This is a genomic window from Shinella sp. SUS2, from assembly GCF_001262505.1.
Lineage (GTDB): Bacteria > Pseudomonadota > Alphaproteobacteria > Rhizobiales > Rhizobiaceae > Shinella.
Genome location: NZ_KQ410743.1, coordinates 55717 through 100067 on the forward strand (window position 1 = coordinate 55717; position 44351 = coordinate 100067).

At 63.5% G+C, this 44351-nt stretch carries 46 protein-coding genes and 1 other RNA gene (1 of these 47 running past the window's edge); 31 read left to right on the top strand and 16 right to left on the bottom strand.

Annotated elements, in window-relative coordinates; all coding sequences use genetic code 11:
• Positions 1-224, top strand: the 3' portion of a protein-coding gene (locus AKG11_RS27075; RefSeq protein WP_050746154.1) for a hypothetical protein. 178 nt of this gene lie to the left of the window's left edge; only the last 224 of its 402 coding nucleotides appear in the window; its start codon lies off the left edge, out of view; it ends in the stop codon at positions 222-224.
• Positions 225-227: 3 nt separating this feature from the next.
• On the opposite strand, the gene ssrS is transcribed toward AKG11_RS27075, so the two are convergent.
• From ssrS to AKG11_RS27085, 3 genes are all read right to left on the bottom strand, one after another.
• Positions 228-386: non-coding RNA, 6S RNA (ssrS, locus tag AKG11_RS33815), on the bottom strand.
• A gap of 51 nt (positions 387-437) precedes the next feature.
• On the bottom strand, positions 438-809 hold the full coding sequence (locus AKG11_RS27080; protein ID WP_023514645.1) for a cell division protein ZapA: 372 nt from the start codon (positions 807-809) through the stop codon (positions 438-440).
• Between the two features lie 18 nt (positions 810-827).
• The gene (locus AKG11_RS27085) at positions 828-1100 is read right to left on the bottom strand and encodes a DUF4164 domain-containing protein (RefSeq protein WP_037408596.1); all 273 of its coding nucleotides are present in this window, start codon (positions 1098-1100) and stop codon (positions 828-830) included.
• A gap of 329 nt (positions 1101-1429) precedes the next feature.
• Between AKG11_RS27085 and tkt the strand changes: the two genes are divergently transcribed.
• The 3 genes from tkt to pgk all read left to right on the top strand — a co-directional run bounded on the left by tkt (position 1430) and on the right by pgk (position 5756).
• On the top strand, positions 1430-3412 hold the full coding sequence (gene tkt / locus AKG11_RS27090; RefSeq protein ID WP_023514643.1) for a transketolase: 1983 nt from the start codon (positions 1430-1432) through the stop codon (positions 3410-3412).
• Between the two features lie 65 nt (positions 3413-3477).
• On the top strand, positions 3478-4479 hold the full coding sequence (gap, locus tag AKG11_RS27095) for a type I glyceraldehyde-3-phosphate dehydrogenase (protein WP_023514642.1): 1002 nt from the start codon (positions 3478-3480) through the stop codon (positions 4477-4479).
• Positions 4480-4556: 77 nt separating this feature from the next.
• Entirely contained in the window at positions 4557-5756 is a 1200-nt protein-coding gene (gene pgk, locus AKG11_RS27100; RefSeq protein WP_050746155.1) for a phosphoglycerate kinase, read from the top strand.
• A 329-nt stretch (positions 5757-6085) separates the two neighbouring features.
• Here pgk and AKG11_RS35185 read toward each other — a convergent pair whose 3' ends face one another.
• A complete protein-coding gene (locus tag AKG11_RS35185) occupies positions 6086-6241 on the bottom strand; it encodes a hypothetical protein (RefSeq protein WP_024271176.1) in 156 nt (51 codons plus the stop codon).
• A gap of 152 nt (positions 6242-6393) precedes the next feature.
• Here AKG11_RS35185 and AKG11_RS27105 point away from each other — a divergent pair, with 152 nt between their 5' ends.
• From AKG11_RS27105 to AKG11_RS27115, 3 genes are all read left to right on the top strand, one after another.
• Positions 6394-7671, top strand: coding sequence for an MFS transporter (locus AKG11_RS27105; protein WP_024271177.1), 1278 nt, complete (start codon positions 6394-6396; stop codon positions 7669-7671).
• Positions 7668-7856 carry a DUF1192 domain-containing protein gene (locus tag AKG11_RS27110; protein ID WP_050746156.1) on the top strand — a complete coding sequence of 63 codons (189 nt, stop codon included), beginning with the start codon at positions 7668-7670 and terminating at the stop codon, positions 7854-7856. The genes AKG11_RS27105 and AKG11_RS27110 overlap by 4 nt, the downstream gene beginning before the upstream one ends.
• A 378-nt stretch (positions 7857-8234) precedes the next feature.
• Positions 8235-8753 (top strand): protease adaptor protein RcdA, encoded by a 519-nt coding sequence (locus AKG11_RS27115; protein WP_023516321.1) that lies wholly within the window; start codon positions 8235-8237, stop codon positions 8751-8753.
• Between the two features lie 151 nt (positions 8754-8904).
• On the opposite strand, the gene rpmE is transcribed toward AKG11_RS27115, so the two are convergent.
• Positions 8905-9126, bottom strand: a complete 222-nt coding sequence (rpmE, locus tag AKG11_RS27120; protein ID WP_023516320.1) for a 50S ribosomal protein L31 — start codon at positions 9124-9126, stop codon at positions 8905-8907.
• A gap of 190 nt (positions 9127-9316) precedes the next feature.
• Here rpmE and AKG11_RS27125 point away from each other — a divergent pair, with 190 nt between their 5' ends.
• Together AKG11_RS27125 and AKG11_RS27130 are read left to right on the top strand one after the other, a co-directional pair.
• Positions 9317-11140 (top strand): ABC transporter transmembrane domain-containing protein, encoded by a 1824-nt coding sequence (locus tag AKG11_RS27125; RefSeq protein WP_050746157.1) that lies wholly within the window; start codon positions 9317-9319, stop codon positions 11138-11140.
• 109 nt (positions 11141-11249) lie between these two features.
• A complete protein-coding gene (locus AKG11_RS27130; RefSeq protein ID WP_050746174.1) occupies positions 11250-12209 on the top strand; it encodes a Bug family tripartite tricarboxylate transporter substrate binding protein in 960 nt (319 codons plus the stop codon).
• Between the two features lie 40 nt (positions 12210-12249).
• Here AKG11_RS27130 and AKG11_RS27135 read toward each other — a convergent pair whose 3' ends face one another.
• The 5 genes from AKG11_RS27135 to AKG11_RS27155 form a co-directional block, all read right to left on the bottom strand.
• Entirely contained in the window at positions 12250-13281 is a 1032-nt protein-coding gene (locus AKG11_RS27135; protein ID WP_023514879.1) for a peptidoglycan -binding protein, read from the bottom strand.
• A gap of 2 nt (positions 13282-13283) precedes the next feature.
• Complete coding sequence (locus tag AKG11_RS27140; protein ID WP_050746158.1) at positions 13284-14363, bottom strand: MotA/TolQ/ExbB proton channel family protein; 1080 nt, start codon at positions 14361-14363, stop codon at positions 13284-13286.
• A gap of 109 nt (positions 14364-14472) precedes the next feature.
• Entirely contained in the window at positions 14473-15273 is an 801-nt protein-coding gene (locus AKG11_RS27145) for an inositol monophosphatase family protein (protein ID WP_050746175.1), read from the bottom strand.
• Between the two features lie 180 nt (positions 15274-15453).
• Complete coding sequence (locus AKG11_RS27150) at positions 15454-16596, bottom strand: tetratricopeptide repeat protein (protein ID WP_023514876.1); 1143 nt, start codon at positions 16594-16596, stop codon at positions 15454-15456.
• Positions 16597-16605: 9 nt separating this feature from the next.
• Positions 16606-17259 (bottom strand): thiamine phosphate synthase, encoded by a 654-nt coding sequence (locus AKG11_RS27155; protein WP_023514875.1) that lies wholly within the window; start codon positions 17257-17259, stop codon positions 16606-16608.
• An 89-nt stretch (positions 17260-17348) separates the two neighbouring features.
• Between AKG11_RS27155 and AKG11_RS27160 the strand changes: the two genes are divergently transcribed.
• Together AKG11_RS27160 and AKG11_RS27165 are read left to right on the top strand one after the other, a co-directional pair.
• A complete protein-coding gene (locus AKG11_RS27160) occupies positions 17349-18119 on the top strand; it encodes a sulfite exporter TauE/SafE family protein (RefSeq protein WP_023514874.1) in 771 nt (256 codons plus the stop codon).
• Between the two features lie 72 nt (positions 18120-18191).
• Entirely contained in the window at positions 18192-18452 is a 261-nt protein-coding gene (locus AKG11_RS27165) for an ArsR/SmtB family transcription factor (protein ID WP_023514873.1), read from the top strand.
• A gap of 188 nt (positions 18453-18640) precedes the next feature.
• On the opposite strand, the gene AKG11_RS33820 is transcribed toward AKG11_RS27165, so the two are convergent.
• Complete coding sequence (locus AKG11_RS33820; RefSeq protein ID WP_024271180.1) at positions 18641-18814, bottom strand: YdcH family protein; 174 nt, start codon at positions 18812-18814, stop codon at positions 18641-18643.
• A gap of 216 nt (positions 18815-19030) precedes the next feature.
• Between AKG11_RS33820 and AKG11_RS27170 the strand changes: the two genes are divergently transcribed.
• The 6 genes from AKG11_RS27170 to AKG11_RS27195 all read left to right on the top strand — a co-directional run bounded on the left by AKG11_RS27170 (position 19031) and on the right by AKG11_RS27195 (position 22946).
• Positions 19031-19234, top strand: coding sequence for a YdcH family protein (locus AKG11_RS27170; RefSeq protein ID WP_024271181.1), 204 nt, complete (start codon positions 19031-19033; stop codon positions 19232-19234).
• 50 nt (positions 19235-19284) lie between these two features.
• On the top strand, positions 19285-19752 hold the full coding sequence (purE, locus tag AKG11_RS27175; protein WP_037408602.1) for a 5-(carboxyamino)imidazole ribonucleotide mutase: 468 nt from the start codon (positions 19285-19287) through the stop codon (positions 19750-19752).
• A complete protein-coding gene (locus AKG11_RS27180) occupies positions 19749-20807 on the top strand; it encodes a 5-(carboxyamino)imidazole ribonucleotide synthase (protein WP_050746159.1) in 1059 nt (352 codons plus the stop codon). The genes purE and AKG11_RS27180 overlap by 4 nt, the downstream gene beginning before the upstream one ends.
• 213 nt (positions 20808-21020) lie before the next feature.
• Positions 21021-21146, top strand: a complete 126-nt coding sequence (ykgO, locus tag AKG11_RS27185; protein WP_024271182.1) for a type B 50S ribosomal protein L36 — start codon at positions 21021-21023, stop codon at positions 21144-21146.
• 80 nt (positions 21147-21226) lie between these two features.
• Positions 21227-21844, top strand: a complete 618-nt coding sequence (locus AKG11_RS27190; RefSeq protein WP_050746176.1) for a tetratricopeptide repeat protein — start codon at positions 21227-21229, stop codon at positions 21842-21844.
• Positions 21845-21938: 94 nt separating this feature from the next.
• Positions 21939-22946: an alpha/beta fold hydrolase gene (locus AKG11_RS27195; protein WP_050746160.1), complete on the top strand. Its 1008-nt coding sequence runs from the start codon at positions 21939-21941 to the stop codon at positions 22944-22946.
• A 4-nt stretch (positions 22947-22950) separates the two neighbouring features.
• Here the strand turns inward: AKG11_RS27195 and pyk are convergent, their stop codons facing one another.
• Both pyk and AKG11_RS27205 read right to left on the bottom strand, forming a co-directional pair.
• Positions 22951-24390 (bottom strand): pyruvate kinase, encoded by a 1440-nt coding sequence (pyk, locus tag AKG11_RS27200; RefSeq protein WP_024271184.1) that lies wholly within the window; start codon positions 24388-24390, stop codon positions 22951-22953.
• The gene (locus tag AKG11_RS27205) at positions 24390-24779 is read right to left on the bottom strand and encodes a DUF1036 domain-containing protein (RefSeq protein WP_306414950.1); all 390 of its coding nucleotides are present in this window, start codon (positions 24777-24779) and stop codon (positions 24390-24392) included. Before AKG11_RS27205 ends, pyk begins: the two co-directional genes overlap by 1 nt.
• A 281-nt stretch (positions 24780-25060) precedes the next feature.
• Between AKG11_RS27205 and AKG11_RS27210 the strand changes: the two genes are divergently transcribed.
• The 3 genes from AKG11_RS27210 to AKG11_RS27220 all read left to right on the top strand — a co-directional run bounded on the left by AKG11_RS27210 (position 25061) and on the right by AKG11_RS27220 (position 26526).
• The gene (locus AKG11_RS27210) at positions 25061-25849 is read left to right on the top strand and encodes an N-formylglutamate amidohydrolase (RefSeq protein ID WP_023516227.1); all 789 of its coding nucleotides are present in this window, start codon (positions 25061-25063) and stop codon (positions 25847-25849) included.
• 10 nt (positions 25850-25859) lie between these two features.
• The gene (locus AKG11_RS27215; RefSeq protein ID WP_050746161.1) at positions 25860-26165 is read left to right on the top strand and encodes a DUF1244 domain-containing protein; all 306 of its coding nucleotides are present in this window, start codon (positions 25860-25862) and stop codon (positions 26163-26165) included.
• 97 nt (positions 26166-26262) lie between these two features.
• Positions 26263-26526: a DUF2312 domain-containing protein gene (locus AKG11_RS27220; RefSeq protein WP_023516225.1), complete on the top strand. Its 264-nt coding sequence runs from the start codon at positions 26263-26265 to the stop codon at positions 26524-26526.
• A gap of 127 nt (positions 26527-26653) precedes the next feature.
• Here AKG11_RS27220 and AKG11_RS27225 read toward each other — a convergent pair whose 3' ends face one another.
• The gene (locus AKG11_RS27225; protein WP_050746162.1) at positions 26654-28447 is read right to left on the bottom strand and encodes a peptidoglycan L,D-endopeptidase MepK; all 1794 of its coding nucleotides are present in this window, start codon (positions 28445-28447) and stop codon (positions 26654-26656) included.
• A gap of 175 nt (positions 28448-28622) precedes the next feature.
• Positions 28623-30155: a sigma-54-dependent transcriptional regulator gene (locus tag AKG11_RS27230; protein WP_050746163.1), complete on the bottom strand. Its 1533-nt coding sequence runs from the start codon at positions 30153-30155 to the stop codon at positions 28623-28625.
• Positions 30156-30332: 177 nt separating this feature from the next.
• On the opposite strand from AKG11_RS27230, the gene AKG11_RS27235 reads away from it, so the two are divergent.
• The 10 genes from AKG11_RS27235 (at position 30333) to AKG11_RS27280 (ending at position 41945) form a co-directional block, all read left to right on the top strand.
• Positions 30333-32180 (top strand): M3 family oligoendopeptidase, encoded by a 1848-nt coding sequence (locus tag AKG11_RS27235; RefSeq protein ID WP_050746164.1) that lies wholly within the window; start codon positions 30333-30335, stop codon positions 32178-32180.
• A 21-nt stretch (positions 32181-32201) separates the two neighbouring features.
• Positions 32202-33359, top strand: a complete 1158-nt coding sequence (locus AKG11_RS27240; protein WP_050746165.1) for an aminodeoxychorismate synthase component I — start codon at positions 32202-32204, stop codon at positions 33357-33359.
• Positions 33344-33976 (top strand): aminotransferase class IV family protein, encoded by a 633-nt coding sequence (locus AKG11_RS27245; RefSeq protein WP_050746166.1) that lies wholly within the window; start codon positions 33344-33346, stop codon positions 33974-33976. The genes AKG11_RS27240 and AKG11_RS27245 overlap by 16 nt, the downstream gene beginning before the upstream one ends.
• Positions 33973-34866, top strand: a complete 894-nt coding sequence (locus AKG11_RS27250; RefSeq protein WP_050746167.1) for a heme-dependent oxidative N-demethylase family protein — start codon at positions 33973-33975, stop codon at positions 34864-34866. The genes AKG11_RS27245 and AKG11_RS27250 overlap by 4 nt, the downstream gene beginning before the upstream one ends.
• 133 nt (positions 34867-34999) lie before the next feature.
• Entirely contained in the window at positions 35000-36451 is a 1452-nt protein-coding gene (locus AKG11_RS27255) for a homospermidine synthase (RefSeq protein ID WP_050746168.1), read from the top strand.
• Positions 36452-36622: 171 nt separating this feature from the next.
• Positions 36623-36994 carry an outer membrane lipoprotein Omp10 gene (omp10, locus tag AKG11_RS27260; RefSeq protein ID WP_023512861.1) on the top strand — a complete coding sequence of 124 codons (372 nt, stop codon included), beginning with the start codon at positions 36623-36625 and terminating at the stop codon, positions 36992-36994.
• A gap of 205 nt (positions 36995-37199) precedes the next feature.
• Positions 37200-39128 carry a 5'-nucleotidase C-terminal domain-containing protein gene (locus AKG11_RS27265; RefSeq protein WP_050746169.1) on the top strand — a complete coding sequence of 643 codons (1929 nt, stop codon included), beginning with the start codon at positions 37200-37202 and terminating at the stop codon, positions 39126-39128.
• Between the two features lie 196 nt (positions 39129-39324).
• Positions 39325-40356 carry a ferrochelatase gene (gene hemH, locus AKG11_RS27270; protein ID WP_050746177.1) on the top strand — a complete coding sequence of 344 codons (1032 nt, stop codon included), beginning with the start codon at positions 39325-39327 and terminating at the stop codon, positions 40354-40356.
• Between the two features lie 97 nt (positions 40357-40453).
• Positions 40454-41485 (top strand): SPFH domain-containing protein, encoded by a 1032-nt coding sequence (locus tag AKG11_RS27275; RefSeq protein ID WP_024271655.1) that lies wholly within the window; start codon positions 40454-40456, stop codon positions 41483-41485.
• 1 nt (position 41486) lies between these two features.
• Positions 41487-41945, top strand: a complete 459-nt coding sequence (locus AKG11_RS27280) for an NfeD family protein (RefSeq protein WP_050746170.1) — start codon at positions 41487-41489, stop codon at positions 41943-41945.
• 62 nt (positions 41946-42007) lie between these two features.
• Here AKG11_RS27280 and AKG11_RS27285 read toward each other — a convergent pair whose 3' ends face one another.
• Positions 42008-43003 (bottom strand): KpsF/GutQ family sugar-phosphate isomerase, encoded by a 996-nt coding sequence (locus tag AKG11_RS27285; RefSeq protein WP_050746171.1) that lies wholly within the window; start codon positions 43001-43003, stop codon positions 42008-42010.
• Positions 43004-43504: 501 nt separating this feature from the next.
• Between AKG11_RS27285 and AKG11_RS27290 the strand changes: the two genes are divergently transcribed.
• Positions 43505-44305 (top strand): HAD-IIB family hydrolase, encoded by an 801-nt coding sequence (locus AKG11_RS27290; protein WP_050746178.1) that lies wholly within the window; start codon positions 43505-43507, stop codon positions 44303-44305.
• The last annotated feature ends 46 nt before the right edge of the window (positions 44306-44351 follow it).

Genomic DNA, 44351 nt, shown 5'->3' on the forward strand with positions numbered 1-44351 from the left:
ACGACTGGACGGCAATCGCGGAGACTGACGGGCGTGACGCTGCGGGAGGCGCCGGCTTCTGGAAACGGGGAACGCGGAAAACCTATTCCGGCAAGACTTTCGACATCCGCATCCGCCGCAATGCCGATGACAACCTTCTCATGAGGATGAAAATCGAGCCGATCCGCGGAGAAAACCGCACGATCAACGGTCTGTTCAAGCGGATCGAACGCTTGAAAATCTAGAAAGTGCGATCCACGACGACCGATGGAGATTTACGATCCTGGGTGCCTACAAACGTAGGTGGGCACCGTGTGACCAAGCCCACGGGCCGGGTCAGGGACAGCTCCCTTTGGATCGAGTATGGCCCCAGGGATTGTGGTTCCTGTCGGGAAGCGCAGATCGCCTCCGCTATATAGGCGCAAAGCGGCCGCTTCGCCAGTGGCAATTGTTTAGGTTCAGTTGACCGGCGGCTTGCCTGAGAGTTTGGCCGCCATGCCCTGGATCTGGCTCGTCAGTTCGCCGAGCGCCTGGGCGATGGCGTCTTCGCTGCGCGAGACCTCGCTCATCACGCCTTCTCGCCCCTTGCGCAGGTCCTCCGTCTCCGCCTCCAGCTTGCTCAGCCGGCGCTTGACGTCGTTGAGCTCGTCCATGACCATGATACCGGCCATGACGGTCAGGCGCAGGTCGCCGATCTCGCCGAACTGGCTCTTCAGGTGCCCGACATACTGATCGAAGCCGGAGGCGAGCTCTTCGAGATGCGCCTCCTGGCCCTCTTCGCAGGCCATGCGATAGGCCTTGCCATCGATCTGTACGGTTACCTGTGCCATGCGGGATTTCCTGACTGATTATCGATCGAGCACGGCCCGGATGGTTTCCATGGCCGTGACGAGCCGCCGGGAGACCTCGCGGTTGACCTCCTCCAGGCGGTTTGCACGGAATTCGGACTGGTCGAGCTCCTGGGCGAGCCGCGAGCGATCGGCATTGACACGCCGCACCTCGCCTTCGACCTCTCCATGGTCGCGTTCGCGGTCGAAGCGCATGTCGAGCGCATTGTCGAGGCTGAGTATCGCTCTGCGAAGCTCCTCGATCGCCGCTCTGACTGTTTCCCCGTTCGTCATAAAGCCTTCACCGGCACTCTCAAAAAACACGAATCGCCGCCGCCAGCGCCGGTTCTCTCCCATTGACAGTATTCAACTGCGGGCACGAGCGTCAACAGCACGGCCATCGCGGCGGGAAAGCCGCTGTGGATCAGCATCGCGGCGGGTTGCGCAAGGTGCCCGATACAGCCCCGTTGCCGCGGCAAAAAAGCCGCCGGAATCCCCCCGCAAAGGCCGGAAAAACCGCCGAATTCGTTGACTCCGACGGCTTACCTGCTATGTGTCACCCGCTTCCTAACCGATGCCGGAAACGGCACCGGCCCTGACACCCCGAAGAATACGGAACAGTCATGATCTCTCGCGAAAAACACGACCGGATGGCGAACGCAATTCGCTTCCTTTCCATGGATGCCGTGGAAAAGGCGAACTCGGGTCACCCCGGCCTGCCTATGGGCGCAGCAGACATCGCAACGGTTCTTTTCACCCGCTTTCTCTCCTTCGATCCGAAGACCCCGTCCTGGCCGAACCGCGACCGTTTCGTGCTGTCGGCCGGCCACGGCTCGATGCTCCTCTACTCGCTGCTTTATTTGACGGGCTACGAGGACATCACGATCGACGAGATCAAGAATTTCCGCCAGCTCGGCGCCAAGACGGCCGGCCACCCGGAATACGGCCATGCCGCCGGCATCGAGACGACCACCGGTCCGCTCGGCCAGGGCATCGCCAATGCCGTCGGCATGGCGCTTGCCGAGCGCAAGCTGCGCGACGAATTCGGCTCCGACCTCATCGAACACTATACCTACGTTCTCGCAGGTGACGGCTGCCTCATGGAGGGGATCAGCCAGGAAGCAATCTCGCTCGCCGGCCACCTGAAGCTGAACAAGCTGATCGTGTTCTGGGACGACAACAACATCTCCATCGACGGCCCGATCTCGATCGCCGACTCGACCGACCAGCACGCCCGCTTCCGCGCCAGCGGCTGGAACACGATCGCTGTCGACGGTCATGATCCGGATGCGATCGCCGCGGCGATCGAAGTGGCTCAGAAATCCGACAAGCCGACCATGCTCGCCTGCAAGACGACGATCGGCTTCGGCGCCCCGAACAAGGCCGGTACGCACAAGGTGCACGGTTCGCCGCTCGGCGCGGACGAAATCGCCGCCGCCCGCAAGGCACTGAACTGGGAATCGGAAGCCTTCGTCGTTCCTTCCGACGTGCTTGACGCCTGGCGCCTTGCCGGCCTTCGCTCTGCCAAGACCCACAAGGAATGGGACGCGCGCCTCGAAAAGACGGACGCCGAGAAGAAGGCGCAGTTCGTCCGCCGCTTTGCCGGCGATCTCGAGAGCAGCCTGGATTCGGCCATCTCCGCCTACAAGAAGAAGCTTGCCGAAACCAAGCCGAACCCGGCGACCCGAAAGGCTTCGGAAGACGCGCTCGAGGTCATCAACGGCGTTCTCAACGAAACGATCGGCGGCTCGGCCGACCTCACCGGCTCGAACAACACCAAGACGAGCCAGACCAAGTCGATCACCCCGACAGACTTCTCCGGCCGCTACATCCACTACGGTGTGCGCGAGCACGGCATGGCGGCAGCCATGAACGGCATGGCGCTGCATGGCGGCCTCATCCCGTATTCCGGCGGCTTCCTGATCTTCTCGGACTACTGCCGTCCCTCGATCCGCCTTGCCGCCCTGATGGGCATCCGCGTCATCCACGTCCTGACGCACGATTCCATCGGCCTTGGCGAAGACGGCCCGACGCACCAGCCGGTCGAGCATATGGCGGCCCTGCGCGCCATCCCGAACCTGCTCGTCTTCCGCCCGGCCGATGCCACGGAAACGGCCGAGTGCTGGCAGCTTGCCCTCGAAAGCCACAACCGCCCGTCCGCCATCGCGCTGACCCGCCAGAACCTGATGCCGGTCCGTCTGGAGTACGAGGAAGAAAACCTCTGCGCCCGCGGCGCCTATGATCTCGTCTCGGCCAGCGATGCCCAGGTGACGCTCTTTGCCTCCGGTTCGGAAATCGAGATCGCGGTCAAGGCGCAGCAGGCGCTGTCGGCCAAGGGCGTTTCGACCCGCGTCGTCTCGGTTCCCTGCTTCGAGCTCTTCGCCGAGCAGCCGGAAGCCTACCAGCAGGCGGTCATCGGCAATTCGCCGGTCAAGATCGCCATCGAGGCCGGCATCCGCCAGGGCTGGGATCACTTCATCGGTTCGGACGGCCTCTTCGTCGGCATGTCCTCCTTCGGCGCATCCGGTCCCTACAAGGACCTTTACAAGCACTTCGGCATCACGCCGGAGGCCGTTGTCGCCGCCGCGGAAGCCAAGCTCGCCTGAGTGCGTAGGGCGCGAGCTGTCGCGCCCTCCCCCGCCAAACGTTTATTGATAGGGAGAGACCCCACATGACTGTGAAAGTTGCCATCAACGGCTTTGGCCGCATCGGCCGCAACGTTCTGCGCGCAATCGTCGAATCCGGCCGCACCGACATCGAAGTCGTTGCCGTCAACGACCTCGGCCCGGTCGAGACCAACGCGCATCTCGTTCGTTACGATTCCGTGCACGGCAAGTTCCCGGGTACCGTTACCGTTTCCGGCGACACGATCGACGTCGGCCGCGGCCCGATCCGCGTCACCGCGATCCGCGATCCGAAGGAACTGCCCTGGGGCGACGTCGATATCGCGCTGGAATGCACCGGCCTGTTCACGACGAAGGAAAAGGCCGGCGCGCATCTCGCCAACGGCTCCAAGCGCGTCATCGTCTCCGCACCGTGCGACAATGCCGACAAGACGATCGTCTACGGCGTCAACCACAACACGCTGACGAAAGACGACCTCGTCATCTCGAACGCGTCCTGCACGACGAACTGCCTGGCGCCCGTCGCCTATATTCTCGACAAGGCCTTCGGCATCGAGAAGGGCTACATGACGACGATCCACTCCTACACGGGTGACCAGCCGACGCTCGACACCATGCACAAGGACCTGTACCGCGCCCGCGCCGCAGCCCTGTCCATGATCCCGACCTCGACGGGTGCCGCCAAGGCCGTCGGCCTCGTTCTGCCGCAGCTCGCCGGCAAGCTCGACGGCTCGGCGATCCGCGTACCGACCCCGAACGTCTCGGTCGTCGACCTGAAGTTCGTGCCGTCGCGCAACGTCACGGCTGACGAAGTCAACGCCGCCATCAAGGCCGCCGCCGAAGGCGAACTGAAGGGCATCCTCGACTACGTCACCGGCCCCCTCGTCTCGATCGACTTCAACCACGACAGCCATTCCTCGAACTTCGCTGCCGACCAGACCAAGGTCCTCGACGGCAACCTCGTGCGTATCCTGTCCTGGTACGACAACGAGTGGGGCTTCTCGAACCGCATGTCCGACACGGCCGTTGCCCTCGGCAAGCTGATCTAAGCAGAAACGCAAAACACCCGGGCAGCGATGCCCGGGTGTTTTTTCATGACCAGACACCAGACTTCCGGAGCGGCCCCATGACCTTCAAGACCCTCGACAACCTCACCGATATCGCCGGCAAGCGCGTGCTCGTCCGCGTCGATCTCAACGTACCCGTCAAGGACGGCAAGGTCACCGATGCAACCCGCATCGAACGCGTCGCCCCGACCATCCGCGAACTCTCGGAAAAGGGCGCGAAGGTTATCCTGCTCGCCCATTTCGGCCGCCCGAAGGGTGAGGTCGTCGCCGACATGTCGCTTGAGCAGATCCTGCCCGCCGTCAACGACGTTCTCGGCAGAAAGGTCGGCTTTGCCGCCGATTGCATCGGCGAGCCGGCCGCCACCGCCATCGCCGCCCTGGCGAACGGCGATATCCTGCTTCTCGAAAACACCCGTTTCCACAAGGGTGAGGAGAAGAACAGCCCGGACTTCACCGCGGCTCTCGCCGCCAGTGGCGACATCTACGTCAACGACGCCTTCTCCGCCGCCCATCGCGCCCATTCCTCGACCGAGGGCCTTGCGCATCTGCTGCCCGCCTATGCCGGCCGCACCATGCAGGCCGAGCTGGAAGCGCTGGAAAAGGGCCTCGGCAATCCGGCCCGCCCTGTCGTCGCCATCGTCGGCGGCGCCAAGGTCTCCACCAAGATCGACCTCCTCATGAACCTTGTGAAGAAGGTCGATGCACTGGTCATCGGCGGTGGTATGGCGAACACATTCCTCGCCGCCCGGGGCACCAATGTCGGCAAGTCGCTCTGCGAGCATGACCTTGCCGATACCGCCAAGCAGATCATGATCGAGGCTGCGACCGCAACCTGCGCCATCGTTCTGCCGGAAGACGGTGTCGTCGCCCGCGAGTTCAAGGCCAATGCCGAGAACGAAGTGGTCGATGTCAACGCCATTCCGGCCGACGCCATGATGCTCGACGTCGGTCCGAAGACGATCGAGGCAGTCAACGCCTGGATCTCGCGCGCTTCGACGCTCGTCTGGAACGGCCCGCTCGGCGCCTTCGAAATCGCGCCCTTCGACACCGCGACGGTGGCTGCCGCCAAACATGCCGCCGCACGCACAAAGGAAGGCGCACTCGTCTCTGTCGCTGGTGGTGGTGATACGGTCGCGGCCCTCAACCATGCCGGCGTTGCCGACGATTTCACCTATGTCTCGACCGCCGGCGGCGCTTTCCTCGAATGGATGGAAGGCAAGCCGCTGCCGGGCGTCGATATCCTGCGCCAACAGAAATAATGCCAAAGCCCTTGCGCTTGGCGCTGGATCGCCTACATTCCTGACATCGTCAACGTTCAGAAAGGAAGGTGATCCAATGTCTAATGAGATTTCGGTCTTGGCTTCGGGCATGGGAATTGTGGTGAACGCAACGAGGCAGCCCTCGTTCTGATCACGCCTTCCTTCGGGTCCAAAGACCCGGGTCCACGCCGGACCAAACCTCATGGGGGCCACCTTCGGGTGGCCCTTTTGCGTTTCCGAGACGGCGCTGCCGCGCCGAACCGCAACAAAGGAGTGGTTTGCGGTCCTTTGATCTCGATCCGCCGGGCCTTTCCGGCAACAGCCTTGTCTTACGGACGGACCAGCACGGTCAGCATCATCAGGGCGATGGCGACGACGGCGATCTTCCAGAAATCCGCGCGGCGTTTCAGCCCCGGCAGGCCGAGAGGCCGGATGAGATGCAGCAGCATGACGGCAAGCAGCAGGGCGGGAAGGATTTTCGACATGACGGCCTTTCTCCCCCCTTCCTGTCACACCTCAGACACTTTTCCAAGCGATCAGCACGAGACCTGAAATTCGTACGCCCACGTGCTTTGCATCTGGCAATCGCGGACAGGTGCGCTATTCCTTACCCATTGGCGAAACTCACGAAAACCTCATGCGAAAAAACCTCATATCCGTCTTCGCGCTTCTCATGGGCACGCTGTTCCTCTTTCTCGGGAACGGCCTGCACGGCCTGCTTCTGCCGATGCGCGGCGCCTTCGAAGGGTATGAGACGACGATGCTCGGCCTGCTGGGTACGTCCTGGGCCTCGGGTTTCGTTCTTGGCTGCCTTCTCGCCCCGACCGTCGTCAAGCGCATCGGCCATGTCCGTGCCTTTTCCGGTTTCGCCTCGCTGATCGCCATCATCGCGCTTCTGACGGGCATGCTGGTCGATCCGTTCTGGTGGATCGCGCTGCGCGCCGTCACCGGCTTCTCGATCGCCGGCACCTCGATGATCATCGAAAGCTGGCTGAACGAGCGCGCAACCAATGAAAGTCGCGGCCTGATCTTCTCGCTCTACATCGCCATCACCCTCGTCGGCACCGTCGGCGGCCAGATGACCGTGGCGCTGGGCGACGTGACGACCCCCCTGCTCTTCATGTTCGCCGGTATCCTCTATTGCCTTGCCATGTTGCCGACGACGCTCTCCACGGCCGCCTCGCCGCAGCCGCTGAAGCAGGTCAGGCTCGACATCCCCGCGCTCTACCGCACCTCGCCGGTCGCCAGCGTCGGCATCGTGCTGATCGGCATCGCCAACGGCGCCTTCGGCACGCTCGGCGCGGTCTTCGGCGCCAATGCCGGCCTCTCGCCCAGCACGATCGCCATCATGATGAGTGTCGCCATCTTCGCCGGCGCCGTGATGCAGCTGCCCGCCGGCCGCCTGTCCGACCGCGTCGACCGGCGCATCGTGCTCGCGGCGCTGTCCGCCATCGCCGCCGCTGCGGGTCTGTCGCTCTTCGTCTTCCAGCCCGCCTCGGTCACCATGCTTCTGGTGCTGACGGCGCTCTATGGCGCCATGGCGAACGCGCTCTACCCGATCGCCGTCTCGCACGCCAACGACTTCGCCAGCCCGGAAGACTTCGTCAAGGTCTCCGGCGGCCTGCTGCTGCTCTATGGCGTCGGCACGATCATCGGCCCGACGATCGGCGGCCCGATCATGTCGGCGGTCGGCCCCTATGCACTCTTCATGGTCACCTGCTGGGCGCATATCCTGATCACCGCCTACGCCATCTTCCGCAGCCGGCGCCGCGCCGCAAAGCCGGCCGAGATGCGCGAGAACTACACGACCCTCAATCCCGGCACGCTCACCACGCCGGAAAGCCTTCAGCTTTCGCCGCGCGCCCTCGCCCAGCCGCAGGCCGCCGACGAGCAACAGGAGGAGCGACCCGCATGAGCTTTTTCGAAGACGACCGCCCGGCAAGGAAGATCGCCCACGAGATCGGCAGCGACCTCGCGCTGCTGTCCGTCGACGAGCTTTCCGCCCGCATCGACCTGCTGCGCGCGGAAATCGAACGGCTGGAGGCCGAAAAGCTGAAGAAGGGCGCCAGCCGATCGGCCGCGGAAAACCTGTTCCGGTAGGCGCGTCGGACTGCCACAGCCTTGCCGAAAAGGCACAGACACAAGCAAACCGGCAATAGAGTTAACCGGCCATTAAGCCTTCCCTGTTATTACTTGAACATCCGGTCCTTCCGGGTTCAGACATTTTCACCCTTCGGGGTTCGGTCTGATTTTTCTCCCTGTTTTACCTTGAGAGCCGCTTTCCGCGGCTCTTTTTTTGTCTGCCGCGCCCACAAAAGGAACCTGTCCCGAAAGAATTGTGGAGATTAACCCTTTCTTAAGAATACCCTTGCGCGAATTAGGTTATGGGATCATCCTCACGACATAGACCGGCCGATTGGAACACCACGGGCCGACCTTCCGTTACCTGCATGTGATGCGTTCAACAGGGATGAAACCATGTCCGAAAGAGGATTGAATACCGTCAGCTTCGCTGGCCACGTTGCGTCGTCGGCGCAATTCAAGTCCCTGTACGCCGAAGGCATGGGTCTGGTCGAGGAGACCGCGAGCTATCTCGACGGCGTCGGCCGCCAGGCTTCCAAGGTGCTGCCCCGCATGGCCTCCGTGCTTTATGCGGCAGAGTCGATGCGCCTCACCACCCGCCTGATGCAGATGGCCTCCTGGCTGCTCCTGCAGCGCGCCGTCAACAATGGCGAGATGAGCCGCGACCAGGTGCTTTCGGAAAAGAACAAGGTCCGCCTCGACAGCTTCAACGTCGACAAGACCGCACCCGGCTGGAACGACCTGCCGGAAGCCTTCCGCGACCTCATCGAGCGCTCGCTGCGCCTGCAGAACCGCATCGCCCTGCTCGACCGCGAGATCTATCGCCCACAGGAGGTCCAGACCTTCGCACCCGACAACCAGAACAGCGTGCAGGCCCAGATCAACCTGCTGCAGACGGCCTTCGGCAACAACTGAGCGACAGGCCAGACATGACGACGGAGACCCGGCTCAGGCCGGGTTTTTTGTTGCACGGACCGCCCTCGCCTGCCCGCCGGGATCATCTCCTCCCAAAACGCAAAAAACCCGGCCGAAGCCGGGTTTTTCAAATTCGTCCGAAGCAGGCGGATTAGAGGCCGAGGCCTTCGAAGCGCTTCTTGAACTTGGAGACGCGGCCGCCGCGGTCCATGAGCTGCTGGTTGCCGCCGGTCCAGGCCGGGTGCGACTTCGGGTCGATTTCGAGGTTCATCGTTGCGCCTTCCGAACCCCAGGTCGAGCGGGTTTCGTACTCGGTGCCGTCGGTCATCACAACCTTGATGGTGTGGTATGCGGGATGGATATCAGCCTTCATGACAACTTTCCTGCCTGTTCCGGGGGCCAATTGTCGCAACGGATTGCGACAGCGGGGCCAAAGACGTAAATGAAGCCGCGGTCGGTCGGACCTACGGCTTCCCAATTCGATGGCGAGCCTATACAGGAAGGCCGTCTGGATAACAAGAGCCGAAAGACAATTCGTGCCGGAAGGCGCTGGAAACGGGGGTATGGTGTCCACAGACAAAGAGCAGGGCGCACAGGGAAAATCGGCGCGCCGCAACATTCGTCCCCTGGGCAGGCTTGCTCCCTATATCGGCCGTTATCGCGGCCTCGTCGCCGGGGCGCTGGTGGCCCTCGTAATGGCCGCCGTCACCACGCTCATCCTGCCGCTCGCCGTCCGCCGTATGATCGACCACGGCTTCTCCGGCGCCGATGCCGGCTTCATCAACACCTATTTCATGATGCTCTTCGCGCTGGCCGGCCTGCTCGCGCTGGCGAGCGCCATGCGCTATTACTTCGTCATCACGCTCGGCGAACGCATCGTGGCGGACCTGCGCCGCGACGTCTTTTCCCATGTGACGAGGCTTTCGCCCGCCTTCTTCGACGTCAACCAGTCCGGCGAGATCGTCTCGCGGCTGACCGCCGACACGACACAGATCAAATCCGCCGTCGGCGCCACCGCTTCCGTCGCACTGCGCAACCTCATCCTCTGTTTCGGCGCCATCGCCATGATGGTCTATACCAGCCCGAAACTCTCCAGCCTCGTCATCGCCGCCATTCCGGTGATCGTCTTCCCGCTCGTCGCCTTCGGCCGCTCGGTGCGCCGCCGCTCGCGCGAGGCGCAGGACACGCTGGCCGCGGCCTCCGCCTATGCCGGCGAGGCGATCGGCGCCACCCGCACGCTTCAGGCCTTCAACGCGGAAGACGCCGCCCGCGCCCGCTTCTTCGGTGCTGTCGAGCAGGCCTATGGCGCCGCACGCTCCGCCATCCGCGCCCGCTCGCTGCTGACCGGCTTTGCCATCGCCATGATCTTCGGCTCTGTCGTTGCCGTGCTCTGGTTCGGCGCCCGCGACGTGCTGGCGGGCACGCTTTCGGCCGGCACGCTCGGCCAGTTCCTGCTCTATGCGGTCTTTGCCGCCGGCAGCCTCGGCGCACTGTCGGAAGTCTGGGGCGAGCTTTCGCAGGCTGCCGGCGCCGCCGAGCGTCTCACCGAACTTCTGGCCGAGCCGCCCGCCATCACCGCGCCTGCGAACCCCGTGGCCCTGCCGCTGCCCGCCCGCGGCGAGCTCACTTTCCGCGATGTGCATTTCTCCTATCCCGCCCGCCCCGGCTATCGCAGCATCAACGGCCTGGACTTTGCAGTAAGGCAGGGCGAGACCGTGGCCATCGTCGGCCCCTCCGGCGCCGGCAAGAGCACGATCCTCTCGCTGGTGCTGCGCTTCTACGATCCCGATACCGGCACCGTACTTCTCGACGGGGTAGACCTTCGTGCCGCCGATCCGGAAGAGCTGCGCCGCCGCATCGCGCTGGTGCCGCAGGACGTCACCATTTTTGCTGCAACGATCCGCGACAACATCGCCTTCGGCATGACCGGCGTGAGCGACGAGGCCGTGCAGGCCGCAGCAAGGGCCGCACAGGCGGAAGAATTCATCGCACGGCTCGACAAGGGCTATGACACCATGGTGGGCGAGCGCGGCGTGACGCTGTCCGGCGGCCAACGCCAGCGCATCGCCATCGCCCGGGCCATCCTCAAGGACGCCCCGTTGCTGCTGCTCGACGAGGCGACCTCCGCGCTCGACGCGGAAAGCGAAACGCTCGTGCAGAAGGCCCTCGACGGCCAAATGGGCAAGCGCACGACGATCGTCATTGCTCATCGTCTCGCGACCGTTCTGAAGGCCGACCGCATCCTCGTCATGGAAGCCGGCCGTATCGTCGAGGAAGGCACCCACCAGTCACTCATAAGGCAGGACGGCCTCTACGCCCGCCTCGCCCGCCTGCAGTTCGATCACGGTGGTCAGGCGTTCCTTGGAGAAGACCGCGCAACCGGCTGAATGCGGCCCCTTGCCTGACGGGCTGGGCGCCCTATCCTGAGGTGGCGGACTTCACGTCACCTCGGGAGGAAACCACGTGACATTTTCGACGCTCACCCGCCGGACCCTCATGGCCCTCGGCACCACCGTGCTTGCATCGCTGGCACTCGGCCAGCCCGCCAGCGCCCAGCAGTTCCCCGACAGGACCGTCACGCTTGTCGTGCCCTTCGCCGCCGGCGGCTCGACGGATGTCGTCGCGCGCATCATCGCGCAGAAGATGGGCGACATCCTCGGCCAGCAGATCATCGTGGAAAATGTCGGCGGCGCGGGCGGCAGCCTGGGGGCCGACCGTGTGGCGCGCGCCGAACCCGATGGCTACACGATCCTGATGGCGACCGTCGCCACCCATGCGCTGAACCCGCTGATCCTCAAGACCAAGCCCTACGATGCGGAAAAGGACTTCGCGCCGGTCTCCTTGCTGGTCATCGTGCCGAATGTCCTGGTGGTGAATCCGGAGCTGCCGGCCAAGAATGTCGAGGAACTGCTGGCCCTGCTGAAGGCCGATCCGGAAGGGTACAGCTATGCCTCCTCCGGCAATGGCACGCCGCTGCACCTTTCTGGAGAGCTCTTCAAATCGATGGCCGGCGTCAGCATGCAGCATGTGCCCTACAAGGGCTCCGGCCCGGCACTGAACGACGTGATCGGCAACCAGATCCCGATCATGTTCGACAACCTGCCGTCGTCCTCCGGCCACATCAAGGCTGGTACGCTGCGGGCGCTCGCCGTCACCACGAAGGAGCGCGCCGCTTCGTTCCCCGACGTGCCGACGATCGCCGAAGCGGGCATTCCCGGCTACGAGACCTATACCTGGAACGCGCTCTTCGCCCCGGCCGGCACGCCAAACGAGGTCGTCGCCAAGCTCAGCGAGGCCGCCAACGCGGCGCTGAAGGATCCGGCCGTCGCCGAGCGCATGAAGGAGTTCAGCGCCACCATCGTTGGTTCGACGCCGGAAGAACTCGGCAAGCACGTCACGGCCGAGCTTGCCAAGTGGAAGCCGGTTGTCGAGGGCGCCAACATCCAGATGGACTGACGCTGCCTGTCCGAAGCAATTCCGCTTCGGCGGGATTGCTTCAGCGTTCGGTGAGTTTCAGTTCGATGCGACGGTTGGTTGCCCGCGCCGCATCATCGCTGCCTTCGGCGATCGGCTGGAACTCGCCGAACCCAGCCGCAACAAGCCGGTTGGCCGGAACGCCCCTGGAGATCAGGAACTTGACGACCGACGTCGCGCGGGCGGAAGAAAGCTCCCAGTTGTCGCGGTAGCGGCCCGTGCCCGACAGCGGCACATTGTCCGTGTGCCCGTCGACGCGCAGCACCCAGTTGATCTCCGAGGGGATCTCGCGAGCAAGATCGAGCAGCGCGGTGGCAAGCTTGCTCATTTCCGCCTGCCCCGCCTCGTTGAGGTCGTTGCCGCCAGAGGGGAACAGCACTTCCGACTGGAAGACGAAGCGGTCGCCGACGATGCGGATGTTTTCCCGGTCGGAAAGGATTTCACGCAGGCGCCCGAAGAAATCGGAACGGTAGCGGTTGAGCTCCTGCACGCGCTGCGCCAGCGCAACATTCAGGCGGCGGCCGAGATCGGCGATCTTCGTCTGCGACGACTTGTCCTTGGCTTCGGAGGCCTGCAGCGCCTCCTCGACGGCGGCGATCTGGCTGCGCAGCGCCGCGATCTGCTGGTTGAGCAGCTCGATCTGGCTCATGGCCCGGGCGCTCACCTGCTTTTCCGAATCGAGTTCGCCCTCCAGCGTCGTGACCCGCGCATTGGCGGCATCCGAAACCCCGGCGCCACTGTCGAGCAGTTGCTGCAGGCGGGTACGGTCACTCTCCGACTGGGCAAGCGAGGCCTGGAGATTGGCTAGCGCGTCCTCGAGGTCCTGCTTGCCGCTCTTTTCCAGCGCCAGAAGCTGGGTCAGCTCGTTGATCTGGCTGGTTAGCCGGTTGAGCACGTCGTCCTTGCCGGAGATTTCACGGCTGAGGAAGAACTGCGCCAGCACGAAGACCGTGAGCAGGAACATGATGGCGAGCAGCAGCGTCGACAGCGCGTCAACGAAGCCCGGCCAGTAATCGACCGTGCGCTGGCTGCGCCGGTTGCGGGCGAGCGCCATCCTTATTCGCCCCCGGCCTTATGCACCTTTTCCGTCGTGCGCTCCGGCAGGCGCTCGACAGTCTTCTCGCCGCTGCGTGCGGCAAGCCGGTCGAGCGTGCGGCGCAGCGCTTTCGCTTCCTCCTGCTGTGCCTCGATCCAGTCGCGCAACATCTGCTGCTCGCTGCGCATGTTCTTGACGAGGCCCTGGATACCTTCGGCAAGGCTGGCCATGGCCGCGGTCGAACGCCCGGGCCCGCCCTCCTGCGCCAGCTTGAGGATCTGCTGGGCCAGCGCCTGCACGTCGGTGGAGGAGTTGGCCGCCATGTCGACCACCGGCTGCAGCTCCGAGCCGACATCGGTGACGGACGAAAGCCAGTTTTCCAGCTCCGTATAAAAGCGGTTCTGTGCGCGGCCGGCCTGAAGGTCGAGGAAGCCGAGAATCAGCGAGCCGGAGAGGCCGAAAAGCGAGGTGGAGAAAGCCGTCCCCATGCCTTCGAGCGGCGCGGAAAGGCCTTCCTTCAGCGCGTTGAGAATGTCGTTCGCCGTACCGGCACCGGCATCGAGTGACTGGATGACGGCGCTGATCGAGCCGATCGTTCCGAGCAATCCCCAGAAGGTGCCAAGCAGGCCGAGGAAGACGAGAAGGCCGATCAGGTAGCGGGAGGTGTCGCGCGATTCGTCGAGGCGCGTGGCGATGGAATCAAGGATCGACCGTAACGCCGTGGTCGAGAGCGCCACCGAATGACGCCGACCGATCAAAGCACGCATCGGCGCAAGCAGGACAGGATCGCGCCCGACCTTCTCGGCGCTGCCGGCCGCGCGGAACGAATTGAACCAGCGCACCTCCGGCCGCAACGCCAGCACATGGTTGAAGACCAGCAGGATGCCGATCAGCAGAACGCCGAGAATAAGGCCGTTCAGGCCGGGGTTGCTGAGGAAGGCCGATTGCGCCTGGCGGAAGAGGATGGCGGCCACGAAGCCGACGATGATGAGGAAGATCACCATCGTCCAGAAGAAGGCCATGGGGCTTGAGAGTTTGTGGGGATAATCTTCCCCGGTCTCGGGCGACCCTCCCCAACCCGACAGCCCAAGCTTCGCCATGTCGTCGTCTCTCCGCTTCCTTGTCGGGCGGGAGACTAGAGGAAGATTGCGCCGAATTGAAGGGCTTAGCGGCAACAGCGGCGCGGAATGCGCCGCCCATTTGCGGGTCTTAGCGGGTCGGCACCGGGCGATGCACGACTTCGCCCAGCGCCTTGTGGATATATTCGTTGCCCGCGATGATCGTGCCGGTGTCGAGCATGGCGCTGCCGCCCGTCAGATCGGTTGCATAGCCGCCGGCTTCGCGAATCAGGAGAATACCAGCCGCCAGATCCCACGGCGCCAGATCGCGTTCCCAGAAGCCGTCGAAACGGCCCGCGGCGACATAGGCAAGGTCGAGCGCGGCAGAGCCGAGACGACGCATGCCGGCGACTTCACCCATCACGTGGCGCAGCTCGATAAGGAACTTGCCATGGTTGCCGCGGCCGAGATGCGGCACGCCGCAGCCGATGACCGCATCCGACAGGTTCTTACGGGCCGCAACGCGCAGGCGCCGATCGTTGAGGAAGGCGCCGCCGCCACGCTCGGCGGTGAAGAGTTCATCCGTCGCCGGGTTCAGCACCACGGCAGCAACGATCTCGCCGTTGCGCTCGAGCGCGATCGAAATGGCGAAGGCGGGAATGCCGTGCAGGAAGTTGGTCGTGCCGTCGAGCGGATCGACGATCCAGCGATGTGCCCCGTCGGTGCCGGCGATCTCTTCCGATTCCTCGCCAAGGAAACCGTAGGTCGGACGGGCCTTCATCAGGTCTTCACGGATCAGCTTCTCCGCCTTTCGGTCGGCCTGCGAGACATAGTCGCCCGGGCCCTTGAGCGAGACCTGCAGGTTCTGCACCTCGCCGAAGTCGCGCGCGAGCGACTTGCCGGCCTTGAAGGCGGCCTGAACCATGACGTTGAGAAGAGCTGAACGAGCCATGTAGAAATAATCCTTCGGGAATGTCCGGCGCTTCGAAACGGCAGAGCCGCGGCGCGAAAGCACGCCGTGACCGGAATATGTGGCCTCAAAACCACAAATCCCCCGAAGTTTCAAGCCTTCGCCCCCTGCAACGGCTGCAATGCAGGGGGCCTGATGCTGCAAAGGGTAAACGGGACGGCCTCAGGAGCCGGACCGGTACTTGTTCGCCGCGTCGACTGCAGCCTTCTGTTGTGTGTCGCTGAGGCCGAGATAGAAGTCCTCGAGCGAGGGATCGTTGAGCCCGGCGCGGCGCGCCAGAACGAACCACTTGCCTGCCTCGACCGGATCGGCCTTCGTGCCGATGGCATGGATATAGAGCTGGGCGAGCTTGCTCTGGGCCACGGCATTGCCGCCGCCGGCCGCCCGCTTCAGCCACTTGAAGCCGGCCTCGTAGTCACGCTCGCCGCCCGTGCCGTTGACCAGCCACATGCCGAGATCGAGCTGGGCCGTATCGAAGCCGGCGCGCGCCGCGCGCAGCAGCCACTCACGGGCGCGCCTGGTCTTCTCCTCCGGCAGGTCCTTCAAACCGATATAAATCTGCGAAACGGCATATTGCGCATCGGCAATGCCCTGCTCGGCGGATTTTTCATAGTAGGGCAACGCGGCGCGCAGGCCCTTTTCTCCCGGAGAATCGGCCACCAGCACCTGTGCATAGTTGAACTGGGCGGAGGCATTGCCAAGCTCGGCCGATTTCTTCATCAGCTCGTCCGCCCTGGTGCGGTCTTCCTTCGAGCCCGAGCGCTCCATCAAGAGGATGGCATATTTGAACATGCCGGTCGGATCGCCGCCGCCTGCCGCCTGCTCATACCAGAACATGGCCTGTTCGCGGTTGCGCTTGACGCCGAGGCCGCGATCGAGGACCTCGGCCACCAGTGTCTGGGCTGCCGGATCGCCGAGCTGCGCGCGCGGCAGGGCCAGCTCCATCGCCGTCAGGTAGCGCCCGCGCTGGAAAGCGCCATACGCCTCGTCGATCTTTCCGGTAAAGGGTTTTTCCGCCGGCAATGCCGGCAGGTCCGCCCCCATGCGGTCGAGCACCGAGAGGCCGGTCGAAGGGCCATCGGCCGGCTTTTCCGTCTGCTTGTCCGTCTTCGCAGCAGACGCGTCATCGACAGATACCGGCTCAACGTCGGTCGCCGGATCCTTGGCGACCTCAGCACTACCGGCCGTGACGGACGGTCCCTTCTTCGCCGTTTCCGCAAGGGCGGGAATGGCCACGACGACACCCGCGGCGAGAAACGCCACCGGCGCGATACGGCAAGCTTGGATGAGAACGGCCCTGATCATGCGCGCCTACTATTGCTCAAACCGTGGCGCTTTTTCGTCAAGAAGCGCATTGACGGCGGCAACAACATGGGGCGCCTGCGCCGGATCGGCGAAAACCGCCCGGTCGAGCGCCACAAATTCCGCGCCCGTCTCGGCCGCAGCAAGCGCGGACTGCGGATCCGTACCGCCGAGCACGATGCAGGGAATCTCCACCATCGAGGCCCACCATTCGGCAAGCGCAAGGTTCTTCGGGTGCGCCTCCGGCTTGATGTCGCCACCGATCTTGCCGAAGAAGATGTAATCGGGCTGCACCTCGCCGATCTCCAGTGCCTTGTGCCGGTCGGTCGCGTTGCCGCCGCCGACGATAAGTTTCGGCGTGAACTTCTCGACGGCTTCGCCGAGCGCCTCGAGCCCGCCGGTGATGTGAATGCCGTCGGCTTTCGCACGGCCAGCAACACGGGTATCGCCGGCAACGAGCGCTGCAGCGCCTGCCTGCTGGATGATTGGAACCAGGGTTTCGGCATGTTTCTGGAACTGGCCGTCGTCCAGCCCGTATTGCGGCAGGATCACCGAGGCGACGTCGCCGCCCTTCAGTGCGCCCTCCAGCATCGCGGCGCGGGCGGCAAGGTCCTCACCCTCGGGGAGGATCAGCACCAGACGGCAGCGGGGTTCGGCATCGGACATGGATGAACTTCCTTAGAATACGGCACTCAGGCTCGTCATAACAGATCAAAGCGGATAGACGGAAGGACGAACAGGATCAATCGCCCTCCATGTCCATCGACCCCACCATCTACTACGCCGCCATTCCCGCAGTTCTCCTGGTCGGTTTGACGAAGGGCGGCATGGGCGAGGCATTGGCCCTGATGGGCGTGCCGTTGCTTGCCATGGCCGTTCCGCCGGTGCAAGCCGCCGCCATCCTGCTGCCCATCCTCGTGGTCATGGACTGCGTCTCGCTCTGGATCTGGCGCCAGCACAACGACCGCACGCTGCTCAAAATGCTGCTGCCCGGCGCCCTCGTCGGCATCGCGATCGGCTGGGCGACATCGGCCTATGTGCCACGCGACGCATTGCGCCTCATCATCGGCCTCATCACCGTGCTCTTCGTCGCCCGCTACTTCTACAACAGCTGGCGCGCACGGCGCGGCTATGTCGTCCCGGCGAAGCCGCACCGGCTGCTACCTGCCGCCTTCTTCGGCACGCTGTCCGGTTATGGCAGCTTCGTCGCCCATGCCGGCGGTGCGCCCTTCCAGGTTTACGGCCTGCCGCTGAAGCTGCCCCCGCGCGACTATACCGGTGCAGGCGTGCGCTTCTTCGCAATCCTCAACGCGATCAAGCTCGGCCCCTATTTCGCCCTCGGCCAGCTCGACACGACCAACCTGACGATTTCCGCCACGCTGGTGCCGCTCGCCATCGTAGCAACCGCTATCGGTGGTTTCCTCGTCAAGCGCATGAAGCCCGAGGTCTTCTACCCCTTCATGTATGCCATGGCCCTCATCGCCGGCCTGAAGCTCTCCTGGGACGGGGTTCTGGCCTTCCTCTAAGCCCGGAGATCCAGGGCCTTCGCAGCGCACAAAACGCTTGCCGCAAATGCTGCTTTGCCATAGCTTCCCGCCATGGCGCACCCGGACCCCTTTACGGCGATTGCCGACCCCAACCGCAGGTTCCTGCTGGAGGAGCTGCGCCGCGCGCCGCGCACGGTGAACGAGCTTTCCGAAGGTCTGCCGATCAGCCGCCCGGCTGTCTCGCAGCACCTGAAGGCCCTGCTCGACTGCAATCTCGTCAGCGTCAAATCCGAAGGCACGAAGCGCATCTACGCCATCAACGCGAAGGGCTTCGACCGGCTCAATCTCTGGCTCGACCAGTTCTGGGCGTAACGCCTTCGTCCCATCCTGAAACAGAACGCCCCGGCGCGTCATCATGGCGGCCAGGGCGTCTCGACATCTAATGTTTTCGTGTACCGGGAGCGGTTTCGCGAAATGGGCTCCTACCCTGGTCCTCCCATACAGACCAACTGTTCCGCGACCCTCACCCCTTCCGTAATTTTGGAAAAATCCCTGTCCTTTCAGTGAGACGAACCGCGAATGCGCTCGATCTCATCCTTGATGCGCAGCTTGCGACGCTTGATGTCTGCAATCGTCTGGTCCTCAGAGGAGGGCTGGTTCATTGCAGCGTGCAGCTCTGCTTCCAGAGCGAAGTGCTTCTTTTCGAGCGTGGCCAGATGAGCCTCAATCGTCATGTGACAGTTCCTTCCTTTTGCTTGCACCCGGTCATTTGCATGCCGGGTGATCCAGGTTGCAACAGAACTAGTGTGCCATGTCATTTTTCATTTGTCGAAGGCGAAAACGTGGCAAGGGATAACTTCCCGTTACCAGGGGTTTCGTGGTAGGAGCAGCCTTCATACAAGCTGGGGACCGCGGTTCTGCCGCGCCGCCGACGACGGGGAAAGAATAGCATGGCAGACCAGGAACAGGCTGAATTGCGGCTTGCCGCCGCACGGCTTCGCCAGGAGCACGAAGACTACGATGCCGCTATCAATGCAATGATCCAGGTCGGCTGCGAAGCCCTCAGAATCCAGCGCATGAAGAAGAAGAAACTGGTCCTCAAGGACAAGATTTCCAAGCTGGAAGACCAGATCATCCCCGACATCATCGCCTAACCGGACGAGACGCCTTGGACACCACAGAAACGCCCCCCGTCGCCATCATCATGGGAAGCCAGTCCGACTGGGAGACGATGAAAAACGCCGCCGATACGCTCGATGCGCTCGGCGTCGATTACGAGGCCCGCATCATTTCGGCGCACCGCACGCCAGACCGGCTCTACAGCTTCGCCCGCGGCGCGAGGGCGGAAGGCTTCAAGATCATCATCGCCGGCGCCGGCGGCGCTGCCCACCTGCCCGGTATGGCCGCGGCGATGACGCCGCTGCCGGTCTTCGGCGTTCCGGTCCAGTCCAAGGCGCTCTCCGGCCAGGACAGCCTGCTCTCCATCGTGCAGATGCCTGCCGGCATCCCGGTCGGCACGCTCGCCATCGGCAAGGCCGGCGCCGTCAATGCCGCCCTGCTCGCCGCTGCCGTTCTGGCGCTGAGCGACCCCGAGCTCGCCCACCGCCTCGATGAATGGCGGGAGAACCAGTCGAACGCCATCGCCGAGTACCCCGTGGACGGCCCGCTATGAGCACACGCACGATCGGCATTATCGGCGGCGGCCAGCTTGGCCGCATGCTGGCCATGGCGGCTGCCCGGTTGAACCTGCGGACCGTGATCCTGGAACCGCAGGCCGATTGTCCGGCCGCGCAGGTCGCCAACGCCCAGATCGTCGCAGCCTATGACGATCCGGATGCGCTTGCAGAGCTTGCCCGCGTCTCGGACGTCGTGACCTACGAATTCGAGAACGTGCCGGTCTCCGCCGCCGAGGCGCTTGCCGCCGCCGTAGCGGTCTATCCGCCGTCGCGCGCGCTGGAGGTCTCGCAGGACCGGCTCGTCGAGAAGCGCTTCATCCGCGATTGCGGCATCCTCACCGCCGACTTCGCCGCCGTGGACAGCCAGGCCGAGCTTGAAGACGCGCTCGACCGCTTCGGCGGCGTCGGCGTGCTGAAGACGCGCCGCCTCGGTTACGACGGCAAGGGCCAGCGGCTGTTTCGTTCACCCGCCGAAGAGCGCGACGGCGCCTTCGAGGCACTTGGGGGCGTACCGCTGATCCTCGAGAGCCTTGTGCCCTTCGAGCGGGAAGTGTCGATCATTGCCGCACGCGACCGCGACGGCACGATCGCCTGCTACGACCCGGCGGAAAACGTCCACCAGAACGGCATCCTGCACACCTCGACCCTGCCCGCCCGCATCAGCGAGGCGACCGCGGACCAGGCCCGCAAGGCCGCACGCGCCATACTCGACCAGCTCGGCTATGTCGGCGTCATCGGCGTCGAGTTCTTCGTGCTGCCGGATGGCGGGCTCGTGGCCAACGAGATCGCGCCGCGCGTGCACAATTCCGGCCACTGGACGGAGGCGGCCTGCGTCATCTCGCAGTTCGAACAGCATATCCGCGCCGTCGCCGGCCATACGCTCGGCGACCCTCGCCGCCATTCCGATTGCGTGATGCAGAATCTCGTCGGCGACGATATCGAGGACGTTCCCGCATGGCTCGCCAGACCCGGCGTGCTTGTTCATCTCTACGGGAAGACGGAAGCCCGGCCAGGCCGCAAAATGGGGCATGTCACGCAAATTCTGGGCTGATGCGATTCCGGGAAAACTGCGCGCAAAGGCCAAAAAAACCGTCAGGGACGCTGGAAAACCAGCCTGTGTCGCGGAAAACCCTCCGCAAATGGTTGACAGCACAAAAGTGACAGGGTACATGCCTGCCAACCCGAAAGCGCGCCCGAAACGGCGCGTTTTTGATTGAGGAAATCCGGCGAACTCGAGTCGCCCTGCAATACGCGGATCAGAAAAATGAAGATCAAGAATTCGCTCAAGTCGCTCAAGGCTCGTCATCGCGAGAACCGCCTTGTTCGCCGTAAGGGCCGCATCTACATCATCAACAAGCAGAACCCGCGCTTCAAGGCTCGTCAGGGCTGATTGTCGCCGCGGTCGCCATCCTGCAATGGGATGTGGTGATCGAGAAATATCGATTTGAAGTTGGGCCATGGCGGTTTACAATAACCGCCATGCGCTTTTTTATGCTTTCAGCACTCTGCCTTTCCCTCTCCCTGATCGGTACCGCACCGACTGCCGCGCTTGCGCAGGCCGTAAAGGCATCCGTCGATCCAGCTGCATCCAGCGCCTTCACGACCCCGGCACAACGCCTCGACAAGCTCTTCAGCGAGCTGAAACACGAGGGAAACGCGGATAGCGCCCGCGGCATCGCCGACCAGATTCGCCGGGAATGGCAGGATTCGGGTAGTGCCAGCATCAACCTCCTGATCCAGTGGGCCGACAAGGCAATATCCGAAGAAAAGAACGCCGCGGCGCTCGATTTTCTCGATGAGGCGATTCGCCTGAAGCCCGACTATGTCGAAGGCTGGAACCGACGGGCCACCCTGCACTTCAAGATGGGCAACTATCGCAAATCGATGTCCGACATCAACCAGGTGCTGGCCATCGAACCGCGCCACTTCGGCGCACTCGCCGGCATGGCCGCGATCCTCGCGCAGTCGGGCCGGGACGAGATGGCGTTGAGAGCCTGGGAGCGCTTCCTCGACATCTATCCAACCGAGCGGCAGGCGCAGAAGGAAATGGGGGACCTTGCCGAAAAGCTGACCGGCCAGCGGACATAACCTTCGGCAGTGAACCGGCACGGCGCGGTTTTCGTAGATCGGTTACTTCCACCGCCTGAAACCGGACCCTGCCTTGCCCTCCGCCCTCCGCACCATGCTGACAGCCCTGCTCGCCCTCCCTTTCGCCCTTGCTCTTGCTGGCTACGCCTTCACGGCGTGGAAGGCACGAGCGATCGAGACGGCATTCCCCAACATCGGTGAGCTGGTCGATGTCGGCGGCTTTCGCATGAGCAGCGTGCTGGTGACCGCAGGCGCAGATGCCGATCTGCCCCCCATCGTCTTCATCCACGGCGCCAGCGGCAACCTGCGCGACCAGATGCATGCCTTCCGGACACAGCTGGAGGGCCGGGCGACAATGCTTTTCCTTGATCGGCCCGGCCACGGTTACTCGGAGCGCGGCGGGCCGGAAAACGCCTGGCCGGACGGGCAGGCCCACGCCATCGCACGCCTGATGGAGATACGGGGCATCGAGAGGGCGATCATCGTCGGCCACTCCTTCGGCGGCGCCATCGCCGCAAGCTTCGCATTGGAACATCCCGAGAAGACGGCCGGCCTGCTCTTCCTCGCCCCGGCCACCCACCCCTGGCCCGGCGGCATCGACTGGTACTACGACGTTGCGAAAATGCCCGTCCTCGGCTGGCTCTTCACCCGCATCGTCGCGCTCCCTGCAGGCCTGTCCCGCATCGACAGCGGCACACGCTTCGTCTTCGCACCCAACAGGCGCCCCGACGACTACACAACAGAGACGGCCCCCGCCCTTGTTCTGCGCCCCGACGCCTTCCGCAACAACGCCACCGATGTCGCCAATCTCCTGGACTATGTCCGCCGCATCCAGCCGCGCTACAGCGCGATCCATACACCGACGGTGATCATAACCGGCGACACGGACGGTGTCGTCTACGAGGAGATCCATTCACGGGGGCTGGCGCATGACATAGCGGGATCGGAACTGGTCTGGATCCGCAATCTCGGCCACAAGCCGGACTATATCGTCACCGGTCTTGCAATCGAGGCACTGGAAAAGATCGCCGGCAAGCCGCGCGACCTCCAGGAATCAGCAAGGCGGGCCGAGGCCCGCCTTGCGAAAGATCACGAGGAATGATGGCTCAGACGCCGCTGACGCCGTCCGCCCCGATATAGGCGATACGCAGCATGTTGGTCGCGCCGGGCGTGCGCAGCGGCACGCCGGCCGAAATGATGATGCGGTCGCCCGGCTTGCCGAACTCTTCGGCGACGACGATGCGGCAGGCGCGGTTCACCATATCGTCGAGGTCCTCCGCATCGCCCGTGACGACGCAGTGCAAGCCCCAGACGACCGAGAGACGGCGCGCCGTCTCGATGACCGGCGACAGCGCCAAGACCGGCACATCCGGCCGCTCGCGCGCAGCGCGCAGGCCCGTCGTGCCCGAAGACGTGTAACAGACGATGGCCGACAGCTTCAGCGTCTCGGCGATCTGGCGGGCAGCCAGCGAGATGGCATCGGCGCCCGTTGCTTCCGGCGTCGAGCGCTGGGCATAGATGATGCCCGGATAGTGCGGGTCGCGCTCGACCTTGCTGGCGATCGAAGCCATGGTCGAGACGGCTTCGACCGGGTAGTCGCCCGAGGCGGATTCGGCCGACAGCATCACGGCATCGGCACCCTCGAAGACGGCGGTCGCGACGTCGGAGACTTCGGCGCGGGTCGGCACCGGTGCGGAGATCATCGATTCCAGCATCTGCGTGGCGACGACGACCGGCTTGCCGGCGCGGCGGCAGGCGCGGATAAGCTGCTTCTGCAGGCCCGGAACGGCTTCCAGCGGCATTTCCACGCCGAGGTCGCCACGCGCCACCATGAGCGCGTCGGACAGTTCGATGATCTCGTCGATACGCTCGATCGCCTGCGGCTTTTCGATCTTCGACATCAGGCCTACGCGGCCGCGGGCCACCTTGCGCACTTCGGCAAGATCCTCCGGGCGCTGGATGAAGGAAAGCGCCACCCAGTCGACACTGCCGGTAGCCAGAACCGCATCGAGGTCGACACGGTCCTTCTCGGTCAGCGCGCCGACACCGAGCAGCGTGTCGGGCAGGCTGACGCCCTTGCGGTCGGAGATCTTGGTACCGGAGACGACCGTGCAGACGATGGACTTGCCATCGGAGGTTTCGGCGCGCAGATGCAGCTTGCCGTCGTCGATCAGCAGGCGATGGCCGGGTTTGACGGCTTCGAGGATTTCCGGGTGCGGCAGGTAGACGCGTGTGTTGTCGCCGGGCACATCCTTGTTGTCGAGCGTGAAGGTCTGGCCGGGCTTCAGCTCTTCCGAGCCGTTGGCGAACTTGCCGACGCGCAACTTAGGCCCCTGGAGATCGGCAAGAATGCCGATCGGGCGACCACAGCGGGCTTCCACCGCGCGAATGCGGCTGATCAGCGTGCGCATCACGTCGTGGCTGGCGTGGCTCATATTGATGCGGAACAGATCGGCCCCGGCCTCATGCAGCTTCTGGATCATCTGCTCATCGGACGATGCGGGTCCGAGCGTGGCGAGGATTTTGACTTTTCTGTTCCGTCTCATCAGTTCTGGCTTTCCTGGGTCCCTGGCGTATCTGAGAGCTGCACCATCCAGCTCCCCTGTCGGCCCGTGTCATATTCCTTGAAGCCCATGCGCTGGAAACCGCGTGCGAAACAGTCCTGCACGCCGGTGATCTTGAACTCGTTCTCGGCGACGCACATGTTCACGTCACCGGTCCAGCGGCCGCCGCGAGCGGCGTCTTCGGCATAGAGATAGTAGTAGCGCGATTGCAGCTCACCCTCGATCAGCGTGGCGCAGGTGGTCGCGGGAACCTGCCACCAGCCTTCGGTCATCCAGCCTTCCTTGGCACGGTAGCCGATAGCGACGCCGACAAGGTTCTGCGTGCCGTTGCACACGCGGAAGTCGGCTTTCGCCGTATCCGGCACGGACAGGGCGGCAAATCCGGCAAAGGCGAAAAGGCCGGCCTGGAAGAGGCCGCGGGCTTTCGGGAAAAACGGGCGATGGCTCTTGGCTCTCACGGCTTCCGATGCAACTCCGTTGATTTGAATAAGCGCTTTCTTGCGACGGCAGGGCATGAATGTCAACGCAACACTAATCGATTACAATTTCACGACAGGAGAAGGAATCTTTCCTGAAAGGCGAGAGGCTGCGCTTGCGGCTCCCATCGCCCCATGCGATCAGTCGGCATGAGCGGCGCAATTCGGCAAAAGGCATGCAGGATCACTCCCCCTTCGAAATCATTGACGGCGACCTCGGCCTCGGGCTCGTCATCCTGGCGGACCACGCCACCCATCATCTCCCCCAACGCTATGGCCGCCTCGGCCTGCCGGACAGCGCCTTTGAGCGCCATATCGCCTACGATATCGGCGTCGAGGGCGTGGTGCGCGGCCTCAATGCCCGGCTGAATGCGCCGGTCGTCATGAGCCGCTTTTCCCGTCTCCTGATCGACCCCAATCGCGGCGAGGACGATCCGACACTCATCATGCGCATTTCCGACGGCGCGATCATTCCAGGCAATCATCCAATCACATCAGAAGAATGGCAATACAGGCTGGAAACCTTCCATCGCCCCTATCACGATGCCGTGTCCCGCACGATCGGCGCCGTTGCCGACAAGACCGGCAAGGCGCCGCTCGTCCTTTCCATGCATTCCTTCACGCCGGCCTGGAAGGGTGCCGCCCGCCCCTGGCAGGTCACCGTGCTCTGGGACAGCGATCCCCGCGCCGTGCACCCGCTGCTGGCGGCGCTTGAAGCGCCCGGCGACGTCGTGGTGGGCGACAACGAGCCCTATGACGGGGCGCTGCGCGGCGACACGATGTTCCGCCACTGCATGAAGCCCGGCATTCCGCATGCCCTCATCGAAATCCGCCAGGACGAGATCGGCGATGCGGCAGGCATTGCCCGCTGGGTGGAGCGCCTCGCTCCGGTCTTCGCCCGGTTGAATGCGGACGAGACGCTGCACACCTATGCCGTATTCCCCTCCCGCACGGGACCCTATTGAGGCCAAGACGATGACCGAGCTCAGCAAGGAACAGCAGACCGAGTTCGAGGCCGCCGCCTTCCGGCGCCTCCTCAAGCATCTCGGCGAGCGCAGCGACGTGCAGAACATCGATTTGATGAACCTCGCCGGCTTCTGCCGCAACTGTCTGTCGAACTGGTACCGCGAGGCGGCGAACGAAGCGGGCGTGCCGCTCGACAAGGAGGCGTCCCGCGAGATCGTCTACGGCATGCCTTACGAAGAATGGCGCGCGCGCCACCAGCGCGAGGCGAGCGAGGCACGGAAGGCCGCCTTCGAGGTGAACCGCCCGAAGGAATGAGCCTTACCCCCGTGAAAATCGGCGGGAGGCCTTGATCTTGCCGGAAGTTCGCGGCAAGTCACGGCCTTCGAATTTTATCCCACCCAAGGAGAAGACCATGTCGGATGCCCACGGCGTCGCCCGCGACCAGCTTCGCGCGTTCATCGAGCGCATCGAGCGCCTCGAGGAAGAAAAGAAAACCATCGCCGACGACATCAAGGACGTCTATGGCGAAGCCAAGGGAACCGGCTTCGATGCCAAGATCCTGCGCAAGGTCATCCAGATCCGCAAGCAGGACAAGGACGAGCGCATGGAGCAGGAAGCCATCCTCGACACCTACCTGCAGGCCCTCGGCATGATCGAACTTCCGCCGGAAGCGTGAGCCGTCTCCCTCTTTTTCGCCATGCTCGGGTCAAGCCCGGGCATGGCGGCTGAGAAGAGGCAAGGTCAGACCACAAAAAACCCGCCGGATCGCTCCGGCGGGTTTTTTTAGGAATGATCGACGAACCTTAGTTCTCGGCGCTCTGGAACTTGCGCACTTCCATGAAGTTGACGGCGGTTCCGCTGAAGCGGCCGGCATCGATCGACTTGCCTTCCGACTGGAAGCCGGCCATGTAGACCGTCGTCGGCGCGGCACGCAGCGTACGGCTGACGAAGCGCGGCGCCTTGACGGGCTTCGAAAGCGTCGCGACACGGCCCTGGGTCAGTGCCCATTGCGAGATGATCTTCTGCGTCAGCTTCGGCTCGGTGCGGATGGCACCGCGGCTTGCCGCATCGGCATCCTTCTTCTTCGGGCGGCCGCCCTTGGACATCGTCTCTTCCGCCGGCTTGCCGTCGAAGGCGTCGAGCCCGGCCAGCGAACGCGTGCCTCCGGCATTGGTGGAGACGAGCGCCGCCATTTCGACCGGACCGCCGGCAGTGCCATCCGTCGTCGGATCGGCAAGCGCGGCAAGCCCGGAGCGGTCGGCAGCGGTCGGCAGCGCGACATCGGCTTCCGCAGCCGCCATCAGCGCGGTCTGCGTCTGGTCAAGCGAGACCTCAGGACGCAGGCCCGGCACTGGAACCATGGCCAGCTCCTCCGCATCCTCGACCGCCGCTTCGGCGGTCATGACCGCACCAGGCTCGGCATCGCCGGGCTCGGTGCGCGCACCGAGCATGACGGGAAGCGGGATCTTGTAGGTCGCAAGGTCCTCGAATTCAGGCTTCTGCTCTTCGGTCGTCGCCGCTTCGAGGGCCGCAACGGCGCCGCTCGTCGTCGGAGCGACAAGGGCAAGCTCGCTCGTCGTCTCGGCGGCCTTGAAGGCGGGGCGGCTGCCCGGCACCGGCGCGTTGAAGGCAAGCTCCGTCTCGGCTTCCGCCACGACCGGCTTCTTTTCTTCGACGACCTTCGCCTTCGCGCCCGCACTCTCGCCGCCTTCATCGAAGCTGTCGGCAATGGTGGCGCTGCTGGCGATCATCTCGGGTTCTTCATCCTCGTCGCCGCCGCCGCCGAAGAGAGCGGCAAGGAAGCCGCCCTTGCGCTTGGACGCGGTCGGGCTCGAGCCGCCGCCGGCCACCTGGATCGAGTCCGCGCCGACGCGGCGCTTGTAGTCGGCCACCGCCTGCTGGTAGCCGGGCAGCGGCTTGCCGTCTGTCGGCACATGCATGGTCTTGCCGTCGGGGAAGAGGCGGGCAAGCTCCTGGCGGCTCATGCGCGGCCAGGCGCGCACGCTGCCGACATCAAGATGCACGAAAGGCGAACCGGAGGTCGGGTAATAGCCGACGCCGCCGACCTGGAATTTCATGGCGGCCGCGCGCAGGTTTGCGAGCTTCACGCCGGGAATATAGAAGTCCATCGCCTTGCCGAGCATGTGCTGGCTCTTCTTCGCCACACCCTTGGAGCGCGAACGCAGCATGCCGTTGGTTGCCGGCGAGCGATAGGCAGAGACGACGTTGATGTAACCCTTGCCGCCGACCTTCTGGTAGACTTCCCACACGAGGTCGAGGAGCCGCGGGTCCATCTTCGTCGGCTCGTTGCGGCGCCAGTCGCGCAGGAACTGGTTGATCTGCTTCAGGCCGCGCGCATCGTAACGCCCGTTGCGCTTGAAGGTGATCTCGGCCTTTTCCTTGGTATGGATGAAATAGAGCTTGAGCGTGCGGTTGCCGCTCTCGGCCTGGACCGTCGCGGGAATGGCCGTGGGCAGGATGAGGGCAGCAGACAGCACAGCCGTGGACAATGCCTTAGGCAGCTTTTGCAACACTGTCTTGCAGAGGCTGCCCAGGGAGGCCCCGGGGCGCTTCATCGATGCGAACAAATTTGCCAACTCTTTCCCCGTCCGAAGGACAACGAACGTCCGTTATCCCAGATGACTGCCAATTGCGGTGAGAGCATGGCAAATACGCCACACTCGTCGTTGCGCACCCGTTATAGTGAACAATCCACTAACAGGGAATAAACGGCAATCGAGAAATCGCAAGTGGCCGGGATTCAAGGGGTTTTTACGCAGCTTCTTTCAACGGATCGTCCGGGTCGATGCCATAATCCTTCAGTTTGCGATAAAGAGTCGAGCGGCCGATGCCCAATTTGCGGGCAACCTGGCTCATCTGGCCATGATAAAACTTCAGGGCAAAGCGGATCAGTTCCTCTTCCACATCGGCCAGCTTGCGCACGTGGCCGCCCTTGTCGACGCTGGCAATGGCGTTGTCCGGCCCGGTTTCGACGCTTGCCGAATCGTTCGGGCGAAAGTCCGGATAGACGCTGGGCAGGCGCGTTTCGGCGGCCGGCTCGGGCAGACGCTGGCTCGCCGATTCCCAGGTGACGACGCCGTCTTCGGCAAGGCCGTAGCCCGGAACCTGTGCGGCGATCTGCGGAAAATCAGCGGCGGTGAGTTCTGCGCCTTCCGAAAGCACGACGGCACGGAAGATGGCGTTTTCGAGCTGGCGGATGTTGCCCGGCCAGTCATAGGCGGTCAACAGCGCCATGGCGGCAGCGGAGACGCCAAGCGGGCGGGCGAGCTTCTGTTCGCCGGCAAAGCGCTGCACGAAGGCACGCACCAGAACCGGGATGTCCTCCTTGCGCTTGCGCAGCGCCGGGATCGTCACCGGGAAGACGTTGAGGCGATAGTAGAGGTCCTCGCGGAAGCGACCCTCGCGCACCTCGTTGATGAGGTCGCGGTTGGTCGCAGAGATGAGGCGGACGTTGACCTTCTGCGGGAAGCGGGCGCCGATCGTCTCGATCTCGCCCTGCTGCACCGCACGCAGAAGCTTCACCTGCACTTCGAGCGGCAGGTCGCCGATCTCGTCGAGGAACAGCGTCCCGCCGTCGGCTTCCATGAACTTGCCGGTATGGCGCTCCGTCGCACCGGTGAAGGCGCCCTTCTCGTGGCCGAACAGGATGCTTTCGACGAGATTGTGCGGGATCGCACCGCAATTGACGGTAACGAAGGGCTTTTGCGCCCGGTCGCTGGCCGCCTGGATGGCACGCGCGACCATTTCCTTGCCGACGCCCGATTCGCCTTCCAGCACGACGGGGATGTTCGACTGGGCGGCGCGGCGGCCAAGCTCGATGACGCGCAGCATTTCGGGGCTGGCCGAAACGATATCGTCGAAATGTACGGCCTCGCTGCGACCTCGACGCCCGCCGCGGCCGCGGCCTTCGCGCTGGTCCATCTTCAGCGCATTGCCGACGGCAACGTTCAGCCGCTCCGGTGAGACCGGCTTCACCACGAAATCGAAGGCGCCGGCGCGCATGGCCATCACGACCGTCTCGATACCGCCCTGCCCCGTCTGCACGATGACGGGGATGGTGTTCTCCCGCTCGGCAAGCGCATCGAGGAAGGCCGAGCCGTTCATTTCCGGCATCATCAGGTCGAGCAGGATCACATTGATCAGACCGCCCTTGCGATCGAGCAGATCGAGCCCCGCGCGGCCGTTTTCCGCCATATGGGCGACATGGCCGGAGCGCTCGATCATGTTCTTCAACAGCCTGCGCTGGACAGGATCATCGTCGATGACAAGAATATGGGCCGTCACTGGAACCTCCTTGCCTGAAGCGTGCGTCATGCACGCCCAAGGGAACTCAACACCAGGGGACCATGGCAGAAAGGGTTGAACATGCCGTTTTGAGAAAGGCTTGCATTTTAACCAACGCCGACGCAAGCAAGGGGCCGATCCGCCCACCTGCCCGCCCACCTGGAAGAGAGACAGACGATGACCCGATTTTTCCAATCCCCCCGCATCGACTTCGCGCCGGCGGACGCCGCCGCCAGCGCCGAACTGGGCGATCTTCCCGGCTGGAATCTTGCCGATCTCTATCCCTCGCAGACCTCCCTCGAATTCCAGGGCGACATGAAGAAGGCAGAAGCCGGCTCGCTCGCCTTCGAGACAAAATGGAAGGGCAAGCTGGACGCCGCGACGGAAAAAACCGGCGACGACGGCATCGGCGCGGCCGTACGCGAATTCGAGGCGCTGGAAGACGTGATGGGCCGCCTCATCTCGTTCGCCGGCCTTACCTATTTCACCAACACGACCGATCCGGCCAACGGCAAATTCTACGGCGACATCCAGTCCAAGCTGACCGATCTCGGCGCGCATCTGCTGTTTTTCTCGCTTGAACTCAACAGGATAGCGGACGAGCGCATCGAAGCGGCGCTGGCGAAGGACGCGCTTGCCGCGCATTACCGCCCCTGGATCGAGGACCTGCGCAAGGACAAGCCCTACCAGCTCGACGACAAAACGGAACAGCTTTTCCTCGAAAAATCCATGACGGGCGCGGCGGCCTGGAACCGGCTCTTCGACGAGACCATGGCCTCGCTGCGCTACACGATCGACGGCGAGGAAGTGCCGCTGGAAATCGCCCTCAACCAGCTCCAGTCGCCCAACCCGGATGACCGGCACAAGGCGGCGCAAGCGCTGGCAAAAACCTTCAAGGACAATATCCGCACCTTCACGCTGATCACCAACACGCTCGCCAAGGACAAGGAAATCGCCGACCGTTGGCGCGGCTTTTCCGACATCGCCGACAGCCGGCATCTCGCCAACCGCGTCGAACCCGAGGTCGTTGCAGCCCTCGCCGCGGCTGTGCGCGAAGCGTATCCGCGCCTCTCGCACCGCTACTATGCGATGAAGGCAAAATGGCTCGGAATGGAGCAGATGGAATTCTGGGATCGCAATGCGCCCCTTCCCGAGACACCCGACGCAATCATTCCGTGGAGCGAGGCGCGCGATACCGTGCTGTCAGCCTACAGCGCCTTCGCGCCCGAGATGGCCGATATCGCCCGAGAATTCTTCGACAAGGGCTGGATCGACGCGCCGGTGCGCCCCGGCAAGGCGCCGGGCGCTTTCGCGCATCCGACGGTACCCTCCGCGCACCCCTATGTGCTCGTCAACTACATGGGCAAGCCGCGCGACGTGATGACGCTCGCCCACGAACTCGGCCATGGCGTGCACCAGGTGCTGGCCGGCGGCCAGGGCGCACTGATGGCCTCGACGCCGCTGACGCTTGCCGAGACCGCCTCGGTCTTCGGCGAAATGCTGACCTTCCGCAGTCTGCTCGACAAGACCAAGGACAAGCGCGAGCGCAAGGCGATGCTCGCCCAGAAGGTCGAGGACATGATCAATACGGTCGTGCGCCAGATCGCCTTCTACGAATTCGAACGCAAGGTGCACACCGCCCGCAAAGAGGGTGAACTCACCTCCGACCAGATCGGTGAACTCTGGCTCTCCGTGCAGGAGGAAAGCCTCGGCCCGGCGATCCGGATTTCCGAGGGTTACGAGACCTATTGGGCCTACATCCCCCACTTCATCCACTCGCCCTTCTACGTTTACGCCTATGCTTTCGGCGATTGCCTCGTGAACTCGCTCTATGCCGTCTACAGCCAAGCCGAAGCCGGCTTCCAGCAAAAATACTTCGACCTGCTCAAGGCCGGCGGCACCAAGCACCACACCGAGCTGCTGAAACCGTTCGGCCTCGATGCGAGCGATCCGTCGTTCTGGAGCAAGGGATTGTCGATGATCGAGGGGCTGATCGACGAATTGGAAGCGCTTGATAAGGCCTGATCTCGAAAGAAGAAGCCGCGCATGACCGACCGCGAACGCTTTGTGCTCCTCAGGGACGACCGCGAGGACCGGACGGTGGTTTTCGCCGAGCCGCTTGGCCTCGTCACCGTGCGCGATCGCGCCGGCTTCGAACCCGCCTTCGCGGCCTTGCAGGCGGCGCACGACAACGGCCACTGGATCGCCGGCTTCATGAGCTATGAGGCCGGCCATCTCTTCGAGGAGAAGCTGGCGCCCTTCGCGCCGGAGAACCGCCCGACGCCGCTGATGAGCTTCGGCATCTTCGAAAAGCCGGCGGACGACCATCCGCTGGCAAGACCGCGCCAGCGCACGGAAAACGAACCCTTCCTCACCGAGCCGAAAGCCGGCTGGGATTTCGAGACCTACCGCAGCCGCTTCGGCCGCCTGCACCGGCATCTGAGGGAGGGCGACTGTTACCAGGCGAACCTCACCATGCCGATCCGTGCCCGCTGGACCGGCGATCCGCTCGCCGCCTTCTGGTCGCTGATCGAACGCCAGCCCGTGCGCTACGGCGCCTTCGTCTCGCTCGACGGGCCGCTTCTCCTCTCCCGCTCGCCGGAACTTTTTTTCGATATCGACAAGGACGGCTGGATCGAGACGCATCCGATGAAGGGCACGGCGCCGCGCGGCGCCAATGCGGCGGAGGACGCAGACATCATCGCCGCCATGCAGGCCGATCCGAAATCGCAGGCGGAAAACCGCATGATCGTCGACCTGCTGCGCAACGACATCTCGCGCATATCAGAGGTCGGCACGCTCACCGTGCCCAAACTCTTCGCCGTCGAGACCTATCCGACCGTGCACCAGATGGTCAGCCATGTGCGGGCGAAACTGCTGCCCAACATCTCGATCCGCGACATCTTTGCCGCCCTCTTCCCCTGCGGCTCGATCACCGGCGCGCCGAAGATGAGCGCCATGAAAATCCTGCACGACCTGGAGGATGGTCCGCGCGACGCCTATTGCGGCGCGATCGGCGTGATCGCGCCCGACAGCACCATGCGCTTCAACGTGGCGATCCGCACCGTCTCGATCTTCGAAGAAGGCGAAGCGGTCTTCAATGTCGGCGGCGGCATCGTCTTCGATTCGACCGCCGAAGCGGAATATGAGGAGTGCCTGCTGAAGGCGCGCTTTGCGGTGGGGGATCAATGGATCTCTCGCTGATCGAGACCCTGCGCTGGGAACCCGGCACCGGTTTCCTGCGGCTGGAACGGCATCTGACGCGGCTCGCACATTCGGCGAGTGTGTTTGGACTGAACGGCGCAGAGGAGGCGCGGCAGGCCCTGTTAACGGCGCTCGCCGCTCCTGCCCTGCCGGGTATCTCGCCTCTGCGCATCCGTCTCGAACTTTTTGCCGACGGCCGGATCGACGTGCAGACGGCTCCGTTCACGCCGCTCGCGCCCGACGCGATCTGGCGCCTGAAAATCGCCAGAACCCGCCTTTCGTCCGTGGATCCACTGTTGCGCCACAAGACCTCACGCCGCGCCGCCTATGCCGCGGCCCGCGCCGAATTCCCCACCGAGACGGCAGACGAAGTCCTCCTTCTCAACGAACACGGTATGCTTTGCGAGGGCACCATCACCTCGCTCTTCCTCGATGACGGCACGGGTATCCTGAAGACGCCGCCGCTCGCCTGCGGCCTGCTGGCCGGCGTGCTGCGGCAGGAACTGCTGGAAAGCGGCAAGGCAGCTGAGCAGATCCTGCGACCGGAAGACTTCGGCGAGGGCACGGTCTTCGTCGGCAATTCCCTGCGCGGGCTCATCCGGGCAACGCTTTCATGAAAACCCCCGCCTACACGCCCTATGATGGCTCTGCCCGCCTCTTCACCATCGGCCTCGGTCCGCTCGACCCTGCACGCTGGATCGAACCGGATGGCGATCTCGAACGCTACCTTCTCGAAAAGGACCGGCTGATCGCCGACCAGCGTGATGTCGTCTTCGTGGAAGAGGTCGGCACGCGTGCCGCACAACAGGAGGTTCTGGACCTTCTCGCGGACCATGTGGCGACGCACCATCCCGCATTCTATCGCCGCGAAGGATCGGCGATCGCCACCGATGCGCGTACCATTTCCCTCGACGCCGACGACGCGCCGCTTGTCACCGCTGGTGCGCTTGTGCAGGAGGACCTCGTGCTGATGCGGCGCGACGAAACAGGCTGGCGTCTTGTCGCCGGTTACGTCGCCTTCCCCTCCTCGTGGTCCCTGCCGGAGAAATTCGGCCGGCGGATGGAGGATATCCACGCGCCCGTGCCGGATTTCGGCGAGGGTACGCGCAATGCCCTTCTGATCAACCGCATGTTCGACAATCTGAAGGTCGAGCAACCGGTCTTCCGCTTCAACTGGTCGATCAATCCGGATGACGACCTGCACTACCCTGCGTCCAAGGCCCATGGCGCCCTGCCGGACGGGCACGCACTGTCGCTCGAGACCACCTTCGCCCGTGTCGAGCGACAGACGCTGCGCAAGCTGCCGGTCTCCGGCGACATCCTCTTCACCATCCGCATCTATACCGATCCGCTTGCCGCGCTGCGCACCTTGTCCGATGCGCGGAAGATTGCGCTCGTCTTTGCCGACCAGCTGGAAGCGCTGAACCTGCCGCAAGCGACCTACAAGGGGCTCGCCACGAAAAGGGCGGCGCTGGTGGCGGAATTGCGGGCGGTTGCGGCCGGTTAAGAATATCACGACGGAAAACCACGGCCGCCCTTTATTGTGACAGAAAACTGTGCTCTAGCGCTGCCATATTATGCTATGGGGCCCGTCGAGACCCTGATTTTACAGCAAAAGCGGCCGTCCGCAGGAGAACCAAATGGCAGACAGCACCTATCCGGTTTATGGCGAGATCACCGGCCCGATCGTGATGATCGGCTTCGGCTCCATCGGGCGCGGCACGCTGCCGCTGATCGAGCGCCACTTCAAATATGACCGGAACCGGCTGATCGTCATCGAGCCGCGCGAAGACGCCGCCGACGCGGAGATCTACGCCCGCCACGGCGTGCGCCATGTCAAGGCCCATGTCACCAAGGAGAACTACAAGGACCTCCTGAAGCCGCTCCTCACGGAAGGCGGCGGCCAGGGCTTCTGCGTCAACCTCTCTGTCGATACCGGCTCGGTGGACCTGATCAAGCTCTGCCGCAAGCTCGACGTGCTCTATGTCGATACGGTCATCGAACCCTGGCTCGGCTTCTACTTCGACAAGGGCATGAAGAACGCCGACCGCACCAACTATGCGCTGCGCGAAACGCTGCGCAAGGAAAAGGAAAAGAACCCCGGCGGCACGACCGCGGTCTCCACCTGCGGCGCCAATCCGGGCATGGTCTCCTGGTTCGTCAAGCAGGCGCTTGTGAACCTTGCCAGGGATCTCGACATCAAGTTCGATGAGCCGACGCAGGACGACCGCGAAGGCTGGGCCAAGCTGATGAAGAAGGTCGGCGTCAAGGGCGTGCACATCGCCGAGCGCGATACCCAGCGCACAAAGAACCCGAAGCCGTTCAACACCTTCTGGAACACCTGGTCGGTCGAGGGCTTCATCTCGGAAGGCCTGCAGCCGGCCGAGCTCGGCTGGGGCACCCACGAGAACTGGATGCCGAAGAACGCCAAGAAGCACAAGAAGGGCTGCAAGGCAGCGATCTACCTGGAACAGCCCGGCGCCAACACGCGCGTGCGCTCCTGGTGCCCGACGCCCGGCCCGCAATACGGCTTCCTCGTCACCCACAACGAGTCGATCTCGATCGCCGACTTCTTCACCGTGCGCGACAAGGACGGACACGTCACCTACCGCCCGACCTGCCACTACGCCTACCATCCGGCCAACGACGCCGTGATCTCGCTGCACGAGATGTTCGGCAATGGCGGCAACCAGCAGCCCGTCCTGCACGTTCTCGACGAGAACGAACTGGTCGATGGCGTCGACGAGCTCGGCGTGCTGCTCTACGGCCACGACAAGAACGCCTACTGGTACGGTTCGCGCCTGTCGCTGGAAGAGACCCGCCGCATCGCCCCCTATCAGAACGCGACCGGCCTGCAGGTGACCTCCGCCGTGCTCGCCGGCATGGTCTGGGCGCTGGAAAACCCGAAGGCCGGTATCGTGGAAGCTGACGAGGTCGACTACAAGCGCTGCCTCGAAGTGCAGACGCCCTATCTCGGCCCGGTCGAAGGCCACTATACCGACTGGACCCCGCTCGACGGCCGCCCGGGCCTCTTCCCGGAAGACCTCGACACGAAGGATCCGTGGCAGTTCAGGAACATTCTGGTTCGCTGAACCGGCCTTCATTTTGCAACAGGACGCCCGCGGCAACACCGCGGGCGTCTTCGCTTTCAATGGGATAATGCCCGTCGCCCCGGCAGCGCGTCTTGCTTTCGACGTCTCTTCGCGGCATGGTTTGCCGAATTGGACGGGTGGTTCGCGCCGCCGTGACCCTGGGAGACCCATATGAAGCCGATCACAGTCCTCAGCCTGCTGACCGCCGCCGTCGCGCTTGCCTCGTGCCAGTCCGAGCGCGCACCGCGCGACCTGCCGGTGACCCAGCGCCCCGTGGCGCAGGGTGTGGAGGGGGCCTGGGTAGACCCGAACGGCATCGTCTCCACCTTCCAGGCCGGCACGTTCACGACGCGCACGACCGACACGAACCAGCTTCTCGCCTCCGGTACCTACATCAACACCTCGCCGACGCTTGTCGAGATCAACATGACCTCGCTGGTGCGCAACACCCAGTCCAAGGTCAATTGCGCGCTGGTCAGCCAGAGCCAGCTGAACTGCACGACGGCGGAAGGCGCACAGTTCTCGCTTGCCCGCCGGGCTTGAGCGACCGGCATATGAACGGAAAGGGCCGCAAGGCCCTTTTTTCGTTTTACCTCATAAACATGCGCGGCCTGTGGCCCCTCACCTTTTCTCTTGAACTCCTCCGCGACCGGTGAAAACATCCGCCGGCTGGCTGTCATGTTTCCGGTTTATCGAGAAACGGACCGCCCCTCCCGCGGCGTCGCGGGCAAACAAGGAGAAGAGGACCATGACGTTTTTCCGATCCGGCCTTCTGGCCGCCTCCATCATCGCGCTCTCCAGCGGCTCGGCGCTTGCCGATTACGAGCTGAACATCCTGCACATCAACGACCTGCATTCGCGCATCGAGGCGATCAACAAGTTCGATTCGACCTGCTCTGCCGAGGAGGAAGGCAAGGGTGAGTGCTTCGGCGGCGTCGCCCGCCTCAAGACCGCGATCGACACCCAGCGCCAGGCACTGACGGGCAAGAACGTGCTGCTGCTCAATGCAGGCGACAACTTCCAGGGTTCGCTCTTCTACACCACCTACAAGGGCGCAGTGGAAGCCGAGTTCCTCAATCTCATGAAATTCGACGCCATGACCGTCGGCAACCATGAATTCGACGACAGCGAGGATGGCCTCGCGACCTTCCTTGACAAGGTGCAGTTCCCCGTCGTCACCGCGAACGTCGCGGCCAGCGCCTCCTCGAAGATCGGCGACCGCATCAAGCCGTTCATCGTGCTCGACCAGGGTGGCCAGAAGATCGGCATCGTCGGCGCGGTGGCGAACGACACGGCGGAACTCTCCTCGCCCGGCCCGAATGTCCTGATCGGCGACGACGTCGCCGACATTACCGCCGCCATCGGCGAATTGAAGAAGCAGGGCGTCAACAAGATCATTGCGCTGACCCATGTCGGCTATCCGCGCGACCTCGCGGCCATCGCCAAGATCCCCGACGTCGATGTGGTGGTCGGCGGCCACACCAACACGTTCCTCTCCAACACCTCGGACAAGGCGGAAGGCCCTTACCCGACGCTGGTCGACAATCCCGGCGGCTACAAGGTGCCCGTCGTGCAGGCCGCGGCCTACTCCAAGTATCTGGGCAATCTCAAGGTCGTTTTCGACGATGCGGGCGTCGTGAAGGAATCCTCCGGTGAACCGGTGCTGATCGACGGCTCCATCAAGCCCGACGAGGCCGTGCTCGCCCGCATCAAGGAGCTGGGCGGTCCGATCGAGGAACTGAAGAACAAGATCGTCGCCGAGAGCGCCGCGCCGATCGACGGCTCGCGCGAAGTGTGCCGCGCCGCCGAATGCGCGATGGGCAACCTGGTGGCCGACGCCATCCTCGACCGCACCAAGAGCCAGGGCATGACCATCGCCATCACCAATGGCGGGGGCCTGCGCGCCTCCATCGACGGCGGCCCGGTCTCCATGGGCGAAGTGCTGTCGGTGCTGCCGTTCCAGAACACGGTCGCCACCTTCCAGCTCAAGGGCTCGGACCTCGTCGCCGCTCTCGAAAACGGCCTCGGCCAGATCGAGGAGGGCGCTGGCCGCTTCCCGCAGGTCTCCGGCATGAAATACTCCTTCGACAAGTCGAAGCCGGCAGGCAGCCGCGTCGTTTCCGTCGAGGTGAAGGAAGGCGGGGCCTTCGTGCCGCTCGATCCGGCCAAGACCTACGGCATCGTCTCGAACAACTACATGCGCGCCGGCGGTGACGGTTACTCGGTCTTCGCCAAGGCGGGTCAGAACGCTTACGATTTCGGCCCGAACCTGGAACTGGTCGTCGCCGACTATCTTGCAGCACACCGCCCCTACCAGCCTTATACGGATGGCCGCATCACGGAAGTCGCCAATGCCACGGTCGTCGAGACCCCGGCAAGCACGGAGACAGCGACCGGAACCGAGGCCAAGCCCGCTGCAGGCGAAACGGCAACCAAGTCGGCCGAAGGCACCGCAACATCCGGCGAAGCCGCATCGGGCACTACGACCACGACGGCCGAAACCGCAACGGTGGCGGCCGGCGGCAAGCATGTCATCGCCCGTGGCGACACGCTTTGGGATCTTGCCAAGGCGGCCTATGGCGACGGCACGCTATGGCGCAAGATTGCGGAAGCCAACGGCAATCCGCGGCCGCGCGCCCTGCATGTCGGGACGGAACTGTCCATCCCGACCAAATAAGGACAATTTGTCTCCACTATTTCTGCCGGCCCGGGCTTTCCCGGGCCGGCATTTCTTTTTAGAACGATTCTGAGCCGACCGGGCGTCCGCCGCGTTAGGAGCAATCCAGCGCGCATGCCGCGGTCTTGCACCCGCACTTGCAAGAAGAAAAAGCCCAAGAGCAATGAACGACACTCCGCACGCCGAGGACCGCACCATGCAGGACATCGCCGCCAAGCCCGCCGACCACACGCCCGTCAAACACGGGAAGGTCGGTGTGCTGCTGGTCAATCTCGGCACGCCCGATGGTACCGATTACACCTCGATGCGCCGCTACCTGAAGGAATTCCTGACCGACAAGCGCGTCATCGAATGGCCGAGGATCGCCTGGTATCCCATCCTCTTCGGTATCGTCCTCAACACCCGCCCGGGCAAGGTCGGCAAGGCCTACGAGACGATCTGGAACAAGGAGAAGAACGAGAGCTACCTGCGCACCTATACGCGCAGCCAGGCCGAGCTGATGGCAACGGCCCTCTCCGATTGCTCCGAGGTCGTCGTCGACTGGGCGATGCGCTACGGCCAGCCTTCCATCGCCTCGCGCATGGACTATCTGCAGAAGGCCGGCTGCGAGCGCATCCTCGTCTTCCCGCTCTACCCGCAATATGCGGCCGCAACCACGGCAACCGTCAACGACAAGGCCTTCGAGACTCTTTTGAAGATGCGCTGGCAGCCGGCCCTACGCACCGTGCCGCCCTACCACGACGACCCGGCCTATATCGACGCGCTCGCCATCTCGATCGAGAAGCACCTGGCAACGCTCGACTGGGAACCCGAGCGGGTGCTGACCTCGTTCCATGGTATTCCTCAAAGCTATTTCGACAAGGGCGATCCCTACTACTGCCAGTGCCAGAAGACCGCACGGCTGCTGCGCGAACGGCTCGGCTGGTCGAAGGAGAAGCTCGTCGTCACCTTCCAGTCGCGCTTCGGGCCGGAAGAATGGCTGCAACCCTATACGGACAAGACCGTGGAGAAGCTGGCACAGGAAGGCATCAAGCGCATCGCCGTTCTCAATCCCGGCTTCGTTTCCGACTGCCTGGAAACGCTGGAGGAGATCGCCGAGCAGGCCGCCGAGAGCTTCCTGCACAATGGCGGCGAAAAGTTCGCGCACATTCCCTGTCTCAACGATTCGCCCGAGGGCATGGCCGTCCTCGAAAAGGTCGTGCGACGCGAGCTTTCCGGCTGGATCTGATACCGGATAAATCTTGTCTTCGTCCAAATAGACTGGCGTCGCGGTCCGTATTCCTTAAAGTGGCGCCGCGTCGCATTGTCTGTTGGAGAGAAGAACTATGGATTTAGCCGGACTGGATATCGTCGTCATCGCCCTCGTGGTGCTGGTCATCCTGATTCTTTTTGCCGGGATCAAGACCATTCCGCAGGGATATCAGTACACGGTAGAGCGCTTCGGCCGTTATACGCGTACGCTGGATCCCGGCCTTAACCTGATCATCCCCTTTATCGACCGCATCGGTGCGAAGATGAACGTGATGGAGCAGGTGCTCGACATCCCGACGCAGGAAGTCATCACACGCGACAATGCCAGCGTCGCCTCCGACGCCGTCGCCTTCTACCAGATTCTGAACCCCGCCCAGGCGGCCTACCAGGTCGCCAATCTCGAGCATGCCATCATCAACCTCACCATGACCAACATCCGCTCGGTCATGGGATCGATGGACCTCGACGAGCTGCTCTCCAACCGCGACAAGATCAACGACCAGCTTCTGCGCGTCGTCGATGAGGCCGCCAATCCCTGGGGCGTGAAGATCACCCGCGTCGAGATCAAGGACATCGCGCCGCCGAAGGACCTCGTCGATTCCATGGCGCGGCAGATGAAGGCCGAGCGTGAAAAGCGCGCGCAGGTGCTGGAAGCGGAGGGCTCGCGCAATGCACAGATCCTGCGCGCGGAAGGCGCCAAGCAGTCTGCGATCCTCGAGGCCGAGGGCCAGCGCGAAGCGGCGTTTCGTGATGCCGAGGCGCGTGAACGCCTCGCCGAAGCCGAGGCCAAGGCAACGAAGATGGTCTCCGAGGCCATCGCAGCCGGTGACGTGCAGGCCATCAACTACTTCGTCGCACAGAAGTACACCGAGGCTATGGCCTCGATCGGCAAGGCGCCGAACTCGAAGGTTGTGCTGATGCCGATGGAGGCTTCCTCACTCATCGGTTCGCTCGGCGGTATCGGTGCGATCGCCAGGGAAGTCTTTGGGAGCGGCGGCGCGCAGGTGGCCAGCACGCCGCGCACGCGCCAGTCGACGCCCGCCACGACAACCACCGCCTCGACGCCTGCGTTCCGAAACCCGTTCGATACGCCGCAAGGAAGCTGAGATGATCCAGCGCATCGTCACGGAACTCGGCCCCTGGGCATGGTGGGTACTCGGCATCGTGCTGCTGATCCTCGAAGTGCTGATGCCCGGCGTCTTCCTCGTGTGGATCGGCATCGCGGCAGTTATCACCGGCGCTCTCTCGCTGCTGCTCTGGGAGACGGCCTTCTGGACCTGGCATGTGCAATGGCTGGTCTTTGCCGTTCTGTCGCTTGTCGCCGTTTTGATCGGCCGGCGCATCGTCAGCGCACGCGGCACCGCCTCCGACCAGCCTCATCTCAATCAACGCGGCCAGAGCCTCGTCGGCCGCACCGCGACGCTGGAGCAGCCGATCAGCGAAGGCCGCGGTCGCATTCGCCTCGATGATACGATGTGGAGCGTGCAGGGCCCGGACCTGCCGGTCGGCGCGCGCGTGCGCGTCACGGCCAGCAATGGCCGCGATCTCATGGTCGAGCCTGCTTGAAACAAAACCCCCGCATTTCCGGGAAATGCGGGGGTTTTGGTACGAGCCGTGGAGGATGCGGATCAGGCGACGCCGATTCGCAGCAGGTCGTGGAAATGCACGACGCCGACAGGACGGAATGTCTCGTCCGTAACGATCAGCGCGGAAATGTTGTACTGGTTGAGCAGACCAAGCGCGGCGGTTGCCAAGGTCGACGGCTTCACCGTCTTGGGGCCGCGCGTCATGATCTCGTCGACGCTGAGTTCGGCAAGATTGCGCGAAAGGTTGCGCGCGATATCGCCGTCGGTGACGATGCCGACGAGAATGCCCTCGTCATTGATGACGCCGACGCAGCCGTAACGCTTCTGCGACAGGAGCAGAACCGCATCCGGCATGGACGTGCCGAGAGGAACGAGCGGCATGTTTTCGCCGCTGTGCATGATGTCGCCGACATGGGAAAGACTGGCGCCGAGCTTGCCGCCGGGGTGGAAGGTCTTGAAGTCCGTTGCGGTGAAGCCGCGGGCTTCGAGAAGGGCAACCGCAAGCGCATCACCGAGGGAAAGCTGCATCAGCGTGGAGGTGGTGGGTGCCAGGCCGTGCGGGCAGGCCTCCTGCTCCTTCGGCAGCAGCAGCAGCGTATCCGCCTCGCGGGCAAGAGCCGAGCGCTCGCCTGACGTGATGGCGATCAGCGGGATGGAAAAACGGCGGGAATAGGAAACGATACCCTGCAGTTCGGCCGTTTCGCCGCTCCAGGACATGGCGAGGATGACATCGTCACGCCCAATCATGCCGAGATCGCCGTGATTGGCCTCGACGGGATGCACGAAGAAGGATGGCGTACCGGTGGAGGCAAGCGTCGCGGCGATCTTGGCCCCGATATGCCCCGACTTGCCGATACCCGTCACGATGACGCGGCCGCTGATATCGCCGATGACGCGAACAGCTTCGCAAAATGCGTCGAAGAGCCGCCCTTCAAGGGCCGTCGAAAGGGCGGCAAGGCCAGCCTTTTCGGTTTCGACGGTACGGATTGCCGAGGCAATGGCGCCGGCACTGTCAACTTTTGCCTGTCTTTTGATCATGCGCCTCGTTAGCGCTTTTGCAATCTTCTGTCCATGCACGAAAGAACGCAGATTGTTACGGCGAGTGAGCTGGCGGTCGGCAACCAAGCGTTAACCACAACGATTTAGCCAGTGTTGCTTTACATACACAATGCGCATGCACCAGATTTTAGAGGCGCCATGATGAACTGGCGCCTGAGGTGTGAATGATGGAAATGACAATTCGGCCAAAGGCTTGACGATGACGTTCCGGTGCATGTGCGCGCGGCGAAGGTCGCTATCGAGAAGATTCTCGAGGCGCGGGTCTTGAAGGGCACGACTGGCGCGAAAGACTTGCCGCAAGAATGCACTGTTTTGCTAGACGTGTTCGCCGAGGTGCGGAACTGAGCTGGATGGGATGCACACCATTCCTACCAACGGCGTTGTCGTTGCAAAAATCCGTACTCTGCAACGCCGCGAATGTTATGCGCAGAACTCGAACAATATTCGCAATTTTTGCGACAATCACTCCTGGAGGACTATGTGCGACCGCTAGAACACGCCGACATTTCCACGTTTCGAGATGTGCAGTTCGTCCTGACCGACATGGATGAGACGCTGACCTATCAAGGCCGGCTTGCGGGGCACACCTATTTAGCTCTTGAGAATTTGCAGGCGGCAGGAGTGAAGGTAATTCCGGTAACCGCCGCCCCGGCCGGATGGTGCGATCAGATGGCCCGCATGTGGCCCGTGGATGGCGTAATCGGGGAAAATGGCGGGTTCTTCTTCCGCCGTCATGATGCCGGACATGGCATCGAGCGACATTTCTGGCATAGTGATGATGACCGTCCGGCCGTATCCGAACGCCTCGAGGAAATCGGGCGGCAAGTGCAACGCGCCGTTCCTTCCGCCAGCTTTGCCGACGATCAGCCGTTCCGGCTCACCAGCCTTGCCTTTGAACAACCGAAGGATGCGGAAGTGCGCGCCGCGATCCTTAACGCACTTTGCGACGCTTCAGCCGATGCCACAGTTAACAATCTTTGGGTGCTCGGCTGGCTCGGGAAATATGACAAGCTGGCGATGGCGCGGCGGGTGCTTCTAGAACACTATGACCTCGACATAGACGCTGACCGCTCCGCGGTCCTTTACACCGGAGATTCCACTAACGACGCGCCGATGTTCTCGTTCTTCCAGCATACGGTAGGCGTCAGTACCGTGACTGACTACCTCGACCAGCTCCCCCAATCGCCGCGCTGGATTACGCGCGGGCCGGGAGGTGCAGGCTTCGTTGAAGCAGTAAATGCCGTGATCGTGTGTAAGCATCCGAGCAGCCACGCGGCATGAGCACGCGCGAGTTAGGCAAATCGGGCTATAGTGATGAGGTTGCTGC

Bases quoted from the DNA above. Each gene is read 5' to 3' on its own strand.
- AKG11_RS27080 (WP_023514645.1), bottom strand. From the start codon at position 809: ATGGCACAGGTAACCGTACAGATCGATGGCAAGGCCTATCGCATGGCC.
- AKG11_RS27085 (WP_037408596.1), bottom strand. From the start codon at position 1,100: ATGACGAACGGGGAAACAGTCAGAGCGGCGATCGAGGAGCTTCGCAGA.
- tkt (WP_023514643.1), top strand. From the start codon at position 1,430: ATGATCTCTCGCGAAAAACACGACCGGATGGCGAACGCAATTCGCTTC.
- gap (WP_023514642.1), top strand. From the start codon at position 3,478: ATGACTGTGAAAGTTGCCATCAACGGCTTTGGCCGCATCGGCCGCAAC.
- pgk (WP_050746155.1), top strand. From the start codon at position 4,557: ATGACCTTCAAGACCCTCGACAACCTCACCGATATCGCCGGCAAGCGC.
- AKG11_RS35185 (WP_024271176.1), bottom strand. From the start codon at position 6,241: ATGTCGAAAATCCTTCCCGCCCTGCTGCTTGCCGTCATGCTGCTGCAT.
- AKG11_RS27105 (WP_024271177.1), top strand. From the start codon at position 6,394: ATGCGAAAAAACCTCATATCCGTCTTCGCGCTTCTCATGGGCACGCTG.
- AKG11_RS27110 (WP_050746156.1), top strand. From the start codon at position 7,668: ATGAGCTTTTTCGAAGACGACCGCCCGGCAAGGAAGATCGCCCACGAG.
- AKG11_RS27115 (WP_023516321.1), top strand. From the start codon at position 8,235: ATGTCCGAAAGAGGATTGAATACCGTCAGCTTCGCTGGCCACGTTGCG.
- rpmE (WP_023516320.1), bottom strand. From the start codon at position 9,126: ATGAAGGCTGATATCCATCCCGCATACCACACCATCAAGGTTGTGATG.
- AKG11_RS27125 (WP_050746157.1), top strand. From the start codon at position 9,317: ATGGTGTCCACAGACAAAGAGCAGGGCGCACAGGGAAAATCGGCGCGC.
- AKG11_RS27130 (WP_050746174.1), top strand. From the start codon at position 11,250: ATGGCCCTCGGCACCACCGTGCTTGCATCGCTGGCACTCGGCCAGCCC.
- AKG11_RS27135 (WP_023514879.1), bottom strand. From the start codon at position 13,281: ATGGCGCTCGCCCGCAACCGGCGCAGCCAGCGCACGGTCGATTACTGG.
- AKG11_RS27140 (WP_050746158.1), bottom strand. From the start codon at position 14,363: ATGGCGAAGCTTGGGCTGTCGGGTTGGGGAGGGTCGCCCGAGACCGGG.
- AKG11_RS27145 (WP_050746175.1), bottom strand. From the start codon at position 15,273: ATGGCTCGTTCAGCTCTTCTCAACGTCATGGTTCAGGCCGCCTTCAAG.
- AKG11_RS27150 (WP_023514876.1), bottom strand. From the start codon at position 16,596: ATGATCAGGGCCGTTCTCATCCAAGCTTGCCGTATCGCGCCGGTGGCG.
- AKG11_RS27155 (WP_023514875.1), bottom strand. From the start codon at position 17,259: ATGTCCGATGCCGAACCCCGCTGCCGTCTGGTGCTGATCCTCCCCGAG.
- AKG11_RS27160 (WP_023514874.1), top strand. From the start codon at position 17,349: ATGTCCATCGACCCCACCATCTACTACGCCGCCATTCCCGCAGTTCTC.
- AKG11_RS27165 (WP_023514873.1), top strand. From the start codon at position 18,192: ATGGCGCACCCGGACCCCTTTACGGCGATTGCCGACCCCAACCGCAGG.
- AKG11_RS33820 (WP_024271180.1), bottom strand. From the start codon at position 18,814: ATGACGATTGAGGCTCATCTGGCCACGCTCGAAAAGAAGCACTTCGCT.
- AKG11_RS27170 (WP_024271181.1), top strand. From the start codon at position 19,031: ATGGCAGACCAGGAACAGGCTGAATTGCGGCTTGCCGCCGCACGGCTT.
- purE (WP_037408602.1), top strand. From the start codon at position 19,285: ATGGGAAGCCAGTCCGACTGGGAGACGATGAAAAACGCCGCCGATACG.
- AKG11_RS27180 (WP_050746159.1), top strand. From the start codon at position 19,749: ATGAGCACACGCACGATCGGCATTATCGGCGGCGGCCAGCTTGGCCGC.
- ykgO (WP_024271182.1), top strand. From the start codon at position 21,021: ATGAAGATCAAGAATTCGCTCAAGTCGCTCAAGGCTCGTCATCGCGAG.
- AKG11_RS27195 (WP_050746160.1), top strand. From the start codon at position 21,939: ATGCTGACAGCCCTGCTCGCCCTCCCTTTCGCCCTTGCTCTTGCTGGC.
- pyk (WP_024271184.1), bottom strand. From the start codon at position 24,390: ATGAGACGGAACAGAAAAGTCAAAATCCTCGCCACGCTCGGACCCGCA.
- AKG11_RS27210 (WP_023516227.1), top strand. From the start codon at position 25,061: ATGCAGGATCACTCCCCCTTCGAAATCATTGACGGCGACCTCGGCCTC.
- AKG11_RS27215 (WP_050746161.1), top strand. From the start codon at position 25,860: ATGACCGAGCTCAGCAAGGAACAGCAGACCGAGTTCGAGGCCGCCGCC.
- AKG11_RS27220 (WP_023516225.1), top strand. From the start codon at position 26,263: ATGTCGGATGCCCACGGCGTCGCCCGCGACCAGCTTCGCGCGTTCATC.
- AKG11_RS27235 (WP_050746164.1), top strand. From the start codon at position 30,333: ATGACCCGATTTTTCCAATCCCCCCGCATCGACTTCGCGCCGGCGGAC.
- AKG11_RS27240 (WP_050746165.1), top strand. From the start codon at position 32,202: ATGACCGACCGCGAACGCTTTGTGCTCCTCAGGGACGACCGCGAGGAC.
- AKG11_RS27245 (WP_050746166.1), top strand. From the start codon at position 33,344: ATGGATCTCTCGCTGATCGAGACCCTGCGCTGGGAACCCGGCACCGGT.
- AKG11_RS27250 (WP_050746167.1), top strand. From the start codon at position 33,973: ATGAAAACCCCCGCCTACACGCCCTATGATGGCTCTGCCCGCCTCTTC.
- AKG11_RS27255 (WP_050746168.1), top strand. From the start codon at position 35,000: ATGGCAGACAGCACCTATCCGGTTTATGGCGAGATCACCGGCCCGATC.
- omp10 (WP_023512861.1), top strand. From the start codon at position 36,623: ATGAAGCCGATCACAGTCCTCAGCCTGCTGACCGCCGCCGTCGCGCTT.
- AKG11_RS27265 (WP_050746169.1), top strand. From the start codon at position 37,200: ATGACGTTTTTCCGATCCGGCCTTCTGGCCGCCTCCATCATCGCGCTC.
- hemH (WP_050746177.1), top strand. From the start codon at position 39,325: ATGCAGGACATCGCCGCCAAGCCCGCCGACCACACGCCCGTCAAACAC.
- AKG11_RS27275 (WP_024271655.1), top strand. From the start codon at position 40,454: ATGGATTTAGCCGGACTGGATATCGTCGTCATCGCCCTCGTGGTGCTG.
- AKG11_RS27280 (WP_050746170.1), top strand. From the start codon at position 41,487: ATGATCCAGCGCATCGTCACGGAACTCGGCCCCTGGGCATGGTGGGTA.
- AKG11_RS27285 (WP_050746171.1), bottom strand. From the start codon at position 43,003: ATGATCAAAAGACAGGCAAAAGTTGACAGTGCCGGCGCCATTGCCTCG.